41 protein-coding genes and 3 rRNA genes (1 of these 44 running past the window's edge) are annotated in these 57,671 nt (G+C 52.5%); 10 read left to right on the top strand and 34 right to left on the bottom strand.

Going from position 1 to position 57,671, the window contains the following annotated elements:
• On the bottom strand, positions 1-473 hold the 5' portion of the coding sequence (locus HMPREF1527_RS00210; protein WP_016476686.1) for a sugar O-acetyltransferase. It extends 136 nt beyond the left edge of the window; only the first 473 of its 609 coding nucleotides appear in the window; its start codon is at positions 471-473; its stop codon lies beyond the left edge, outside the window.
• A 140-nt stretch (positions 474-613) separates the two neighbouring features.
• Positions 614-1,291 (bottom strand): deoxyribose-phosphate aldolase, encoded by a 678-nt coding sequence (gene deoC, locus HMPREF1527_RS00205; RefSeq protein ID WP_255344813.1) that lies wholly within the window; start codon positions 1,289-1,291, stop codon positions 614-616.
• Between the two features lie 122 nt (positions 1,292-1,413).
• On the opposite strand from deoC, the gene HMPREF1527_RS00200 reads away from it, so the two are divergent.
• Complete coding sequence (locus HMPREF1527_RS00200; RefSeq protein ID WP_156825436.1) at positions 1,414-1,923, top strand: GntR family transcriptional regulator; 510 nt, start codon at positions 1,414-1,416, stop codon at positions 1,921-1,923.
• Between the two features lie 142 nt (positions 1,924-2,065).
• Here the strand turns inward: HMPREF1527_RS00200 and HMPREF1527_RS00195 are convergent, their stop codons facing one another.
• From HMPREF1527_RS00195 to HMPREF1527_RS00175, 5 genes are all read right to left on the bottom strand, one after another.
• Positions 2,066-2,830: a phosphotransferase family protein gene (locus tag HMPREF1527_RS00195; RefSeq protein WP_016476683.1), complete on the bottom strand. Its 765-nt coding sequence runs from the start codon at positions 2,828-2,830 to the stop codon at positions 2,066-2,068.
• 182 nt (positions 2,831-3,012) lie between these two features.
• Positions 3,013-3,321, bottom strand: coding sequence for a thiamine-binding protein (locus HMPREF1527_RS00190; RefSeq protein ID WP_016476682.1), 309 nt, complete (start codon positions 3,319-3,321; stop codon positions 3,013-3,015).
• Between the two features lie 2 nt (positions 3,322-3,323).
• Positions 3,324-3,959 (bottom strand): Asp23/Gls24 family envelope stress response protein, encoded by a 636-nt coding sequence (locus HMPREF1527_RS07895; protein ID WP_016476681.1) that lies wholly within the window; start codon positions 3,957-3,959, stop codon positions 3,324-3,326.
• Between the two features lie 19 nt (positions 3,960-3,978).
• Positions 3,979-4,206 (bottom strand): DUF2273 domain-containing protein, encoded by a 228-nt coding sequence (locus HMPREF1527_RS00180; protein ID WP_016476680.1) that lies wholly within the window; start codon positions 4,204-4,206, stop codon positions 3,979-3,981.
• A 4-nt stretch (positions 4,207-4,210) separates the two neighbouring features.
• Positions 4,211-4,900 (bottom strand): alkaline shock response membrane anchor protein AmaP, encoded by a 690-nt coding sequence (locus tag HMPREF1527_RS00175; protein ID WP_016476679.1) that lies wholly within the window; start codon positions 4,898-4,900, stop codon positions 4,211-4,213.
• A gap of 162 nt (positions 4,901-5,062) precedes the next feature.
• Between HMPREF1527_RS00175 and HMPREF1527_RS00170 the strand changes: the two genes are divergently transcribed.
• Positions 5,063-5,398, top strand: a complete 336-nt coding sequence (locus HMPREF1527_RS00170) for a hypothetical protein (RefSeq protein ID WP_156825435.1) — start codon at positions 5,063-5,065, stop codon at positions 5,396-5,398.
• Here the strand turns inward: HMPREF1527_RS00170 and HMPREF1527_RS00165 are convergent.
• The 6 genes from HMPREF1527_RS00165 to HMPREF1527_RS00140 form a co-directional block, all read right to left on the bottom strand.
• Positions 5,382-6,002 carry a DUF47 domain-containing protein gene (locus tag HMPREF1527_RS00165; RefSeq protein ID WP_016476677.1) on the bottom strand — a complete coding sequence of 207 codons (621 nt, stop codon included), beginning with the start codon at positions 6,000-6,002 and terminating at the stop codon, positions 5,382-5,384. The two genes, HMPREF1527_RS00170 and HMPREF1527_RS00165, sit on opposite strands and share 17 nt — an antisense overlap.
• A 52-nt stretch (positions 6,003-6,054) precedes the next feature.
• The gene (locus HMPREF1527_RS00160) at positions 6,055-7,104 is read right to left on the bottom strand and encodes an inorganic phosphate transporter (RefSeq protein WP_016476676.1); all 1,050 of its coding nucleotides are present in this window, start codon (positions 7,102-7,104) and stop codon (positions 6,055-6,057) included.
• A 73-nt stretch (positions 7,105-7,177) separates the two neighbouring features.
• Complete coding sequence (locus HMPREF1527_RS00155; RefSeq protein WP_016476675.1) at positions 7,178-7,918, bottom strand: 5'-methylthioadenosine/adenosylhomocysteine nucleosidase; 741 nt, start codon at positions 7,916-7,918, stop codon at positions 7,178-7,180.
• A gap of 1 nt (position 7,919) precedes the next feature.
• Entirely contained in the window at positions 7,920-8,702 is a 783-nt protein-coding gene (locus HMPREF1527_RS00150) for a mechanosensitive ion channel family protein (RefSeq protein WP_156825434.1), read from the bottom strand.
• A gap of 5 nt (positions 8,703-8,707) precedes the next feature.
• The gene (locus HMPREF1527_RS00145; protein ID WP_016476673.1) at positions 8,708-11,272 is read right to left on the bottom strand and encodes an ATP-dependent helicase; all 2,565 of its coding nucleotides are present in this window, start codon (positions 11,270-11,272) and stop codon (positions 8,708-8,710) included.
• Between the two features lie 53 nt (positions 11,273-11,325).
• Positions 11,326-12,273 carry an undecaprenyl-diphosphate phosphatase gene (locus HMPREF1527_RS00140; RefSeq protein ID WP_016476672.1) on the bottom strand — a complete coding sequence of 316 codons (948 nt, stop codon included), beginning with the start codon at positions 12,271-12,273 and terminating at the stop codon, positions 11,326-11,328.
• On the opposite strand from HMPREF1527_RS00140, the gene HMPREF1527_RS07840 reads away from it, so the two are divergent.
• From HMPREF1527_RS07840 to HMPREF1527_RS00135, 3 genes are all read left to right on the top strand, one after another.
• Positions 12,227-12,394, top strand: a complete 168-nt coding sequence (locus tag HMPREF1527_RS07840; protein WP_198009234.1) for a hypothetical protein — start codon at positions 12,227-12,229, stop codon at positions 12,392-12,394. The genes HMPREF1527_RS00140 and HMPREF1527_RS07840 overlap by 47 nt on opposite strands.
• 87 nt (positions 12,395-12,481) lie before the next feature.
• A complete protein-coding gene (locus HMPREF1527_RS07550; RefSeq protein ID WP_051113088.1) occupies positions 12,482-12,877 on the top strand; it encodes a hypothetical protein in 396 nt (131 codons plus the stop codon).
• Complete coding sequence (locus HMPREF1527_RS00135) at positions 12,822-13,628, top strand: hypothetical protein (protein WP_016476670.1); 807 nt, start codon at positions 12,822-12,824, stop codon at positions 13,626-13,628. The genes HMPREF1527_RS07550 and HMPREF1527_RS00135 overlap by 56 nt, the downstream gene beginning before the upstream one ends.
• 90 nt (positions 13,629-13,718) lie before the next feature.
• Here the strand turns inward: HMPREF1527_RS00135 and HMPREF1527_RS00130 are convergent, their stop codons facing one another.
• On the bottom strand, positions 13,719-14,699 hold the full coding sequence (locus tag HMPREF1527_RS00130) for a DMT family transporter (RefSeq protein WP_016476669.1): 981 nt from the start codon (positions 14,697-14,699) through the stop codon (positions 13,719-13,721).
• A gap of 129 nt (positions 14,700-14,828) precedes the next feature.
• Here HMPREF1527_RS00130 and HMPREF1527_RS00125 point away from each other — a divergent pair, with 129 nt between their 5' ends.
• Positions 14,829-17,756 carry an insulinase family protein gene (locus tag HMPREF1527_RS00125; protein WP_016476668.1) on the top strand — a complete coding sequence of 976 codons (2,928 nt, stop codon included), beginning with the start codon at positions 14,829-14,831 and terminating at the stop codon, positions 17,754-17,756.
• 185 nt (positions 17,757-17,941) lie between these two features.
• On the opposite strand, the gene HMPREF1527_RS00120 is transcribed toward HMPREF1527_RS00125, so the two are convergent.
• The 3 genes from HMPREF1527_RS00120 to HMPREF1527_RS00110 form a co-directional block, all read right to left on the bottom strand.
• On the bottom strand, positions 17,942-19,468 hold the full coding sequence (locus HMPREF1527_RS00120) for a hypothetical protein (protein ID WP_016476667.1): 1,527 nt from the start codon (positions 19,466-19,468) through the stop codon (positions 17,942-17,944).
• A gap of 140 nt (positions 19,469-19,608) precedes the next feature.
• The gene (locus HMPREF1527_RS00115; protein WP_016476666.1) at positions 19,609-22,983 is read right to left on the bottom strand and encodes an ABC transporter ATP-binding protein/permease; all 3,375 of its coding nucleotides are present in this window, start codon (positions 22,981-22,983) and stop codon (positions 19,609-19,611) included.
• A gap of 71 nt (positions 22,984-23,054) precedes the next feature.
• Complete coding sequence (locus tag HMPREF1527_RS00110; RefSeq protein WP_016476665.1) at positions 23,055-23,696, bottom strand: hypothetical protein; 642 nt, start codon at positions 23,694-23,696, stop codon at positions 23,055-23,057.
• Positions 23,697-23,809: 113 nt separating this feature from the next.
• Between HMPREF1527_RS00110 and HMPREF1527_RS00105 the strand changes: the two genes are divergently transcribed.
• Positions 23,810-25,243, top strand: coding sequence for a Sapep family Mn(2+)-dependent dipeptidase (locus HMPREF1527_RS00105; RefSeq protein WP_016476664.1), 1,434 nt, complete (start codon positions 23,810-23,812; stop codon positions 25,241-25,243).
• A gap of 212 nt (positions 25,244-25,455) precedes the next feature.
• On the opposite strand, the gene HMPREF1527_RS00100 is transcribed toward HMPREF1527_RS00105, so the two are convergent.
• Positions 25,456-26,625 carry a hypothetical protein gene (locus HMPREF1527_RS00100; protein WP_016476663.1) on the bottom strand — a complete coding sequence of 390 codons (1,170 nt, stop codon included), beginning with the start codon at positions 26,623-26,625 and terminating at the stop codon, positions 25,456-25,458.
• A 395-nt stretch (positions 26,626-27,020) separates the two neighbouring features.
• Between HMPREF1527_RS00100 and HMPREF1527_RS00095 the strand changes: the two genes are divergently transcribed.
• A complete protein-coding gene (locus tag HMPREF1527_RS00095; RefSeq protein ID WP_016476662.1) occupies positions 27,021-28,385 on the top strand; it encodes an MATE family efflux transporter in 1,365 nt (454 codons plus the stop codon).
• 54 nt (positions 28,386-28,439) lie between these two features.
• Here HMPREF1527_RS00095 and rnhA read toward each other — a convergent pair whose 3' ends face one another.
• Both rnhA and polA read right to left on the bottom strand, forming a co-directional pair.
• Positions 28,440-28,916, bottom strand: coding sequence for a ribonuclease HI (rnhA, locus tag HMPREF1527_RS00090; RefSeq protein ID WP_035433748.1), 477 nt, complete (start codon positions 28,914-28,916; stop codon positions 28,440-28,442).
• Positions 28,917-28,959: 43 nt separating this feature from the next.
• Positions 28,960-31,758: a DNA polymerase I gene (gene polA / locus HMPREF1527_RS00085; RefSeq protein ID WP_016476660.1), complete on the bottom strand. Its 2,799-nt coding sequence runs from the start codon at positions 31,756-31,758 to the stop codon at positions 28,960-28,962.
• A 548-nt stretch (positions 31,759-32,306) separates the two neighbouring features.
• Here polA and HMPREF1527_RS00080 point away from each other — a divergent pair.
• The gene (locus tag HMPREF1527_RS00080; protein ID WP_016476659.1) at positions 32,307-34,400 is read left to right on the top strand and encodes a glutamine synthetase III; all 2,094 of its coding nucleotides are present in this window, start codon (positions 32,307-32,309) and stop codon (positions 34,398-34,400) included.
• A 138-nt stretch (positions 34,401-34,538) separates the two neighbouring features.
• Here the strand turns inward: HMPREF1527_RS00080 and HMPREF1527_RS00075 are convergent, their stop codons facing one another.
• Positions 34,539-35,846, bottom strand: a complete 1,308-nt coding sequence (locus tag HMPREF1527_RS00075; protein WP_016476658.1) for an ABC transporter substrate-binding protein — start codon at positions 35,844-35,846, stop codon at positions 34,539-34,541.
• 238 nt (positions 35,847-36,084) lie between these two features.
• Between HMPREF1527_RS00075 and HMPREF1527_RS00070 the strand changes: the two genes are divergently transcribed.
• The gene (locus HMPREF1527_RS00070; RefSeq protein ID WP_016476657.1) at positions 36,085-37,050 is read left to right on the top strand and encodes a zinc dependent phospholipase C family protein; all 966 of its coding nucleotides are present in this window, start codon (positions 36,085-36,087) and stop codon (positions 37,048-37,050) included.
• A gap of 25 nt (positions 37,051-37,075) precedes the next feature.
• Here the strand turns inward: HMPREF1527_RS00070 and HMPREF1527_RS00065 are convergent, their stop codons facing one another.
• The 13 genes from HMPREF1527_RS00065 to HMPREF1527_RS00005 form a co-directional block, all read right to left on the bottom strand.
• Positions 37,076-37,444, bottom strand: a complete 369-nt coding sequence (locus tag HMPREF1527_RS00065; protein ID WP_016476656.1) for an arsenate reductase family protein — start codon at positions 37,442-37,444, stop codon at positions 37,076-37,078.
• A gap of 24 nt (positions 37,445-37,468) precedes the next feature.
• The gene (ligA, locus tag HMPREF1527_RS00060) at positions 37,469-39,589 is read right to left on the bottom strand and encodes an NAD-dependent DNA ligase LigA (RefSeq protein ID WP_016476655.1); all 2,121 of its coding nucleotides are present in this window, start codon (positions 39,587-39,589) and stop codon (positions 37,469-37,471) included.
• Between the two features lie 14 nt (positions 39,590-39,603).
• Complete coding sequence (locus HMPREF1527_RS07545) at positions 39,604-42,660, bottom strand: DUF4422 domain-containing protein (RefSeq protein ID WP_016476654.1); 3,057 nt, start codon at positions 42,658-42,660, stop codon at positions 39,604-39,606.
• 147 nt (positions 42,661-42,807) lie between these two features.
• Complete coding sequence (locus HMPREF1527_RS00050; protein ID WP_016476653.1) at positions 42,808-46,206, bottom strand: FtsX-like permease family protein; 3,399 nt, start codon at positions 46,204-46,206, stop codon at positions 42,808-42,810.
• A gap of 1 nt (position 46,207) precedes the next feature.
• Entirely contained in the window at positions 46,208-46,909 is a 702-nt protein-coding gene (locus tag HMPREF1527_RS00045; protein ID WP_016476652.1) for an ABC transporter ATP-binding protein, read from the bottom strand.
• Between the two features lie 47 nt (positions 46,910-46,956).
• Positions 46,957-47,526 carry a DJ-1 family glyoxalase III gene (locus HMPREF1527_RS00040; protein WP_016476651.1) on the bottom strand — a complete coding sequence of 190 codons (570 nt, stop codon included), beginning with the start codon at positions 47,524-47,526 and terminating at the stop codon, positions 46,957-46,959.
• Between the two features lie 169 nt (positions 47,527-47,695).
• A complete protein-coding gene (locus HMPREF1527_RS00035; protein ID WP_016476650.1) occupies positions 47,696-48,151 on the bottom strand; it encodes a PTS sugar transporter subunit IIA in 456 nt (151 codons plus the stop codon).
• A 147-nt stretch (positions 48,152-48,298) separates the two neighbouring features.
• Positions 48,299-49,183: a DegV family protein gene (locus tag HMPREF1527_RS00030; RefSeq protein ID WP_016476649.1), complete on the bottom strand. Its 885-nt coding sequence runs from the start codon at positions 49,181-49,183 to the stop codon at positions 48,299-48,301.
• Between the two features lie 75 nt (positions 49,184-49,258).
• The gene (gene nrdG, locus HMPREF1527_RS00025; RefSeq protein WP_016476648.1) at positions 49,259-49,804 is read right to left on the bottom strand and encodes an anaerobic ribonucleoside-triphosphate reductase activating protein; all 546 of its coding nucleotides are present in this window, start codon (positions 49,802-49,804) and stop codon (positions 49,259-49,261) included.
• A gap of 84 nt (positions 49,805-49,888) precedes the next feature.
• Positions 49,889-52,111 (bottom strand): anaerobic ribonucleoside-triphosphate reductase, encoded by a 2,223-nt coding sequence (gene nrdD, locus HMPREF1527_RS00020; protein ID WP_016476647.1) that lies wholly within the window; start codon positions 52,109-52,111, stop codon positions 49,889-49,891.
• A gap of 332 nt (positions 52,112-52,443) precedes the next feature.
• Positions 52,444-52,559 (bottom strand): 5S ribosomal RNA (gene rrf, locus HMPREF1527_RS00015).
• Positions 52,560-52,667: 108 nt separating this feature from the next.
• Positions 52,668-55,608, bottom strand: a 23S ribosomal RNA gene (locus tag HMPREF1527_RS00010).
• A 229-nt stretch (positions 55,609-55,837) separates the two neighbouring features.
• Positions 55,838-57,349, bottom strand: a 16S ribosomal RNA gene (locus tag HMPREF1527_RS00005).
• The 16S, 23S and 5S rRNA genes sit together here, the layout of an rRNA operon.
• Between the last annotated feature and the right edge of the window lie 322 nt (positions 57,350-57,671).

The following is a 57,671-nucleotide window of genomic DNA, read 5'->3' as shown; positions in this document are numbered from 1 at the left end:
CAACCATCACCGATGGTCACGCCGCCCAGTACGGTCACGTTTCCGCCAAACCAGCAACTGTCTCCAACGGTGATGGGAAGGGCTCGCTCTATACGCGAGTTGCGTTCTTCAGCGTCAAGGGGGTGTTGTGCGGTATAGGCTTTGAAATGCGGGCCAATAAAAGCGTCGTCGCCGATGGAGATTGGCGCGCAGTCCATAAAATAAGCGTCATGGTTTATGAAACAACGGTCGCCGAGCAATACGTTAGCACCATAGTCCACATAAAGCGGAGCTAGAATGTTTGAGCCATCACCAAGGCGGCCGAGAAGTTCGTGCAGGATCTCTCTGCCTCGGATTCGATTGCTGGGACGGGTTTGGTTGAATTCCCATGCCAGATCTTTTCCGCGCCAAAACGCTTCGCCTAGCTCCGCATCAGGTTTTTCTCCGTACCATTCGCCCGAAGACATACGCTCAAGCATAGATTTTTCCGACATGGACACCCTCTCACCATAGTAGCCAGACACATCTCTATCAGACGCATCTGGCTACATCATAGCGTACCTATTTCGAAGCATGCGCCTCAGTCATGTTCTTCATTTGTAAATGACCGAGTGTCGCCATGGTCTTACCGGAATTACCTGAGCCGCTTCGCTTCTTCAGGTGTACAGTTGAGAACCGCGGGGGTGGAGCGGAAACCAATACCCATACGATCAATACCCATGTCAATAAGCTGCAGGAAGTGTTCGCGAGTGCGGATGCAGCCGGAACCCTTGACTTTAATTTGACCCTGAGCGGTATCCATCATCACCTTAACAACCTCGGGAGTGGCGCCCACGTTCTCGTGTCCCGTGAAAAAGCCGGTAGAGCTCTTGATGAAGTCGGCACCGGCATCAATGGCGCAGCGAGTACCGTCAGCAATCTGCTCGGAAGTAAGGGTATCAGTCTCGATAATAACCTTGACTTGCATGTCGTATTTGTGGGCAACGACAATCGCGGGTTTCAGATCCTCGACAACCTTGTCGCACATGCCAGAGCGTAACCAACCGTAATTGGCAACAATGTCCAAATCCTGAATGTCCCACTTGGAGCAATACTCTTCAGCGAGAAGCGCTTTAGCTTCTCCGGTGGCCAGACCAAAAGGAAAGTCACAGACCACACAGAGGCCGGTCTCTGTGCCCTCAACCATCGGAGCGACGATTGGAAGGTTAGAGGGGTTGATGCAGATAGTGGCGCAACCAAAATCAATGCCTTCCTGCGCATACTTCTTGATCTCATCAACGGTGAACTCGGGCTTAAGCACAGATTGATCGATATAGCGAGAGGCTCTCTCGCGGTACAGTCAGGCGCTGCTTCAAAGATCTCGTCGATGAGGGGCGCGTTGTGCGCCGTCGCGGCAAAGGATCATTCGTCAACTATCAGCAACAAGGCCATAACATGGAAACTGCGTTCAACTTCACCGCGGAAATGACGGCGCTTGGAAAGCATCCTTCCTCAAAGGTACTCGGGCTGAGGCGACACTCGTCAAGCAAAGGAATCTCAAAGAACCTTCAAATTCCCGACGGAACCCAGGTTTGGGAAATTCGGCGTGTTCGTCTTGCCGACGATGAGCCCATGCAAATAGTTACTGCCTACATACCATATGAAGACTATCCCGAACTTACCGAAGAGGCACTTGAATCTTCTCTTTATACCTTTATCGCCAATACATCAGGACGCATGCCGGCGCACGCGATTGAAATATACGAGGCGATTAACCTCGATGCGCGCGAAGCACAGGTGCTCGGCGTACTCAAAGGTACGGCGGCGCTTCGCACTCTCAGAACAACATACGACTCCTACGGAAAACCGTTTGAAACATCTATCATTGTGCTCAGGGCAGACTACAACCGCTTCATGCTCAAGCTCGATACCAACGGCACACACTTCTCGAAGATTACCGCGTAAAGTTCACTCATAAAAACGGAGCGCATCATTTGATGCGCTCCGTAGCAATGCAATTTTTGTCGCTTATCTCAGAATCAATCTGCCTATGCCTCGAAAGACTTACCTATCAAAAACCTGTACTAGTAACCTGTTCGCCAGCGATTTACATTCCGTCGTAGACATTTACCCAGCGAAGCAAGAACTCCGTCTCATGTACCCGACCGCGCGCAAGCTCAGCCGCCGCGACAATGCCCATCCATTCGTTCACATATTCACGCGTGCAGCCCTGTTTCTCACAGTACTTTGCGATGTACTTCTCGGCAAGTTCTTTCTCGCCGTTCAGGAGCAGGCGCAGGTAGGAAGTGGCGCAATCAGCGGCACCATTACCTTGAGTGGCATGAGCCCAGTCTACAATGACCGGCTCTCCTTTCTCGGGAATAATAACGTTTGACGGGACGAAATCACCGTGGCATACCTTGGCGTGGTTCTTCATGCCGTCAAGCTTCATCAAAAGCTCGTAGCGAACATCGTCTGAGAGCACATCGGGGATGCTGTTAATCATGCGTGTAAATTTATCCCTCTGACGCGGAAGCAGCGGAGAACGGTGCGCGTGAATCGCAAGCTCAAGATCTACAAACTTATCCAAGAGTTCATCGGTTTTTTCCGGATGATCTTTGAACAGTTGACGAAGGGTTGGACCTTCTACCTTAAGCGTTGCGATAGCCCAGCTATTCCCTACTTTGCTGATTTCTGTCAGCGCTGGAACGGCAATACCTGCCTGCTCCGCGCGAGCCAGGTTCAGGCCTTCATTCAAAATGTCCGCTGCGGGTTTGCTGCCGTTAAAAACCTTTACAACGGTATCGCCATTGTCATATACAACCTTGTTATGACGCTCAACGATAACCTTCTTGTCTTTGGACAGTTCCATAAGCTAAGCCCTCCTCTTGCAAAGCTACACGCATAAACTCCAAGTCTGGAGGCTAGGGACGCGCACGCTTCCTCTAGTCATTGTTATTTTCCCTCAACAATTTCATTCTGGCGAGAAGAACAGGCGTTGATATGGTTGAACGGAGCTCATCATGTCGTAAGCGGAGAACACAGGTCAGTAAATCAACGCCCTTCAGGGTGATATTTTCCAATCTTTTTTTCGGTAGCCATAACATCACCCTCGGATTTGAAATTGATCTTGGCATACGTCATAACATGGGTGCAGCCCGCCTTCGCTCCGACAAGCTGACAGTTCTTAAGAATCTCCATGCAGAGGTCATAATCGCCTTCGATGACCGTTTCAAACGGCCCGACAAAATAGTCCACTCCACTGCTTGCAATAAAGGTGATAACCTCATCGACAATACGACACGTCTCCTCATCGCAAGAAGCGTCCATCGGCAGATACTGAATCGCAACAGAACAATTCATACTTACTCCTGGGATTCTTTTTCCAGCTCTTCTTCAGTCCGCTCAGAACCACGCATGCGCTCGTATTCTTCCTCAGTTAAAACATCCTCGATACGCAAATTGATACCGGTAACCTCAAGGCCCGTCATGGCGTTCACCTGCTGAGAAACAGCCTGCTTAACGTTTTCAAATACTTGGGGAGCATAAGCGCCGAAGCGAATCAAAACGGAGATGTCAATGCGGACGGCATTCTCATGTGCCACTTCAACGCTGACACCCTTGGCCGCGTCCGTTGCTCCAAGAACATCCTGCACGCGATTAAGCCAGTTTCCGCGAGCTCCCACAACATCGTCAACGTCGCGTAGCGAAAGCGCCGCTATTTTTTCTATAACGCCATCGGAAAATGTCAGGGAATCCTCATCGCCCATGTCTGCGTCGGATTGAGTCTCGTTATTCTCAGTCTCGTTATTCGCAACCGCGCTACTCTCAACTGCGCTATTTTCAATCACGCTATTTTCGGAGTCCTCACGAGGTTTTGTAAGCGCGGCCTCCTCTACAGGAACAATCTCCGCATCGACGGTCTTGTCGACATCAGCACTATTGGCGGCGCCGGTGGTTTCAACCTCGGCAGTTTTAGTATCACTAGTTTCAGCAGCCATGCATTGGCCTCCTTATCGATTAACGGCGATCAGAAAAGAATTCACGAATCTTCGCAATAAGCGTCGCGCTACCGTCAAATATCTGACCAACAGCAATGCCCGTCAGCACCAAAATAACCAGAAACAGCGTACGCCAAAATCCCAGGTTAAAAAAGAGAATCGCCACAATAAGGCCAATGACACCGCCAATAAAGGCGTTTTCATGGCCAGGAAAATGATCATGTATCCACGCTTTGATAACATCCATGTGCTTACGCCTCCCGCGCCGCACCATCAGAGCCTGCTTGCTCATGCTCTGATGTCATAGGCAGCCTAATCTCGGATGACGGCTCTATTACAACCGCAGGCTGATGCGACGGCTCCATAGCAGTTGTTATTTCATCGGAAGAATCCACAGGCTCTTCTCGCGCTTCTTCTTCATGTGGCGAGAAGTGCGCACCCTCTACAAATGATATATCGATAGACGTCACTTTGTCACCGCAGACCGCCGCTAATTGATCTTCAAGTCTGCTGTGAAGGAGCGGACCAACTTCAACGATATTAAGCGGCTCTTGTGGCAAAACCCATACTGCAACCTGCACGGTATTGTTGCGAGAAATGATAACGCGCACGCGATCGCACGAGCACATTCCTTCGGCTTCAATAGCGTTTTTTGCCTGAGAGACAATAGCGTCGCGCGTGACGGAGATAGTGCCCCCATCAACAGTTGTAACCGTAAGCGAACGAACCTTTTTGGAGAACAGACCGCTTAAGAAACATACTATAAAGCCGACTATCGTTATAAGCATGCAAACCTGTAGCACGGCAAGATACACATTATTCAGCAAAAGATCATACGCGGCCTCAGTCCATGGGCCAAAACACGTTAAGGCAAGGCCGACAAGGGACGCGGTACCTGCCAGCGCAAATACAATCAGACAAAACCTCTTGAAACCGCTCATGGAACCTCCTGCCAGAATTACTCTCTGTAACAGTTTACCCCATCGCGCTTGCTTCATTATGTACGTACCGTATGCATGCAAAAGATGTACGCAAAAGGCTCCATGCTTGCCCGGCACTGTGACGCTGTTTTCCCACTGTGGCGCCGTTTTCCAAAAAAGTGCATGAGTTGTGATATAAACATCGCACAACTCATGGCATTTTTAGGGGATTTATCACAACTGATGCCTTTTTTAGGAGATTTCGTATCACAACTGTGGCACTTTTTTGGAAACCTGGAAGCACACGCAGGCCGCAGCACCACGACGTGTGGACTGTTGACACCAGAGCCGCAGCGCACGCAGACCGCAGCATGCAAAACCGCGGCGCATGCCTCCGGCGCGGAGGCGGAGAAGGTGACAGCGCTGGTAGCAGCGGTAGTGGCGATGACGGAGGCGTTAACGGTGGCGATGGCGGCGTCCCTGGTACTTCTCGCCAAAACGCCTAGGCGTTCTTCATAATCACAGAGCGGACAATACCTGCTGCTTTATCGCAAGAGTCGAGAGCTTGCTCCATGCGGTCAAAGATGCGCAGCCAGGCAACGGTTTCGCGGCCGGTCATTTCATCGCGGAACAGGCGGGAAAGCGCGTTGTGGTACACGAGGTCTCCCTCGTCCTCAACGTGACCGACGGCAATCGCCTTTTCCATCACAGCGGAATCCTTCTTGTAGTCGGCCAGGTGGTCGAGCATCTCCTTGACTGTAATGCAGGCGCGAAGGGTAAGCTCAGCAAGCTGCGCACCCTCTTTGCGGAACTCGTCAACATTAAAGAGGTCGAGTCGCTCGGCAACGGAATTCATACCGTCAACGATGTCATCGAGGCCAAGCGCCAAATCTGAGATATCCTCACGCTCAAAAGGAGTAACAAACGAGGCGTAAAGCTCCTTCATGATGCGCTGAACCTTCTCGTCGCACTCGCGCTCGTACACTTTCATTTGCGGAATACGCGCGGCCGTCTCAGGATAGCCGTCAAGAATGGTCGAATACTCTTCCGCGGTCTCAACAATCTTTGCGCCGAACTCCTTGAAAAGGGTGTAGAAAATATCTTCTTTAGGCTCACCAAACATACGGTCCTCCAATGACGTCACAGTCGGAATTGCACTCAGAATTACGCTCGAATCAGAACAACATCAAAAACAGTTTTGCAAATAAATATCCGATAAGTCCACAACCTGGAAACGTAAAGACCCAGGCAAGAACCATATCTTTAGCGACACCCCAGTTTACCGTGCGGGGATTTTTAGCGGCGCCGGCACCCATCATGGCGGTCATCTTAGTGTGGGTAGTAGAAACAGGAAGTCCCGTGAGCGTCGACAAAAGCAACGACGCCGCAGCGGAAAAAGAAGCGGCAAAGCCCTGGTAACGCTCAAGCTTGACCATTTCCATCCCAACCTTTTTAATGATGCGGCGGCCGCCGATAGCGGTGCCAAACGCCATGAGACCGGCGCAAGCCACCTGGAGCCAAAGCGGAAAGACCTCGGTGCCAGCGGTGCCCGAACCGGCGGAAAGCGCAATGGCGAGCATAGCAATGGACAAAAACTTCTGCCCATCCTGTGCGCCATGCATCATAGCGACAAATCCCGAGCCGACCACCTGAAGGTGACCAAATATAGCATCCGCGCGCTTGCGGTTCACATGTTTACAGGTAGTGTGGATAATCTTGACAATGACCCAACCGGCTATAAAACCGGAAATGGTCGAGAAAATAAGGCCGATAATAACTTTATTCCACTCATCCCAGTTCACGGCGTTGAAGTTACCGTGAAGCGCCAGCGCCGCGCCGGTAAGTCCTGCAATAAGAGCGTGCGACTCCGAAGTAGGGATGCCGAGCGCCCATGCGCCTACCGCCCACGCCACGATACCCACACACCCCGCTGCAAGGGCAATCAAAGCCTGGTGATAGTCGGTACCGAAGTCAACCATGCCGATAATGGTGTCTGCAACCGCGGTGGAAACAAGGCACATGACCACAAGGCCAACAAAGTTGCAGATAACGCTCATGGCGATAGCATGGTTTACTTTAATGGAACGGGTGCCGACGGACTCGGCAATGGCATTTGCGGCATCTGTAGCACCGTTAACGAAGATGCAGCCAAAAATGAGGACAATGACAACGGCAAGAAATGGATTCGCCACAATCATGTCGACAAAACGTCCAAGTGTAATCATTCAGTACCTCTCCAGTACTTGTATTAGACTTCTCCCATAATAAACGAAATGGGCACCGCTAAAGACCACAATGCTACCGTTGGCCGAAATTATCCGAGGGCGAGAAAGACGAAGGCGCCTGCGAGAGCCGCTCAACCATACGCAAGACTATCTTGGCGCACCTTCGGGACGCGGTCTTTTCAAAAGCGGCGTAGTCAAGCTCGGACGACACGCCAGGCTTATCGGACATAAGGCGCACAATCACAAAGGGAACGTTATTAAGCCAGGCGACCTGCGCTATAGCAGCGCCTTCCATTTCACAGCACACTGCCCCGAAGTCTTTAAGAGCGTCCGCTTCCGCAACGTCAGCAACAAACTGATCACCGGATACAATCCGCCCCTCAACAGTCTTCACGCCGAAGGCAGTCTCTTGAGCTGCGCATACCGCCTGTCGCCGCAGTTCTTTGTCCGCGCTAAATGAAACAGTTTCAACACCGGGAATCTGACCTTGAGGATACCCGAGAGCGCGCAGATCCACGTCATGCTGCATGCAGTCGGTAGATATCACCACACTACCGACAATCAAATCATCCCCCAGAAGGCCGGCAATGCCGGTATTGATAATACAGTCAACCCCGAAGCGATCAATCAGAATCTGCGTGCAAAAAGCGGCGTTTACCTTGCCAATGCCGGACTGCACTACCACAACGGGCGTCTGGGCGATGCTCCCTTCATGAAAGGTTCGCCCCGCAATCTGCACCACTCGCTCAGACGTCATCTCTTGCTTCAGGAGAGCGACTTCCTCTTCCATAGCGCCAATGATTCCGACTTTCACGTCAGTCCTCCACTCCCGCAAGCCACGGACGTCCTGCTATGGCGCGCACCAGTCGGTCTGCCACAGGCTCCGCCTGCACGTCATCCCGAATATGAAGATGAACGATTGCCTGGACGCCAACGTTCGTAATGCTTTCAAAGCGCACTTCAACCGGAAACGTTAAATCAAGGTCGTGCTCAAGGGTGACTTTAGCCGTCTCAACAATCTCGTTGGCTACTTCTTCAAGGTTCGCTTGTGGTTTCACTATAACCGGCACGTCAACATTGGTTATCGCCCAACGAGTGCAATGTGTAAACGCCGTCTTATTGAGCACCGAATTAGGAATGATCTGGACGCGCCCGGTTCTCTCTCGCACAATAGTAGAGCGCCAATTCATATCGATGACCTCGCCTGAAATGTCACCGATAGTCACATGATCGCCGGGCTTGATAACCCCCGCCAGCATAAGACCAAGGCCGCCAACAAGATTGGAAATGGTGTCCTGCAGGCCAAATGACAGCGCGATGGACGTCACTCCCAAAGCCGTTACAAAAGCGGTCGGCTGTATGCCAAAAACAGGCTGCAAAACGGACAGGACGGCAAATACCCAGATAACGCTTCGTACAATATTGATAAAGATTGACGCTGAGGGAATACGAGAGGCGTTCAAGGCTCTTCTCGATACGCGTACTATCACATGTTCCAAAACAAGCGCGGCGAGAAAAACTGTGGCGAGAAAAACTGCACGGTACAAAAAGTCCGCTGGCGCAAGGCCTAAAATCGTCTGACCCGTATCGGATGTCATCAGCATCACTGACTTTCTATCTTGACGATGGGCGCAAAGCCTTTCATCAGCTTCTTAACCTTGTTCGTACGCGTAAACTTCACTTCAATGGTATCGCCTTCAACGGAAAGAACAACGCCCGGTCCAAAGGTTTTATGGGATATGTGGTCGCCGGACGCAAAGACCGCTTTCGCCTTTGCGGGATCCTTTTTGATTGAAGGGGCAACGCTCGGCTGAATACGTCCGCCTCTGCCGGTAGAACGCGTACGAGAGCCAAAGACATTGCCTCCGTACACCTCAGCGCCACGGCCTGATCCAAAGGTGCCATGGCGGTCTCCCCGCTTTTCCCAGCCAACACCCGAAAAGCCTGACGAGCCAACGCCGATAGCTTTGATGTGTTCTTCGGGTATTTCGGCTATAAAGCGAGAGACCGGATTTGCTTGGACAGATCCGAACATGCGACGCACAGATGCGTATGTAAGGTAGAGTTTTTTGCGAGCGCGCGTGATAGCGACATACGCCAAACGCCGCTCCTCCTCCAAATGCGCTCCATCAGATTCAAAGTTCACATGCGGGAAGATGCTTTCTTCCATGCCCACGACAAACACAACGGGAAATTCGAGACCTTTTGCGGAATGGATGGTCATAAGAGTAACGGCGGAAGCCGAACCGGCAAGGCTGTCCAAATCCGACCGAAGCGCCAGCCATTCCATAAATGCGGGGAGCTTCGCAGCTGCAACCTGAGGATATTCTATCACAGCCGCGGACGGCACGGGCGATGCTGTCGGCGCAGATGGCTCAGATGATGCGGGTGGCTCTGTCGCACGCACCACGGACAACGCCGCTGGCTCAGACGCCGTCGCCGATGATTCGCCCTCCTCATCAAGAGAACCCGCTTCGCGCAGCTGACGGAGACTTTCAAGCATTTCTTCCGCGTCGTCATGCGTTTCATCAAATTCAGCAGCGACACCAAAAAACTCTCGGATGTTCTCAATGCGGCCGTCGGCCTCCATAGTATGCTCGGCCTCGTAGGCGCGAATGAGTCCCGACCGGTCAACGATTGTCTCAATAACCTCTTCGAGCTCGCCGTCCAGAGCGCGACCCGCTTCAACAGCTCCGGTAAACTCTGTAAGAGCGTTGCGGACTTTAACAGACAGGAGGCTTTCCTCGCCAATGCAGGCTTCGCAGGCGGCAAAAAAGGACAGCCTGTTTCTCAACGCGTACGTCTGGATTTTTTTGATACTGGTAGAGCCGATGCCGCGCCGAGGAGTGTTGACCACGCGAAGCGCCGACACATCGTCATCGGGGTTGATAACCATCTTGAGGTATGCCATGACATCGCGAATCTCAGCGCGATCAAAGAAGCGCATGCCGCCCACAATCTTATAGGGAACACCCGCTCTCAACAGCATATCCTCGAGTATGCGCGACTGCGCGTTGGTACGGTAAAACACGGCGACATCATCATAGGAGGTTCCCGCATCATGCAGCTTCTCAATCTCCGAGCCAACCCAGCGGCCCTCATCGCGTTCGTCTGCCGCGCGGTACACGCAGATCTTCTCGCCATCGCCTTCATCGGTAAAGAGGCGCTTCTCTGTGCGGTGCGTATTGTGAGCGACAACGGCGTTCGCTGCTCCCAAAATATGTCCTGTTGAACGGTAGTTCTGCTCGAGCTTGACCGTATGCGCGTCCGGGTAGTCCTTCTCAAAAGCCAGAATATTCTTGATGTCCGCGCCACGCCACGAGTAAATGGACTGATCGTCATCGCCCACAACCATGAGGTTTCTGTACTTGGAAGCCAAAAGATTGGTGATAGCGTATTGAACGCCGTTGGTGTCCTGGTATTCGTCGACATTGATGTAGCGAAAGCGCTCTTGATACGCGTTAAGAATGACGGGATTTTTGGACAGCAGTTCAAAGGCTTTAACGAGAAGATCGTCAAAGTCCAGGGCGTTCGCCCGTTCAAGACGTTGTTGAAGCGTCCGGTAGACGCGGACGGTAACGTAGTCGAGAGGTGACGACGCCTGACGCTCCATTTCATCCGGCAGTATGAGGGCGTTTTTCGCCGCGCTGATTTTACTTCTGATAGAGTTCATCGGAAACTGGCGAACATCAATATCAAGGTCGGCCATAATAGCCTTAACCAGCCGCTTTGAATCATCGTCATCATAGATGGTGAAGTTGGGACCAAAGCCGACGGCTTCGGGGTCTTCTCGCAACATGCGCACGCACATGGCGTGAAACGTACACACCCACATGCCGCGCGTGCCACCGGAAAGCAAGTGCCCAAGGCGCTCCCGCATCTCGGCTGCGGCCTTATTTGTAAACGTAATGGCGAGAATCTGCCACGGACGCACACCTTTATCGGCAATCATGTGCGCGATGCGGTGCGTCAGCACACGCGTTTTGCCGGAACCTGCGCCGGCAAGCACGAGAAGCGGACCTTCGGTGGTTATGACAGCTTCATGCTGAGACGGATTGAGGTTGCCCAAATCTATCGCAGACGGCACGGTCCGCATAGACAGCCCACCGGCAGACTGCCCGTCAGCAAGTGGCGCGGCAAACAAAGGAGACTGAAAAGCGTCAGACATGTTGCTCCAATTAAATCGGCAATGTTCGTAAAGATGGCGTGAGTGCAAAGTTCCTAGGCAAACAAAGCAAAGTAGACGATGACCGCGATGCCAAGCACGATGCGGTATATTCCAAACGGCTTAAAGTCATGTTTGCGCACATAGCCCATGAGAGCTCGAACCATCACTAAAGACACTGCAAAAGCCACAATGCAGCCAACAGCCAAAATCGCCGCCTCAGACGAGGTAAACGAATTGCCCTTCAAGAAAAACTTAACAAGCCGCAGACCCGAAGCGCCAACCATTGTGGGAATAGCCAAAAAGAAGGTAAATTCGGCCGCAACGGCACGGGAACATCCCAGCACCAAGCCACCGATAATAGTCGCTCCCGAGCGAGACGTACCTGGAACAATGGCCAGCACCTGAAAGAGCCCGATGCCAAAGGCGGTCTTCCAATCAAGCTTATCAATGTCGGTCACGCGGGAAAGTTCATCGGCACTGCGCCGCAAGGGCGTGGCGTCAGTAGGCAGGCGCATATGCTTGCCTTGCGGCTGTACGACAGGAGCAGTCCGGGCGATTTTTTCCCGATGCGTCTCAAGAGCAATAAAGATCAGACCATACACAATGAGCGTGGAAGCAATGACGTAGGGTCCTCCAAGATGCTCTTCAATGAAATTATCAAGCGGAATGCCAACCGCCGCCGCGGGAATGCAGCACACCACCACTTTTGCCCAAAGAATCCATGTGCTTTTTCGTTCTTCCTTTGTCTTTTTGAGCGAGAAGGGATTGAGTTTGTGGAAGAACATCACGCAGACGGCAAGTATTGCGCCAAGCTGAATAACTACGAGAAACATATCCCAAAAGTCAGTTGTTACCGCAAGCGGCACAAATTTGTTCAGCAACAGTATGTGCCCTGTTGACGAAATAGGCAGCCATTCTGTAATGCCTTCAACAACTCCGTACAGAGCAGATACTATGAGATTCCAAACGTCCACGACTCCCCTTTCGTTTTGTCTGTACATCATCGCTCAAAGCGGGATGCGCTACAAGTGCCGAGTTCTTCTCGCGGCAAAGCCTGAAGCAGAGCAGGATAAAGCGGGCATCTACCTGCAATTCTTGCAAAATATATATACCAACATGTAAACTTGATACCCTTGCACGAGCGGAAAAGAGCATAGTGCGAACGCGAGGAACCTCCTTACAGGTAAGGAGTCCCTTGCAGTCAGGCGCATGCAAACCCCAATCGCGGAGGTTCGTATTTTGATTTTCAATAAGTGTGCTTCTCGCAGCTTCGGCGGCTCAACCCTGGCACATGCGGCAGTTGCCATTGCTGTTTCTTTCGTACTCACAGTTTCTCTTACGGGTATGCCCATCGCGGCTTATGCGGAGTCTCTTGAAGATCTTCAAGCAAAGATTGAAGAGACCAACGCAACGTATGAAGCGGCCACAAAGCAGGTAGAAGATCTGGAACAGCAGATTCAGAACAACGAGGCCCGCATTCAGGAAATCGAAAACCAGCTGCCGGAGCAGCGGTCAAGAGCTGCGGCATCCATCGCTAACATGTTACCGTATGCAGCAGGGATCTCTTGGGATTATCGATCTTATTTTGTCAGCGGACAGCTTTAACGATTTGATTTCGCTCCTGCAGTACCTAGACATCATTTCAAGTCGCAACGCTGACGCTGTCAACAGCTTGGTCAATCTTTCAAACGAGCTTGAAGACACCAAGAAAAATCTGAACGACCAGATGGCTGAGGCAAAAACGCAGAAGCAGGCCGCTTCCGATGCGCTTCAACAAGCTATCGATGCTCGCAACGCTTTGCAAAAACAGATGGAAGAGCAGCGAGCTGCTGAAAAAGCTCAGGAAGAAGCCGCTATTGCAGAGGCGCAAAAGAAGGCGGAAGAATCCGCTTCCAATACCTTTACAAACGCGTCCGGCAAGGAAAGCACCTATGTCGCGCCGGACAACACGAACTCTTCAGACAATTCATCCGGATCTGTCGACTGGTCTGCAGGCAAGACTGACTTTGTCGCCAAGTGGAGCGGCCGCATTGACGCCTACCTCTCCGGTTCTCCTCTGTCAGGATACGGTTCGACCTTTGCCGAAGCCGCTTGGGATTACGGTGTAGACCCGCGCTTCTCGCCTGCAATTTCAGCAGTTGAAAGCACCAAGGGAGCTTATTGCTTCCTGCCGCACAACGCCTGGGGCTGGGGTTCTTCAAGCTGGGGTTCATGGGAAGAGGCAATTCGCTCCCACGTTTCAGGACTTGCTGCTCTTTACGGTGGCTACCTCACGTACTCAGGCGCCGCAAAATACAACCCTGCAAACCCCAACGGCTGGTACGCGGCAGTTCAAGCGAATATGAATCAAATTTAGGTGCGGGAGTACGCCTAGTATATCTGCCTTGACGCTCTCACCTTGACGTGCCTGTTCTGGCGCGCCACCTTGACGTGCCCACCTTGGCGTTTACGCTGTCAGCACTACCATGCCCAAAATCAATCCGAAGCCAATAAGGTCAGTGGCGCTGAGCGAGGTGTCCAGCACCATAACGGTCGTAACCGTAGCCATAACAGGCTCGATAGTACCCAAAAGAACCGCACGCATGGGTCCCGCATCCTTAACGCCCTGCAGGTACAACCCGTATGCCAAAAACGTACCGACGGTGATGCCAATGACTACAAGAATCCAGCCAAAGGCGTCAAGCGGTGGCATATGATTCCACGGCTGGTACACAAGGGCGAGAAGTACGCCGGAAAATAAAAACGCTATCCCATTGAACACAAAGTTGCCCCAGCGCTCCATAAGCTTTTTGGGCAGAATAGAGAGCGCCGTCTGAGCCAGAGCGCACAGCGAGCCCCAAACTATCCCACGCAGAGGCAACTGGAGACTAGAAGGATTGCCTCCCGTTACCAGCAGATAGGTGCCTATAAGCGCCATAACAACGCCAAGCGCTTCTCGCTTTCTCGGTCCGCGCCGCGCTTTACAGCAGACATATAACAGTACGCCCAGCATGCCGAGAGCCTGCATAACCGTAGCCGTAGCGGAATTTGTCGCGTCAACGGCATAGAGGTATGCAATCTGAGAAAAGAGAATCGCCGCAAGGCTCACGACAAAGATCCGACCGAGCGCGTGAACATCATGCGCCGCTTCACTCAGGCGCCGGCGGTCGATGAGAGCCGCCGCAGCCAAAAAGAGCAGCCCCGAGAAGAACTCGCGCGCGTCAATGAGCCACAGGGGTTCAACGCCGTATACGTCAAGCAGATATTTTGCCGCAGTGCCAAACGCTCCCCACGCAGCGCCGCCGACAAGTACGCACAGCATGCCTCGGTGGATTCGTGCCTTATGCCTGTCTGACACAAGACCAATCGAGGCTTCCGCAGCCTCCTGTTCAAACGTTTGGGAATCTTCGTCACGTTCCTGCAGTGTATCAAGGATCGAATCAGACATGGAGATATAAATCTTTCGTTACAAATGAAGTGCGAAGCGTGTGTCCGCGCGACAAACAGGTACAGTTATAAGGCACAGTAACCATACACGACTATACCCGCATATCTCGCGAGAATTTGAGAGGTGTCTATGGCCATACAGGAATCACGGAAGCTCAACGTTGGCGACCGCGTCGATGACTTTACCGTTACCGGTATCGAAGCGCTGCCTGAAATCTCCGGTACCGCCTATGTCTTTTCGCACACGCCTTCAGGAGCCCGGCTTCTCTGGCTTGCCAACAGTGACGACAACCGTTCATTTGCCATCGCCTTCAAAACGCCACCCGCAAACGATACCGGTGTCTTTCACATTCTTGAGCATTCGGTGCTTTGCGGCTCGGACGCCTACCCCGTCAAAGAGCCCTTCGTCAATCTTCTCAAAGCCTCAATGCAGACATTCTTGAACGCCATGACGTTCCCGGACAAGACTGTTTACCCTGTTGCCTCCACCAACGTAACAGACCTTGAAAACCTTATGAGCGTGTATTTGGACGCGGTTCTTCATCCCGCTATCTATCAGCGCAAGCATATTTTTGAGCAAGAGGGCTGGCACCTTGAGGCAGACGACGCGGGTACCCTGTCGTATAACGGCGTCGTCTTCAACGAAATGAAAGGCGCGCTCTCCGATCCTGATCGAGCCTTGTATGACCAGGTCAGCAGTAAGCTTTTTCCCGACACTGCCTATGGAAAAGAATCAGGTGGAGCGCCGCGCGTTATTCCTCAACTTACTTACGAAGAGTTCCTCAATACCCACGCGCGCCACTATGACCTCTCCAACAGCTATACCATTCTCTACGGTGACCTTGACATAGCTCGTGAGCTGGCCTTTATTGGCAAACGCTTTGCGGGTGCCGAGAAGCGCCACGCAGGTTCTCCGTATCCTCTTGACCTGCAGGCGCCCGTCTCCCCCAAACCCGCTCGGTTTGAAATGGCAACCACGCCCGACAACTCCGCTATAGGTCTTGGCTATGTACTGGGAACCGCGGCGCAACGCGTCCGCATGCTTGCCGCCGACATTCTCTTTGACACCCTCATGGGGTCTAACGAGGCCCTCCTTAAGCGCGTCTTACTTGACAGTGGCCTTGCCGATGACGTGAGCTACTATTTCTCCGACAGCATGCTTCAGCCGCTTCTGTTCCTTGAGCTCAAAGGCCTCCGCGACACCGAAGCGTCTCAGCGATTCCGCGCACTCGTTGAGTCAACCTGCGCGGAACTTGCCGCCTCTGGTCTCCCCTACGATAAGCTTGAGGCGTCCGTCGCGCAGGCGGAATTCAATCTACGCGAGCACGATCTGCCGTTCTCCGATGGTATCGAATACACCCAAAAGTCTCTTGAGAGCTGGCTCTACGATGACGCTCGTCCCTATGACTACATCAAGTATGAAGATGCGCTAACAGAACTTAAGAACATGCTTGCTGCCTCCGGCCGTCCCAAGGGCGCCTTTGAGACGCTGCTCCTTGAACTTGTCTGCCACAACCCTCACTGTGCTCAAGTCGAATTGGTACCTGTCGAAGAAAGCGGTTCAACCGAAGAAACAGAAGAACTGGCGCAACTCCAACAGAGCATGACCGAAGACAACATCGCGCGTATCCGCATAGAAGTTAAGACGCTTCGTGTGGAACAAGAAACGCCTGACGCGCCAGAAGATATCGCAAAGCTGCCGTTCCTCTCGCTTTCCGACCTTGAGGCTACCAAGGCGCAGCCGCAGCCACATGAGGTAGAGGCACCACTTCTCTGCCTCGCCCATGAACTTGACACGCACGGCATTGATTATGTCTCGCATTATTTTGACCTGACTCATGCCGTTTCCTATGACGAGCTGCCCTTGGTGGGTATTCTTTCCGATGTTCTCGGAAAACTTGGAACCGACGCCCACACGGCATCAGACCTTGACACGCTCATCGAAGCGAATCTTGGTGATCTTTCATTTTCTACGGAAGTTTACTCACGAGACCGAATCGACTCCGCTCAGCCGACCATGGTGGTCAGTGTTTCCGCCTTGGCTGACCGCGTCGAAAAGCTCGCGACTATTCCCAAAGAAATTTGGGGTTCTACGAATTTCAATGACCTCGCGCGTCTCAAAGACATTTTGACCCAGCGGCGTATCGGCCTTGAGCAATACTTCATCGGCTCGGGACACGCCGCCGCCCTAAATCGCACGTTCACGTCGTACGCCCAATCAGCAACGGTCTCGGATGCGCTCGGAGGCCTCACATTCTATCACTACCTCAAAGAGCTTCTGGCGCACTGGCACGAACGTTCTCAAATACTTCCCGCACAACTTGCCGATCTGGCGGCTCGCATATTCTGTGCTAATGACGTTGTCGTAAGCTTCACCGGCTCCGCTGAAAGCCGCGAGAAGTTCTGGCGGGCAGCGGGCTCCCTTGATCTTGCGATGCGCCCCTCACATGACCGCACGCTCATTGTTCCCACACCAACACTCAAGCGCGAGGGCATTGTTATTCCCTCAAACGTCAGCTATGTGGGTTTTGGTTTTCCCAACGCCTTTGACGGACAGCCCGAGACCGCAGGAACATGGCAAGTTGTAAGCCGCGCGATGACGCTTGATTATCTTTGGAACGAGGTTCGCGTAAAAGGCGGAGCGTACGGCGTCGGTTTCAGGCCTTCTCTCATGGGACTTGATTCGTTCTTCTCATATCGAGATCCGTCTGTGGACGCCACGCTTGAGCGCTACCTTAGCGCCGGCGCGTGGCTCTCGTCGTGGAATCCAAGCGATACCGAGCTTGAAGGCTATATAGTCGCTTCAGTCGCAACCGTCGACGCGCCAGTTCGCCCTCGAGCCCTCGCGCGCCGTCAGGACATCGAACGCTTCAACGGACGTCCCACAGATCGTCTTGAGCGGCTTCGCGAGCAAATCTTGCATACCGATACCACGCATTGTCAGGCGCTTGGCGCATCGCTTCCAACGGATGCCGCCGATACGTCGATTGTTGTTTTCGGTCCGCGAGAAGCACTTGAGGCCTCCCAGCTTGACCTTGAGATTATTGATTTGTTCTAGTTCAACAGCTTTTCCAACACGACCGCACTCACACCGGGCGCTCAAAGCGCTAACTCAAGCACTAGTCCAAAACACTAGCTTGAAGCATTACAAAACCTCCCACGATATAGTGCGTGGGAGGTTTTACTACCTGTACAAAATATACAAAACCGCATGTGAAGATACCTGCGACCGAGAAATACGGTTTAGAAGTGCATGTGCTTGCCCTTGTACGAACCGATAGCTGAGGCTCCGACAAACGCTGTACCAAGCAGAGCGGCAGTCATTGCGACAGAGGAAGCATCACCGGTCTCAGGCAATTTCTGAGACGTGCTCGCGGACGTTTTCTCGCGCTTTTTTGAAGCGGTCTTGGCATGCTTACCCCGCATACGCTCGGATTGAGCTTTTTCAGGCTGAACGCCTTCGGCCTTGGAGGATTCCTTCTTTTCTGCAGCCTGTTTGAGCATGTAAAGATTCACTTCAGCGGCAAGCTTATCGGCATCGGCCTGAGCCGCTTTTGCCTTCGCCTCATCATACGCTGTCTGCTTTTCAGCAAGAGCTTCATCCGCATGCTTAGCCGCCTCAATCGCGCTGCGCAAGCGCTGAATGTATGGATTCAGATGCATAAAATCAGCGTCTGTCGTATCGGGAGTTTCTGCACCCTTATATGCAAGAGCCTGCGCACGCGCGTTGGTATCGTGAGCGGAGCGCAAACGGTCTTTTGCAGCCTGGAGGCGCGCAGGGGCATCAGCGGCGTTTTGGCGCGCGCTCGCAAGCGCAGTCTGCGCCTCCGCAAGCGCTTTTGATGCTGCAGCCGCCGCGGCACGCTTGTCCAGCACCTCCTGCCAGATACCGAAGTGCTCATCGTAGTCGTCTCGGAGTTCTTCGTACTGCTCTTGAGCGGTAGCGGATTTTGCAGCGGCGTCGTCAGCCTCCAGCGTTGCCTGATTTAGATTCTTACGAGCGGCCTCTTCTGCAGCGCGCGCTTTATTGAGTGCCTCCTGAGCGGCGGCACGAGCCTCGGGAGCCGCATCTTTTAAAGCCTGCTCCTTAGCAGCAAGGTCTGCTCCAGCCGCAACAGCTGCTTTATGAGCAGCTGTGAGCTTTTCTTGCGCTTTTTGTACAGCTTCTTCAGCCTTATCAAACTTTGCTTTGGCGTCATTCATCTTCGCCTTGTCCTGCGCCACAACCGCTTCAGTCACATGAGCATACGCGGCGTTTCTCTCGGCTGTTTTGAGCTTGCTTTTTGCATCGGTGTCCTTGGCAGTTGCCTCGGTAACATTCTTCTCGGCGGCCGCAATGTTCTTGGCAGCATTATCAACGTCGGACTGCGCCTCACTGACGGCGGATTTCGCCGTGTCTTCGGCAGATTGTGCGTCAACCTTTACCTTGTTAAACGCATTCCGTGCATCAGAATCAGCGGCTTTTTTATCAGCAGCAGCCTTATCGGAGGCTTCCTTGGCCGTATCAAGCTCACCTTTTGCCACGTCTTTTGCAGCATGCGCTGCCTGCGCAGCAGCTGTTCTTTCAGCAACTTGCTTCTCAGCCATGGGAATGGTAGTTGGCATAGCGCTTGCATTCTCCGCTTCAGCGGTTGGAATGCCGCTTGCAGGAACTCCCTGGGCTGGCTTTGCAAATGCCGGAGCGGCGGTTGATGCCATAACGGCAGCCGTAGTAATCGCGGTCGTTACTGCAGCAATGCGCTTGCGCTTCTGGACTTTCTTGACGTTCATGGTACCTTCCTGTTCACGTTCATAACTTTGTTACACCGTCTTTTCAACTTGCACCTGCTATCAAATTGTTACCAAACTGTTACCAGACACAAGCCGTACGACAGTACCATAAAAGGCGCGCTGCACCAATAAGACAATGCTTATTCGCTTCTGAGCGCTTCAACAGGATCGGATTTTGAGGCCCTTCTCGCCGGTAAAAGACCTGCCAGCAGCGTGAGCACTACGCTGATTCCTATCAGAATGAGCGCGGCATTCCATGGCAAAACAACCAGGTTCTCTACGGCGAACATCTGCTTGACCGCAATGTTCGCGGGAATGATTAAAAGAAACGTAAGCAGGATGCCCATAACGCCTGAAATAAGGCCTTCGATGAACGTTTCCGCGTTGAAGACGTTGGCTATATCTCGCCGCGAGGCACCGATGGAGCGAAGAATGCCTATTTCCTTCTTACGTTCAAGCACTGAAATATAGGTAATAATGCCAATCATAATGCTGGAAACAACCAGCGAAATAGAGACAAAGGCAACGAGCATGGCAGAAATCATGTCGATAATCTGCGTCACAGAACTCATGAGCACGCCCACAAGATCAGTGTATGTGATGACTTTGCCGTCCTCTCCCGCCTCACGCGCGTCAGCATTGTAGCGCTCGAGAATCTCAACTACCTTCTCTTTGCCGGCAAAATCTTTGGGATATATGTTGATCGATGACGGTGTATCAAGATCCGCATAACCCATCTTCGCAAGATTGCTGTCATAAGTCGCCGATTGCGAACTGATCATTGACGCTGCTATAGCGGCAATCTGCGCCGGGTCGGCATTAAGCTTAAAGGCGCTTTTGAGAGCTTCAGGATCAACGTGCATGGCACCCGACATAGTTGCTATCACACTTTGCATGGTCTGACTAAGAGCCGAAGCAATGCGAATCTGCAGCCTGGAGGATACCTGCGTCATGACTGATGCCATCGCCTGCTGCATGTACGCGCTGATTGCTTTGGTGATTGCCTGAGACAGAGCGGAGGCAATCTGCTCCTGGTACGCCTTCATAATGCGTTCAGCCACTTCTTTTTTCAGACTCGGCACATCTGCTGCGGTTCCCAGCTTTTCGGAAAGCGCTGCAACGAGCTGCTTTTGAAGATCATCAGTGTCTATTGCCGCGCTCACCGCGGAAATCATCTTGGCGCGCACTTCATCGGTGGCGAGATAATCCGCTATGGTTTTACCGGGGTTAGCAGTTCTCCACGTATTCCACCCAAGCACAATCTCACGTATAGCCTGCGAGAGAGCTGCCTGACCTCCGAGTTTGAAATTAATCCGGATGCCCGAAAGCACCTGCCGGATATCATCGGCGGAAAGCTCCGGAAACGCCTTTTGCAAAACGGAAGGATCGAAACCGTCTGGCATGGCAGCAAGCAAATCATCGGAATTCAGGTTCAGGCTGGCAGGATCAAGCTCCGGAAGATTCACCTCGGAGAAATCCATCTCGGACAAGTTGATACCGGACAAGTCGATGTTTGAAAAATCCAGTGCCTGGGGATTCATAGAAAACGCCGAAGCAAGAGCCGTTTCGTCAACACTTATCAGCGAAGACAGAGAAAGACCTTCCGTGGCGCCGTTCTTCTCGTCAGCAAACGTTTTGCCGGTAAACACATCAATATCGGAACGGTTCTGCTGATCCTTGACTATCTCTGAGTCGGCTGCCGCGGCGATAAGACGCTGTTCAAGCTCGGGAGTGTAATACAGACCGTGATTCAGGCCTCCCTGCGCCGATGGATCTTTTGCCTGCACAACGCCAACGATTTTGATATCAGGCGCCTTTTCCACCAAGTTGTTGACATAGGTTTGGTCGTTGGACATATCCTTCCACACGCCAAGACCCGCGTCCCACGCGTACAGATCAGCAGCATTAACCAGCTTGAATGTCGGAGACATCAGCTGATTGTAGGTGTAGGTCTTGTCAGATTCGGACACGGTCACGTTGCTGCCGTCGGCAACCTGATCCACTATCTTGCGCACGTCGGCATAATCACGCAGTCCCATAGAGTACTCAACGTAGTCGGATATGGTGCCGTTGGGGCGCAGCACTAAAACCACTTCATTCCATGCCTTGGGCCAACGACCGGCGCGGACAGTATAGCGGCTTTCATAAATCGAGGGATCGGATGGCAGCTGCGCAAACGATGATGTCGATGAGAACTGCGCCATCGGACTATACGCAGGCACATTGGGGCTGATACGCGAATACGTCTGATCAGGATTTACCTGCACCGGGTCGCCTGACGTAGAATCTGCTCCCGCCGGCAGGTACAGATGAGGTTTGACGTTGTACTGATAGGTAACGGCGCTGGTGTAACTTTTGATGTCGCCGCCGTTATTGTCGATAAAATCCTTCAAAGCCTTAAGGTCGTTCTTACCAATGCTCGTCGTCATTTTTTCGAGATACTTGCTGGAAGAAACGGTGCCTTCGAGGGACTGGTTCTCAGGCGTTGTGGTATCGTCTTGTTGATCCGCCTGATCCGCCGCGCCGCTTTTCTGCGACGAGGCGCTTGCAGTGCTCATGCTTGCCATGGCTGACGTAAGATTGACCGATTGTTCGGTAATGGTCAGCGGATAGATTGACAGCATGTCTTCCTCGACCCTGCGGATGTATTCATTGGTACCGTTTGCAAGGGCGAGAATAGCAGCAATGCCGATAATGCCGATGGAACCCGCGAAGGCTGTCATCAGCGTACGGCCCTTTTTGGTCATAAGGTTGTTAAAAGAAAGGCTGAGCGCTGTTAAAAATGACATTGACGTGCGATGTGTCGGCTTTGCTTTGCGGCGAGAAGCCACAGACACGTCAAAAGGATTGGAATCGGCGGTAATACACCCATCAGCAAGTTCAACAATGCGCGTAGCATACTCATGTGCAAGCTCCGGATTATGCGTCACCATAATGACCAGACGATCGCGCGCCACCTCTTTAAGAAGATCCATCACCTGCACCGATGTCGAAGAATCGAGGGCGCCGGTAGGCTCATCCGCCAAAAGAATTTCCGGATTGTTTACGAGGGCGCGCGCGATAGCTACGCGCTGCATCTGTCCGCCTGAAAGCTGACTGGGGCGCTTGTCGGCATGGTCCTTCAGGCCTACCTCTTCAAGGGCTTCAAGCGCACGGCGGCGTCGCTTTCCCCGAGGGACTCCCGAAAGTGTCAGGGCTAACTCAACATTGGAGAGCACACTCTGGTGAGGAATTAGGTTGTAGCTCTGAAATACGAACCCGATGCGGTTGTTGCGATAGGCGTCCCAGTCGCGTTCCTTAAATTCCTTCGTGGAAACGTCATCAACCAGCAAATCTCCTGAATCAAAACGATCCAGTCCGCCGATAACATTCAACATGGTGGTTTTACCCGAGCCGGAAGGCCCAAGAATCGCCACGAATTCATTGTCGCGAAAAGCTATGGAGACCGCATCGAGAGCCGTCTGTTCAAAGGTGCCGGTACTATACCGTTTGCAAACGTTCTTCAGCTCAAGCATAGATGCCTCGTTTAGTAGCGCTAGGTGCTGTTTTAGTGTGATCCACTCGTCTTGGTTTACTCGCCTCTAGTTCACTCATCTTTGGTCGAAGCGTTACCTTCGGCGGAAGTCGCGCCTGTGGCAGCAGCTCCGTCTTTAGCGGAAGTTGTATTTGCGGCGACAGACTCGCCCTGCGTGAGGGTCTTGTGATACGTGCCAGACACCAGCACGCCATCAGGCTCCGATGAACTTTCGTCTGCAGAGGCGCCATCAGCAGCACGAGAGTCTGGAGATGCAAGGTTCTTCTCGCCAGACGATTTAGTCTGAGCCCAGCTGAGCCCATAGAGAAAACCAAAGACGCCCAGAATTATCGGCGCCATAACCGCAACAAGAAGGAGCAGCGAAACGAGAACTTTGAAAGCGTGTACGGGAATGCCGAAAATCGCGGACGAGAAGATCATCAGCCCAAAAATGCTGCCCGCCAGAACACGAAAGGTAATCTGAGCCGCTCGCGAAAGCCGGACATTCGTAAAGTTGGCAATCTGCAACCCGATAAGCGCGAGCGCCGCAAACCAAAGCATTGCTGGCGCCAAAGCATATGTCATCAATAAAACAACGTCATTCGGCTTTTCTTCGGGTTTAGTCAGTATGAAAAAGACACTTACGGCAATAAGCACCACAAAAACGATGTCATTGACCAGAATTGCGGGAGTTCGTCCTATTTTTTTCGTCATATGTAGCTCCTCCAGACGTTTCGCCCGATTATACTTGAACTTGCTTATTGTTCCCTGAGAGTTTGCGCTTTAATCAAAACGCGCAGCTACCTGTAAGGATATAAGGAGAAGCTATGGACGACGCAGCATTCAAGTCACATGTTGAAGCCTATGTTGATGAAAATTGGGAAACAATCGTTGAAGATATCCGCTACCTTGTGCAAGTAGAATCCGTCGAAGATCTTTCTGCCGCCGAACCGGGCAAGCCGTGGGGGCCAAAGTCCTACGAAGCGCTGCGTCGCGGCCTTGAGCTGGCAGAGCGCTTGGGTCTTGAGACCACCAACGTCGATGGATACCTTGGTTTCGGAGACCTTCCCGGCGCGTCAAAAACGTATATCGCCACAATCGCCCACACCGACATTGTGCCGCTGGGCTTGGGCTGGACTGTTGACCCGCTGGACGTGACGCGCAAAGACGGTTACCTGCTCGGACGTGGTGTTTTGGACGACAAAGGCCCGTTTGTGCTTTCTCTTTGGGCTGCTCACTTTTTTGTTGAACACGTCAAGAAAACTGGCAAGCTCTTGCCCTACACCCTGCGCGCTATCGTGGGCAATAACGAGGAAACCGGCATGGGCGATGTCCCTTACTACCTCGAGCGCTATCCCGAGCCGGCATTTTGCTTTACGCCCGATGCGGAATTTCCGCTTATCTGCGGCGAGAAGGGCGTCTATCATGCGGAGTTTACTTCCGATGCCATTGCCGGCGAGAAAATCCTTGAGCTTGACGGCGGCACGGTTCCCAACGCCATCCCGGGTCTTGCCTGCGCTCTCGTGCGCGCTGACGCCTCAAAGCTACCGGATGCACCTCACATTGACATCGAGGACGCAGGCGCAGACGAGCAGGGACCTCTTGCCCGCATTTCAGCTCATGGCAAGGGCGGTCATGCCTCTATGCCTGAGGGCACGGTAAATGCTATCGGTCTGCTCGACGCGTACCTGCTTGAAAACAATCTTTGCAGCGATGCTGAGCGTATCTTCCTCAATTTCTCCGCGCGGCTTTGTTCCACGACAGACGGCACAAGCGCAAACATTCAAAGCGCTGACGATAAGTTTGGCCCTCTGACCTGTATTTCCGGCACCGTCCGCACAGTTGACGGTCGCTTTGTTCAGACCGTGGATTCTCGCTATCCCACCTCTACCACCGGAGAAGCTCTGACCACCGCTATGACCAGCCTCGGAAAGGAGTATGGCTGCACGTTCCGCGTGCTTTCGGACGCAGTCCCCTTCTATATTGATCCCAACTCCCCTGAAATCGCCACACTACTCGATACATATCACGAATACACCGGCCACGAGGGCACAGCGTTTGTCATCGGCGGTGGCACCTATGCCCGCCATTTCAAGCGCGCTGTTGCTTTCGGTCCCGTTGAACGCGCGGAAGTCGATACAATCCCAGCATGGGTAGGCGCGGAACACGGTCCCGACGAAGGCGTTTCCGAAGAATGGCTCCGTCGCGCCCTGAAGATCTACATTGTGAGCATTGCACGGCTTATGGAGCTTGACCTCTAACGCCTTGCTGAGAAGAACGCAAACCATGCGAGTGTTAGGCAGTCTAAACACCGATAACGCCTTCAATGACGCCTTTGGAATCACAGGTGTTGCCTAACGCTCGCTTAGTGTGAGTGTACTGTACTGACGAGCGCGCTATGATTCACTGGACACGCCATGTCCCGCTGGACGCAAGGGCTACAAGTGCAATGCGTCTGGCGGGCGCGTGCTGTCTAACGACTGCGTTTCTTGGACGGAGTTCTGAAAAAGACAGACCGTAAAGGCAGACGGGGTAAAATCCGAGCCAATATGCTGTCCGGCAATTCTTCCTCAACGCGGACTCCCAAGTAAAGCATAACGAGGTTATATACCACTGTGACCACACTGCCTGCCTGAACGCTTGTTAAACCTCCTACGAGAGCGTTCCAGACAAGGACAGCGATATTCAAAGACGTTATCAAAAATTGAATAATAACAAAGGGTCTGATAAAACGCGCGTTATTTGACCCTCTCAATGCAATCAGAACCACGAAGAGGGTAAACAGCGCCGAGGCAGCATCAAAGAGGATTGAAAGCGGATTTGCACCGGCAAATACCGCCTTAATATCGGCAGTGTTAAGCATGGGAACGTAGTTGCCTACATCAGCCACGCCTAAAAGCACCACAAGCACAATAAGGTAGACCGCATTGACACCAATTGTAGCGACAGCGAGAAAATGCAGAATTCGCTGGTAGCGTGAGCGCATAAAAACTGTTCCAGAGACGCCCGCGTCATACTCACGTCTTACCTGTTCTCCAAGGTTTGAGAGGATACCCACATATATGATGGTGATGATAATAACCATGGGATCAAAAATAATGAGCTTTCCATCACCCCATGCACTCAGCGTCACAACTACCAAAAAGAGCGCGACAAGATAGCAAAGCGCAAGAAACGAATTGACCTTTGACGAGTCATTCGCGGCGCGAATGCCCAGAAACCCGGTAAGCATCTGCAGAAGACCAAGCGCAATCACAAAACCGTAAAACAGCAGGTACTGATTGCCCTCTCCCAAGACATGTCCGCCTAACCGCGTTACATCGGTTGGGAGTGCCGGAGTAAGGCCCATAAGTATCGCGCTGCCCGAAACGAGCGACGTCACGATATCCGCAACACCAAACAGCAGAGCGATCCATGAGACGAAATACAGCATATGCTGGGCGGTCGTTCTCGGAATGGAAGCTCTGACATCATCGTGTTGAGGCTCTGCCGCAAAATCACACTTCTCGGCTATCAAGACTTTCTCCGCTGTTGAAGCCGCGGCGCTCAGAGCCTCCGCACTTTTGGCGAGAAGTTTTTCTCCCTCACGAATGCGCTTGGCGACTTCACGTTCATCTGTCGTTTTTTGCTTATCTTGATCCATGCCTCATCATTTCCGAAACGCTTCTAATCTTTAGCGTATACGCGCTGAATACACAGGTATTTGTTCTCTTCTATCATGACACAATACACACAAACCGAACCATTTTATAGATAAATCAACATCTGCCTCGTATGACGCCTGTTTTTTGCTATGATAGCAAGCTATTATGGCATACAGGTGATTTACCTGTATAAACATCGCTTTCTCTATGGTGTTTATAGGTGCAACAACCGGTATATCGCATTGATTTTGAAGGGAGTATCAAGAGTAATGTTCTTGAAATAACACATTTTCGTATTGCGCTTCATGTCCGCGCTGCGATTTGCATGTGCAAAGGCAACTGCTTTGACAGGTACATGGGACATGCTTCTTGAACGATACTACGAAAGGGTGTTATGGAACAGAACAAACTCTTTGCGGAAACTCCCCCGCTTCAGCTTTTCTTGCGAGCCGCCATCCCCGGCGCCATCGCTATGCTCGCCTCCATGCTTTACGATACCGCCGACGGCATCTTAGTCGGTCGCTTTCTCGGCGCTGATACCTTTGCCGCGGTTACCATCTCACTTCCTTTGGTCATTATGAGCTTTGCCGTTTCTGACCTCGTAGGCGTTGGCTCCTCCGCCGTCATTGCGGTAGAGCATGGCAAACATAATTTTGACCGCGCGAACGATGTATTTACCCTTTCGGTCATCATGATCCATATCGGCGGCTTTGTACTGGGCGCCATATTCTTTCTTTTTGCGCCGGGTATCTTGATTCTTCTGGGCGCAAAGGGAGAACTCGTTGAACAGGGATCGATCTATTTGCGTGTCTACGCCTCCTTTTTGCCGCTCATATCTATCAACTACGCCGCCGATAACTTCCTCAAGATCTGCGGCATGATTCGCCGCTCTATGATGCTGAGCTTCATCATCGCTATTCTCGGCACCGTCCTTGAATTCTTTTTCTTGGCCGTCCTTCGCCTTGATGTAGCATACTCAGCGCTTGGCTACTGCATCGCGATGCTTTTCTCCGCGGTATTCGGCATGTGGCCGTTCTTACACAACAAGCAAATTCTCAAGTTTGTACCTCCGCATTTTTCATGGGAGCTTGTGCGCGAAGTCTGCGCCAACGGTTTGGCGGTTTTCTTGCAAAACATTTCAGGCCGCATTTACAGCCTCATCATGAATTCCACGCTTCTGGCCCTTGGGGGTGCAAACGCTGTTACCACATATGGCGTCATTTTCTTTTCAGCAGGTATTATCACACCTCTTGTCTACGGAGAAGCAGACGCCGTGCAGCCCGCCATTGGCTATAACTGGGGCGCCAAAAACAAGCATCGCGTTATCGCTCTCACTCGCTACGTTTTTATTGCGGGCGGTCTTATCGGCCTAACTTCCGCGGCGCTTATGTTCCTCTGTCCTGAACTGCTGGTGCATCTCTTCATTCCCGACGCGACACCGGAGCTGTTTGCTATGGCCGTTCCCGCTTTGCGCACTTTTTCCGGCGCGCTGTGCATCAACTGGATCTATTTCTGCACGCAGGAATTTGTCATCGCGCTGAAGCTAACCAAGATCTCAAGCGTCATCAGCGTACTGGCAACCTTTGTCTTTCCGGTTACCGCCATTGCGCTTCTCGCCCCGTTTGGTCTTAACGCTCTCTGGTATGCTCCTGTAGTCGGCACTATCCTCACGGTAATTACCAGCATTGCCATTCTGGTTCACATACGCAACAAGCACTTTAACGGCATACCTGTGCGTCATCTGGATACAACGCGATAAAAACGATGGTGCCATTGGGTTTTATCAAGCTAAGCAAAATTTGATTTTACCCAACTAAGCGAGAAAGCCTGTATCTTCAAGAAGGTCTTGGCCATCAGCGGCTGTAGTTGCAAGCTCGTCGCAGCGCTCATTGAGCGGCTCTCCGGCATGACCTTTTACCCACAGGTACCGTACTTCATGAGGAGCGCTTGCCGCTAACAGGCGCTTCCAGAGATCAACGTTTTTCACATCCTGCTTGTTGGACGTCTTCCAACCGCGGCGGATCCATCCGGATATCCAATCCTGGTTAAAGGCATCGACCACGTATTTTGAGTCGGAGTGTACTTCAACGCAGCACGGGTGTTTGAGCGCTTCAAGCGCAACTATTACCCCCAAAAGCTCCATCCGGTTGTTAGTCGTGACACGATATCCCTGAGAAAACTCACGAGTATGACGAGCGCCGGAAGGATCGACATAGACCAAAACAGCGCCGTACCCACCCGGTCCGGGATTACCTCGGGAGGCGCCGTCTGTGTACGCGACCACGTGCATCATATCTGCCGCACCTGAGTTTTTTCTGTCCACCAAAATCAGCCTACTTAGCCTCTGCCCAGTTTGGGCCATATGAAACATCGGCTATGAGGGGCACTTTGAGCGTTGTTACGCCTTCCATCGTTTCCTTTACCAACCGGGAAACCGTTTCAATTTCGGCATTCGGTACCTCAAGATCGAGTTCGTCATGAATCTGTAAGATGAGCTTTGAGGCAAGCGATTCCTCGCGCAGGCGCTTCTCGACACGAATCATAGCAATTTTAATGATGTCAGCGGCGCTTCCCTGCATGGGATGATTCATAGCAGTACGCTCACCAAAGGCAATAAGCTGGCGATTATGCTGCGCAAACTCACGAATGTGGCGCTTGCGTCCGTACATAGTGACAGCATAGCCCTTCTTGTGCGCTATGCGAACTGACTCGTCTAAATACGCCCGGACCCCCGGATATGCTGCGAAGTACCTGTCAATCATATCCTGAGCCTCAGAACGCGGAATCTTAAGGGAGGTAGCCAAACCGTATGCCTGCTGCCCGTACACGATGCCAAAGTTGACGGCCTTTGCGCGGCTGCGAAGCTCCGGGGTAACGTCTTCCACGGGCACTCCAAAAACGCGTGAAGCGGTTGCTGCATGGAAATCCGCGCCCGAATTAAAAGCCGCTACCAGGTGCTCATCAGCCGAAAGGTGCGCCAAAAGACGAAGCTCAATCTGAGAATAATCGCACGCGAGAAATACATGATCTTGAGGAACGGTAAACGCGGTGCGCACGCGATGCCCCAACTCGGAGCGGGTGGGAATGTTCTGCAAATTCGGATCGGAACTCGAAAGGCGACCCGTTGCCGCCACCGTCTGATTAAAGGTGGTATGGACGCGCTTGTCGCCACGGATCAGTGCGGGTAACGCATCCAGATACGTCGACTTGATTTTGGCGCGCTCACGATACTCAAGTACATCAGCGACGATTTGATACTCATCCGCCAGATCGGCAAGTACCTTGGCGTTGGTTGAGTAGAATCCCGAACGTGTTTTTTTCAACCCGAATGTCGGCAAACCCAGCACGTCAAAAAGCACATGGCTCAGCTGGCTTGGTGAATCAAGGTTGAAGTTTTCACCCGCCGCCTCGTGAATGCGAGCTACGCGAGAAGCGATATCTTCTCCGAGATCAACAGACTGTTCTTTGAGCTTCGCAGGATCTACATACAATCCGCGACGCTCCATCGCGGCAAGTACGGGAAGCAGCCCCATCTCAATGGTCTTAAAAAGTTCAAGCGAGCCGTCGGCCTCAAGCTTTGTACATAGCACTTTGGAAAGCGCGCGGACAGCATTCGCTTCAAAAGCGGCAGCGGGAACTTTGTCGGTACCTTTGTTGGTACCTTTGCCAGCATCTTTACCGGTGACTTTGTCGGCGCCGTCAGGAAGCTCCACGCCAAAGTAGCGCTCTACCAAACCGGGAACCGCGAAATCCGAACGGTCAGACTCAAGCAGATAGGCAGCTACGCCCGTATCAAAAATGCGCTCGGCAGCCAACGTATCAGGATCGAAAGACTCAGGTTCCGAGGAGTCCACGGGACTCACGTCGTGCAGAAGCTCTTTTACGTCTCCTGCTGCAACCTTGCCTTCCTTAAACAGTCGCAACAACGCCGAGGTCGCGTTATCATCCTCAAACTTCAGCAGATGAGAAGAAGTCGCAACCCACAGCGTGTGTTCAAGTCCAAAAAGCGAGCCGTCTTGTTTGCCGGTATCAAGGGCGACACCCAGCCATTCCGCGCGCGCCAGTGACGCCGCCAAAGCCGTATTGGCATCGTCAGCCTCAAGGATTTCGGGAAGCGCAAGCGCCGCTGGGACAGAAGCTTCTTCGCCCTCGGGAGCTGTGGAAAGTCCGCCCTTCTCGCCAGCCATACGCGCCAACCGCCTTGTCATACCGGTAAATCCCAGCTTTGAAAAGGCCGCGACAACAGCATTTTGATCAAACGTAGGGAACTTTGCGTCGGCAAGATTGATGGCTATCGGAGCGTCCGTTCGAATCGTGGCAACTTTGCGCGAGAGCAGGGCGTCCTCTTTATGTGTGCGCAGGTTCTCGCCCATTTTTCCCTTGACATCATCAGCGTGGGCCAGCACCTCGTCCAAGCTGCCGTACTCTACAATAAGCTGAGCGGCCTTTTTAGGACCGATTCCGGGAACTCCGGGGATGTTATCGGACGAGTCTCCCTTGAGTCCGTAAAAATCCGGCACCAGGGCGGGAGTAATGCCTGCATAAAGGTCGGCCACGGACTCAGGGGTCATAATGGAAACGTCGGACACGCCTTTGCGCGTAGACACAATTTTGACGTTTTCAGTCGAGAGCTGATACATATCGCGGTCTCCCGTAAAGAGGAGCATCTCATAACCGGCTTCCTCACCGCGGCGAGCCAGCGTGCCCAGGATGTCATCGCCCTCCCAGCCCTCAAGCTCGCATACGGGAATGTCCAACGTCCGAAGTAGATTTTTTACGATAGGAAACTGCACATGAAGAGCATCGTCCATAGGAGGACGCTGAGCTTTGTACTGCGGGAGCATGTCAATGCGAACCTGCGGTTTTCCTTTGTCAAACGCGCAGATAACGCCATCGGGCTTAAAGGACTCGACCATCTTGATGAACATATTGAAAAAGCCAAAAAGCGCGCCAGTGGGCGTACCGTCGGGAGCGGACATGGGCTGTCTGATGGCATGAAACGCGCGGTGCATAAGCGAATTGCCGTCAATGACCGCGATGGTCCTGCGGGAAGCACCGGCCGCGACGTCTGTGTGGGCGTCTGTGCGAGCAGCGTCTGTGGTGGCGGTTTCTGTGTGGGCGGTTTCGGACATACCTCTCCTATCGCAAGCTTATCCGTCCATTGTACTCGGATTGTATCGGCAAGCAGTGGTATATTCGCAAGCTCCTTGAGGTTCACGCAAGCCGCGAGGCCCGCGAGGTCCACGAATTAGCGAGAAGGACTTCATAGCACGTTTTTGTTTCACGGTACGCACTCTCTTTGTGGCACACGCACCGATTTCCAAAAAAGTACATGAGTTGTGATATGAAAACTCCTAAAAAAGGCATCAGTTGTGATAAATCCCCTAAAAATGCCATGAGTTGTGAAGTATTTTTATCACAACTGTGGCACTTTTTTGGAATGACCCCAAGTAACTTCTCAAGTGACTTCCAAGTGTACCTCTCCCCACGCACTTCTCGGCGCGCTTTGGAAATGCGAGCAAAATTCCCGTCCATTAAAAAGACGTTTTTCTCGCTGTCGTGCGAAAATCAATGGCGTACAGTAGAATCTGTGACGAGAAGAACTTCTTGCGCTCGCTGTCTGTAGCTGTCTGTAGTGAGAAGCGCTTCTTGCCCTTGCTTACCCGTCCAAGGAGGCCTCGTGGCAAACGACAAGGTATCACGCGAGTTTGGAACACTTTTATTCACCGATGCTGATATGCAGGAGCGGCTGCCTAAACCCACCTATAAACGTCTGCGCGATGTCATCAGACACGGAAAACCGCTTGACATCGACATTGCCAACGAAGTGGCTCATGCCATGAAGGAATGGGCGCTCGAACACGGCGCCACACACTTTACGCACTGGTTCCAACCGCTGACAGGCATCACCTCAGAAAAGCACGATAGTTTCATGACGCCGCAAGGCAACGGCACGATCTTGATGACGTTCTCCGGCAAGGAGCTCGTTCAAGGCGAACCAGACGCGTCAAGCTTTCCCTCAGGCGGCCTACGCGCGACTTTCGAAGCCCGCGGTTACACGGTTTGGGACCCCGTAAGCCCCACCTTTATCAAAGACGAGGTGCTCTGCATTCCAACGGCGTTTATCTCCTATACGGGAGAAGCTCTCGATAAGCGCACGCCGCTTTTGCGCTCTCAACTGGCACTGGAGCGCCAAGCCAAACGCGTGCTTGCACTCTTTGGGCAGACGCCCGAGCGCGTTGTCACCAATATCGGCCCTGAGCAGGAGTATTTTCTTATTCGCGAAGAGGATTTTGAAAAGCGTCCCGATCTGATTTTGTGCGGCCGCACGCTCTTTGGCTGCGAGCCGTCCAAAGGTCAAGAGCTTGATGAGCATTATTTCGGCGCCATTCGTCCAACCGTCAACGACTTCATGAAAGAGCTCGACGACGAGCTTTGGAAACTAGGGATCCCCGCTAAAACCAAACACAATGAAGTCGCCCCCTGCCAGCACGAGCTGGCACCCGTCTTTGAGCAAGGCACACTTGCCATTGACAACAACCTTCTGACCATGGAAAAGTTAAAGCTTTTGGCTCCGCATCACGGTCTTGCCTGTCTTGAGCATGAACGCCCCTTTGACTATGTCAACGGATCCGGCAAACACGACAACTGGTCGCTGTCTGCCGATGACGAGAACCTTCTTGAGCCGGGTGAAAATCCCGGAGAAAACCTCCGCTTCCTCGTCTTTTTAGCGTGCTTGGTCGCGGGCGTTGACGTTCACGCTGACCTTTTGCGCATGTCTATCGCTTCCGCAGGCAATGATCACCGCCTGGGCGCCAATGAAGCCCCTCCCGCTATCGTCTCCGTCTTTTTGGGCGACGCGCTTTCCGCTGTCGTCAATGACCTGATGAGCGGCACTGACGTGCACGGCGCCAAGCGCACCCGGATGGATTTAGGCGTGCCGACGCTGCCCAAGGTTCTGCGCGACAACACTGACAGAAACCGCACCAGTCCCTTTGCTTTCACAGGTAATAAATTTGAATTCCGCATGTGCGGCAGCCAGCAAAACATCTCAGATCCCAATGTCGTTTTGAACACGATTGTCGCGGAGCAATGCGACCGATTTGCCACGGACCTTGCCGACGCGTCCGAGTCCGAATTTACAAAGCGTGCGCTCCACTGGGTCATTGATTCCTTCAAAGATCATAAGCGCATTTTCTTCGAAGGCAACGGCTACTCAAGTAAATGGGAGAAGATTGCCGAGAAGCGCGGCCTTCCCCACCTTCGCACCACACCTGACGCGCTTCCTGCGCTTATCGCCCCCGATAACATTGCTTTCTTTGAGAAATATGGCGTCTTGTCAGAAAACGAGGCGCACGCTCGCTATGTGGCAAAAGCGGAGCAGTACGCCAAGGTACTCAACATCGAGGCTAAAACCATGTCGTACATGACCCGCCACATGTACCTGCCGGCGCTGTTCAAGTATTCAGGAAACGTAGCTGAGTCCGTGGCTCACAAACAGACGATAGGCATTAAGTCTCAAGCTGAATTCGACGTTGCGAAGCAGCTGACCGAGGGTATTGATGAGATTTACGCCGCTGTTGGTGAACTTGAGGCAAAAAACACCCATGCCGCCACACTGCGCTCAAAGCCTCAGGTGCAATGCGAGTTTTACCGCGATGAAATTATTCCTGCAATGCAGCGTCTCCGCACAATCGTCGACGAGATGGAGCTCATATGCGGGCATGACTTCTGGCCGGTTCCCAGCTACAACGAGATGCTGTTTTACGTCTAGACTTCACGGGGTGACTTCGCACCTAACGTAATTCGCGGGGCGCCTTCGCGCTAACGTACTTCATGGGATGACTTCGCACCTAACGTAATTCGCGGCGCACAGACGCGTTCGGCGCACGGACGCGCTTCAACGGTTTGCTTACGAGAGAAGCGCACTTCTCGCCAACGAGCCCGCCTGGGCAGGTGAAAGCGTGTTGCCATTGGCATCAACGGATTGAGGCGCCTCGCGCAGGGCAGTAACCGCACCGTTAAGGTGCACTCGATCCATATACCACGGCGCCTTCACGCCAGAAATCGCCGGCATAGCAAACGAATTTGTCGTTTCCATCTTGCTTGCAAAGTCAGCTGACAGGCAAAACTCAATCCATAAACGGGCAGCATTCATGTGCTTAGCCGCGGCCGATATCCCCACTCCATAGGTTGTAAAGCGAGTAGGGCTCAACGGCAGGAGCGGCACCACGTTGTCGAAATCATCTTTGCCAAGCGTGTAAAAGGCCTCACTCGCACGGCATATCGCAGCCAGCGAGCGGCCAAACCCCAGGTCAGTCATCATGGCATAGGTATCACCATGTAGCTGAGGTGTATGAGAAGCGAGCTCCGTAAGAAAAGCAGTCCCCTGCTCCACCCCAAGATTTCCCATCATGACCGCAGCAAGACTATTGCCGCTGTGCGTTGTTCCATATTCAGGCACCGCTATCTGATCTCTGAGGTAGGAATCGAGAAAATCATTCCAGTCGCGCGGATGCGAGAGACCCATGGCCTCCAGACGCTCCAAGTTGATTGCAAGAACCAGAGGATCTGTTGCTACGCCATACCAAAGCTTCTTCTCGCTTGCAAACGTCGATTTCAAAAGATGTTCCGCATGTTGGGCATCATAGCTTGCTAGCAAGTTCTTCCCGCCAGCTTGATCCAACAGTTCGGAGTCGGCAAAAAACCAAACGTCAACGGGGTGCTTAGAAGGCGACGGATTTAACTCATTCGTATCATCGGAATTGGCCGCAAGATAGAACTCCATCTTGTCGGATGGAACGATTTGATAATCAACGACAATTCCAAAGAGTCGCTCGAACGTTTTTGCCGCTTCCTGGATACGGTCAGGATCGTCGGTATAGACAGTCACCTTCTGCTCAAGATATGCCGCGGCGACAAGATCTGGATCGTAGCCCTCCGGAGTCTTTTGCGGAAGACTCAAACTGGCGGGCGCTTCCGAAACTTTGAGCCCAAGCAAATCAAGCATCCCGCTTCCGCATCGCCGGATACCCATACAAAAATACACAAGACCTACACAGCCAAGGCCAAGCATGAACGTGCGGCGCACAACGGAGGAAGCGTCGGCATCATCGGACGAAGTGTCGTCCGTATCTTGCGCATCAGTATCGGACATATGCGTCTTTTCCCTTATTTCAGTAATTTTCGCGCGAATGCCGGTGCGAAATCTGTCAAACACAACGCCTCCTCTCGAACGCAAGAGATTATATCAGCGCCGCGACTGTCCTGCTAGGAAAGCGACTACTCTGCGCGAGAACCATTGACCTGCTGCAAGAACACCGCTCTGCTGCGAAGCCACTAGCCTACCAGAGAAGCGTCACTCTGCACGAGAATACCTACTCTTGAAGAAAGCCAAATTGTATTTGACCGGCGTTTCGTGGGATACTGATACTTGTAAGAAATTTATAAGGAGCAAGATGCCTGCTTTACTTACACATTTTATTTTCGGGGCGCGTATAGCTGACGAAATGCCCTCTGACCTCCTCAAAACATCCGAAGAGCTGAATGCCTTTCTATTGGGCAATCAAGGTGCTGATCCTTTTCTAGCTCGTCACCTTACCTGGCCCAATCACGCCATCGCCTGCAACCGTCTCCACCGCCGTATGCATGCCAGTCATATCACTGACGTATTTCTCGCGGTCAGAGAAGGCGTAGCCTATCTGCCTGAAGCTGACCGAGCGGCCGGTGAGGCGTTTGCGCTGGGACTTTTGTGCCACTATGCGCTCGACAGAACTGTACATCCATTTGTATACGCTCAGCAGGATGCCCTTGTGGACGTCGACCCAAGCCTTGCTTGCTCCTACCATGAGCTTCACTCGATTATTGAGACCGATCTCGATTCATGGCTGCTCTGGCACCAAATGCGCACAACGGTCGAGGAATTCTATCCTGCATCTGCGCTGGAAGCGGATAGCAGTACGTGCCGCGTTGCGGGAGCCCTGTTCTCCCAGGTAGCACTTTCCGTCTTTGGACTCAACGTCGGAGCCGACGAATACGAAAAAGCTATCGCCGATTACGCACGCATCTATCATGCTATCGAGAAAACCGATCCAACGTACACTACCAAGCTGCCAGAGGTTCTGTATAAGACCGAAATGTTTGTGCGGCCATCCTCGAGCTCGTATGTCGCCGCTATGTGCCATCGAGTCATTCGTACGGACGATATCGCGGCGGCAAATCCTAAACGGCTTCCTTGGAAAGACCCGGCCACAGGCAAAAGTAGAACCGAAAGCTTCTCCGACCTCATGGACGAGGCCGCCGGGTTGTACCACAAGCTCGCCCACGCGTTCATTCACAATGACCGCATGAAGATGGAAGAGATAGTCACTGGCATAAACTACTATGGAAAGCCGGTCACAGACTTACTTGACGAGCAGGACTAATTCTCAAAAATCAAGGCAAGAAGCTTTAGAGCAGATGCTCTTCCCATTCCGATTCCCGAAAACCTGTCAGCACAAAATCAGGTCCAACGACAAGCGGACGCTTCACCAGCATGCCGTCAGTAGCAAGAAGCTGGCAAGCAGCGGAGACAGTCATGCCAGCGTCAAGCTGCTCTTTAACGTTCTTCTCGCGATATACCATGCCGCTGGTGTTAAAGAAACGCCTGATAGGAAGGTTACTGAGGGCATGCCACGACGCCAGCTCAACTTCCGTGGGATGGTCTTCCTTGATGTCGCGCGGCTCATAGGCAATATGATGCTCATCAAGCCACTTGAGAGCTTTTTTGCAGGTTGAACAACGAGGATAGCAAAGCACGAGGATTGTATCTGAAGCCATGAATGTCTCCATTTCAAGAATCAATTACGCGACGGGCGGCTCGCCGGTCTCAAGAATGCGGTCAAGGTCCGCCTCACTCAGCACCGATACGCCAAGAGCCTCAGCCTTAGTAAGCTTTGAACCTGCAGCTGTGCCCGCAATGACAAAGCTCGTTTTCTTAGATACCGAGCTCGACACCTTTGCGCCCATTGCTTTGAGCAAGGAGCCCGCTTCGTCGCGCGTATGCCTTTCAAGGGCACCTGTCAGCACAAACGTCAATCCTTCAAGCGTGCGCGGCTTGTCGGAAGAAACTGCCACTTCCTCCATAACAACTCCAGCAGCACGAAGACGCTCAAGCACTGCGATATTTTCAGGAATCGAGAAGAACTCTTTGATTGACTCGACAATTTTTGGACCAACACCATCGATTTGAGCCATTTCTTCTTCTGTCGCCAGCTGAAGCGCCTGGATAGAATGGAAGTTTTGAGCGAGAAGTGCCGCCATGTTGGCTCCCACATGCCGAATACCGATACCAAAGAGGACGCGCCCCAAGCCGCGCTGCTTAGACTCCTGTACCTGCACCATGATTTTCTCGGCAATCGTCATGCCAACGGGAATGGAGTCTCCTGAAAGATGACCGTCGGTATCCGTCTCATACAAACGGCCCGTTGGAAGTTCCGCAATATCGCGAACGGTCAACGCATCGTAAAAATCAGCTACATCAGAGAGGATGCCGTTTTCTACCAGTCTGTTGACCAGCTCATCCCCAAGACCATCAATATCCATTGCCTTGCGGCTGCTCCAGTGGATCAGGCGTTCCACGGATTGAGCGGGGCAGTCAATAGAAACGCAGCGATACGCGACTTCTCCCTCCTCTTTGATAACGGGGCTTCCGCAGCTCGGACAGGTTGCTGGCATCTCAAAGGGCTTGGAGTCGGCAGGTCGTTTCTCAAGCACAGGGCCTACGACCTCGGGAATAACATCGCCGGCCTTATGAACCGTAATAGTATCCCCTTCGCGAACATTTTTGCGGCGAATCTCATCGATGTTATGGAGCGTCGCGCGCGCAATAGTTGAGCCCGCTACAACCACAGGGTCGAATTCCGCCACCGGCGTTAGAGCTCCAGTGCGACCAACCTGAATACGAATCTCGCGAAGCACTGTCTGCTTTTCTTCCGGCGGAAACTTAAAAGCGATTGCCCAACGTGGTGCCCGTGAGGTAAACCCAAGCGCTTCCTGACTGGCAAAGGAGTCGACCTTGACCACTACGCCGTCAATGTCATAGTCAAGCTTTGACCGCTCTTCAAGCGCGCGGGCGCAAAAATCATGAACCTCCTGCGCATTAAGACAGCGCTTCGCATGCGGATTTACGCTGAACCCGCAGTCGCGAAGCCATGCCAAAAACTCCCATTGGCTCGTCACAAACAAGGGATCCTCATCCGCGACGGCATAGATAAAAGTTTCCAAGTCCCGATGAGCGGTAACCTTCGGGTCTTTTTGTCGAAGTGAACCCGCCGCGGCATTACGCGGGTTGGCGAAGGGCTGCCTGCCTGCTGCATCGGCATCTTCATTCAAGCGTACAAACGAATGCTTGGGCATATATACCTCGCCGCGCACCTCAAGCGATTGATTCAGACCACCATTGCGCACATGCGCAAGTCCAGCAGCTGCCAAAGCGCGCGGAATATCCGATATGGTCAATGCGTTGGCGGTTACATTTTCACCCGTAGTGCCATCGCCGCGCGTCGCACCGCGAATCAGCTGACCGTCCCTATACGTCAGCGCGATGCCAAGTCCGTCTATCTTGAGCTCACAGGTATACGCTATGGGATGTGCCGATGAAGCTCCAAGCGCTTCATCGGTGCGTGCAAGCCACGCGTCAAGTTCTGCAAGATCCATCGCATCATCTATCGAATACATGCGAGCCGCATGAGTCACAGGCTCAAATTGCTCGGACACATAGCCACCTACACGCTGCGTGTAGCTTTCAGGAGTTACCAACTCCGGATGAGCCGCTTCAATGCTCTGCAACTCAACAAGCAGACGGTCAAACTCCGCGTCGGTCAGTTCGGGATTATCAAGCGCATAGTATGCGTACGCCGCGTGATTCAGGATTCTGTTGAGTTCCGCCGCGCGAGCGCGGAAATTCTTTGCTTCCTCAACCATAGACGTCGCACTTCCTACTTGCGCCCGCGAAGCGTGCGTCCAAGAACTTTCAGCGCTTCTCGCCGCGCGCTACCATACGGGGCGATGGGGTCGATGATTTTGCGCAGAGGGCTTGCGTCCGAGAGGGCTCGCTCGTGGAAGACCTCAGTGATATCAGAGTCCTTCCGCGCGCCGGGCGTCATATCCTGAATGATAACTTCGTAATAGGGTGTCTCGCGCGCGTACTGCCAGAAATACTGCGCCATATCGCAGCTCGCATTTTGCCACGGCTTTATGGCGCCGGCAAAATGCACTATCTGCGGATGAGCGCGGCCGGCAAGATAGTCAGCATACACGGCTTCGGGAGCCTGTGGATACAGCGTATCCACACGGCCGAAGATATTGTGCGTCACATTCCACTCTGCCGGTATATACGTCACGCGACCCTGGCATTCCTGATTCAGAATATCCTGATCGTTATAGATATAGATGGAATTGCTCGCAATCTGCAGCCATTCAACAATGCTGTGCAAACGGCGCAGTTCGCGCGTATTAAAGACCATGACGCCCGCTTGGAAATACTCATACGGATGATTCATATCAAGTACCTCAAGGCTGTATTTCATGCGGTCACCGCCGCGCACATTCAGATTTGCGAGGTAATCAATATCGTGCGTGGCCGCAACGAGATTATCGCCCAAATCGATATCAAAGAGCTTTGCCACGTCTCCATTAACCACCAGGTCAGAATCAAGATAGACCACCTTGTCATAGGCGGACAGGATATCCTGCGCAAGGAAACGGAAGTACGTTTCAACGCTAATGTGCGCGTTATTGGTATCAAGCTTGTAATCTTTGACCATGCGCCATACGTTGAAGAAGGTTATGCGTGCATTTGCATAGCGCGAGAAGTACTTCTGAAGTACGGCCTGCTTATTTCCTCCGATATTGGTGTGCAGAATAACCACATCGTAAAAGCGTGTTGAATCCGCGTTTTTGAGCATCGAATCAATGGCAACACTCAAAATGGGAGCGTAGTTATTATCCGCCGCAAACACCACGGGTACGACTTGTTCAAGCGATACGTCAAGACGCTCCGCGAAAAGTGGCCTGAAGGCCTGCTTCTTCTCGGGGTTGGTAAAGTGAACGCACTGAAGCTCCTTGACCTTCCAGTCTTTGCCCTCGGTACGCAGCATATGAATGCGCCATATATTAAAGAGACGCTCGGTCAGATGACCCGGAGTGCGCAGCGCTTCTCGGCTGTAGTGCGTCATGTCCGTACGGGCGCACCACTCGTCTACCAAGGGAAAGACCCATGCGGCATACGCATCGAAAATCGGTTTGCGCATAATGTACATGTTGCAGAAACACTGTTTGTGACCGTTAAGGAACGTATGGACATCCTCAGCGAAATCGGGGTGCATCTCGACCACAAGGGCCATCATCGTATCGATATCGCGCGGATTGAGCAGTGGCGCCGCATGGTACTGCTCAAGCGGCGTTTCTGCGCTGCCCGGAAATTTGCGGATGTCCTTTACGCCGGTGGTGATAAGGTCATAACCTTCGATGCAGGTACGAATAGTCTCGTCGTCAAAGCCATACGCGCGCGCTGTTTGACTATCAATAAACGTGTCCATCACTTCACCGAAGGGATTTTCTTTGTAGATGGTATCGGTAAAGTTAAAGTAACGGCGATAGTGCGCAAAACCCACGTACTCGGCATCGGTAATGTTCTTCCACGCCCAATACTGCGTGGTCATTTCACAGTACATGGGATTCTTCTCAGTGATGTTGTCTCCGATATCATCATGCAGCATCCAATTGAAACGCGTATGACCTTGCTGCTGCCCAGGCCCCACCTGTATAGGCTGAAGAGACAGAGCGTGAGACACGTCCACATCCTTATGAGACGTCACTAAAATGCGGATGGGCTGTTTGGCGTACTGCTCTTCAAGGTCTTTCCGCTCAAGATACCTCATGTGTTCATCGGCAACGTCTTTCATGCGTACCGCCCGGGTAACCTCTTGCCCGTCTGCCGCACCCATCGTTGCCGCGAACTTTTCGGCATAGGCATACAACCGATGTGCATCGGAGTCCTTTGGCAGCGGTTTCTCAGAAGCAATGGCGCTATAGGCAATGTCGCGCACAAAACGATACAGCTCGCGCGCTACCACGGCATCATTGAAAGCATCGGCAAACGCGGTGAGCGCCTCCTCCTGTTCTGACGGATCAACGCGTATCAGCCAGTCATTTGCGAGAAGCTCCAAGAGCTTGTGAATCATCCCGCGGCAGGAATCCTGCATTTCATCGCCATCAGTGCACGTTGCTATAAAATCGCGCGTACTTTGGATGCACTCGGCAAACTCGCTGCAAAATATTCCGAATCTCTCTGCCGAAATTCGCGACGTTCCCGTAACGCCGATACCGTAGTGATAGAGATATCCCCGGCAGGATTCAAAACCGTCGGCCGTCTGAGAGAGCGCTGCAAGGACAAACACTTCATACGAATCCTCAGCTCGCTCAAGCCGGGCGTCCGTCATGCGCTCAAAGGCCGTTTTAAACAGCGACGCGCGGTACAGGCGCTGTGTTACGCGCCAATCAACAAGCTGGCCGCTTGACTCGTCAAAAATGACTCGAAGGATATCCGCCTCATTCAGCAAGCCGGTCGGACGGTTGATGTATGCGGCAAAACCATCGGCTTCCGCTTGCGTCACACCGTTTTCCGGAATAACGGTAATGCCCACATGCAGCATATCAACAGGATGTTCATCCATACGGCTGACCGCCTGCTTGAGAAAGTCAGGGGTAAGCTCATCATCACCATCAAGGCAGAAGGCATATTCGCCGGATACGAGCGCTGCGGCGGTTCGGCGGGTAAGATGGCGACCTCGGTTGCGTTCATGGCGTACCACATGAAAACGATTGTCGTCTCCAATTGCCTCCATAAGCGCGGCGTTGGTTCCGTCGGTCGAGGCATCGTCAACAACGATGGCTTCAAAATCAGTAAATGTCTGATCCTTTACGCTTTGGATACAGCGACGTATATAGGGTTCAATGTTATAGGCGGGAATAACGAGTGAAACCTTAGGCATACAATGCTCCTTACTATCAGACATCAAACGACACGTAGACTACAGCTATAAACGTAGTTAATTTTACCTAATTTGTAAGCCGCACTCATGCTCACGCGGCAACTCATACTCACGTGATAAAGAGAATCGGCCTTATTGTTGCGAGCGTTAGTCAACGCTCTTCAAGCTCTCTACCATATCGATCTTCGCCAGTTTGCGGCGCATTGCCACATATACGAGCAGCGAGAAGAGCAGGGTAAGTCCAAACGCGTACACAAAGCTCAGCGGATGAATGACACGGCCAAACATCACGGTATCGACCTCCGCTGTCTGCACGACAAAACCTTCAAGCACACTGCCCAGCACAAGCCCGAGTCCCGAGCCGCCGAGCGTCAGCAGAAAGACCTCCCGAAACACATACGCGTCAACTTCCCTGCGCGTAAAACCGAGCACTTTCAAGCTGGCAATCTCTCGGATACGCTCTTCGATATTTATGTTGGTGAGGTTGTACAACACAATAAAGGCGAGAAGCGCCGCCGATATAATCAAAATTGCAACTACCTGCCCCACTACTGCAAGCGACTCCCGGTACACTTTAATGGTAGCGTTGATATCGCTTGCTGTAGCCACCCGAGAGTCTTTTGAAAGCTCATCGCCGAGGTGCTGACGGATTGTTTCATCGTTCGGAGCGGAAAAGAGCAGCGCGTAAGAAATGTTTTCTCGAGACCCAAGCGACTGTTCGGCGTCGACCCCCAGATACATATAATGCCAGGCGTAATTCTCGGTAATTCCTGTCACAGTAAGCGGTCTGCCGGCATCTGCGACGTTGCCGATGCGATCCTGCTCATACACAGTAATCGTGTCTCCAACCTGTACGTTCAGCTTCTTTGCGATTTTTTCGGAAAGCACCACGGAATCGCCAGTAAACTCAAGAGGTTGTTGGGATGTTCGCTCTCTCAGCGTCACGACTTGCTCAAAGCGCTTTGCATCAAGAGGGGACATCGCTGACACTGAAACGGCTTTGTCCTTTGGTACGGAAGCGGAAGAAAGCAACACGTTCTCACGGCGGACAACGGCAACATCATCGGACACCACTTTATCGGCTGCCGTCCGCGTAACCGCTACGATACTTTTTTGGACCGCTTCGATATCATCAAGCGTAGCCTCCTGTTTCATCCCTACTATGTAGTCATACTGAAAGATGCCAGGCCATTGGGCATTGATAACGTCGTTGATGGAATCCTGCACGCCAAAAGCCACCAACACAAGCGCCGTACAGCCGGCAATACCGATGAGCGTCATACATAAGCGCCGCTTAAAGCGGAAAAGGTTTCGTACCGACACTTTCCACGAGAAAGACAGCCGCTTCCAAATCGGCGTCATACGCTCAAGCAAGACGCGCGATCCTGCTTTCGGAGCCTTAGGAAGCATAAGCGCCGAGGGCTCCTCACGAAGTGTCGAAAGCACGGCAAACACCGTCGCAAGAAGCGTAACACCTACCCCAAGGCCGCCGGAGAGAAGTGCTATGGGAAGGCTCACCGGCAGCGCGGCTGTTGCGTGGGGAATAGTGTAGATCGAGGCATAAGCGGAAATGATAATACCCGGAAGGATTTGAGAGAGAAGCGCGATACCGAGCACCGCCCCTATACTGGAAGCGCTTGCCGCATACAGGACATATTTTGCGGCAATCGCGCCCTTTGAGTAACCGAGCGCCTTATGCATACCAATGACGGTGCGCTCCTCTGAAACCATACGGGTCATTGTAGTCAACGCGATAAGGGCAGCTACCAGAAAGAACATCAGAGGAAATACGTTGGCGATATCATCGATTCTATGTGAGTCATCGTCGTAGGCTACATTTCCTCTGTCTTTAGTTCGGTTAAGCACATACATATCAGGTGCCTCAAGCTCATCAACCTTTTTTTGAGCCTCATCAATCTGCGCTTTCGCATCGGACAGCTGAGCTTCGGCTTCCGCCTTTGCTTCCTCATACCTTCTCTGTCCTTCGCTGTGCTGCTGGCGAGCACTGTCGAGCTTTGCACGGCCCTCTGTCAGCTCCTGAACTGCCGCATCGAGTTTTTCTTGAGCGGAGGCAAACTGAGTATTTGAATCGCATACGGCTGCCTGATATGCTTTCTCACCCGCGCTGAGCTTTTGTTGAGCATCATTGAGATTTGCGGTTTGAGCATCAAGCGCTTCGCGAGCGGCGACAAGCTCAGTCTGCTTTTGTTTGAGTTCAGCATCAGCCGCTTGAAGTCTTGCCTGCGCCGCAAGTAACGCGTCGATGTCATCAGTCGGATATCCCACAGTTTCAAGCTGAGCTTTCGCTTCTTCAAGTGTCGACGCCGTAATGCCTTGAGATGAAAGGACAGCAAGTGCCTGTGCGCGGGCGTTGTCAAAGGCGGCAAAGCTTTCCTCATAGTCAGCCTGTCCTTGCGCAAGCTGCGCTGCGCCTGCAACATACTGTTCTTCTCCTGCGGCGAGAAGGGCTCTTCCCTCTGAGATTTTCTGTGCCGATGCGTCAAGTTCTTCTCGCGCAGCTGCAAGCTGTCTTTGAACTCTTACCTTTTCCGCTTCCAAGCGAGAAGTTCCCGTCTCGGCCTCTCTCTTTCCTGCAGAAAGCTTGGACTCACTTGCTTCTATCTGTGCCTGCGCATCGTCAAGTTGCGAGCGCGCGTCACCAAGTTTGCGGTCGGCTTCAAGACGAGACTCATCATATGCCGCACGCGCCTCATCAACACTGCGTTGCGCTTCTTTGCGCACGTCTTCAACACGCGCACGCGCAAGAGAAGGAAGCTCGTCCTCAATACGGTTTTCAACGGAAGCAATAGCGCTCTTATAGGTATCAGAACCAGAAACGGACGCACGAGCTTCTTTTACTTGAAGGTATACGTCGGTGTACGGATCATTCTCTTCAAAGGCAGCCGCTGGCACATAGGCAAACTCTTCCACTACTCCGTTTCCGAGCGAGGTTGATCCGAAGTTATTGCTGGATGGAAAGGTTGGCGCGTTGACATAGCCAACAACCGTATACGCGCCTCCCTTAAGATGCACTCCACCAGAACTTTCGGGAATGTCGATGGTTGAGCCGAGAGGAACATCGTTGTGTTTCTTAGGGTCAGACGAAATCACCACTTCATTGGCTGTCACAGGCCAACGACCTTCCGTCAGAACCGGCTGATTGAAAGGGCGCTCTTGTGCGGCGTCTGAATTTTCAGATGCCGCGGCCCCGTCTGCGGGAAGTTCTATAACGCGGGTAACCATCCGAGTTGAGTGTATGGTAGCCATGACGTCAGCCGAACGAGACGGAAGAGCTGCCTCAACGCCTTCGATTGCAGCGAGGCGATTGATGTCTGCACGTTCAAACCCCAGCGTAGAGACTACGCGAATATCATAGAGCCCCTGGGTATCGTAAAATTCATCGGCAGCCAGGCGCATATCGCGCCCCGTCATCTGAAGCCCCGAAAAGAACCCGCAGCCTAGAGCTACGATGCCCATGATGGCAACGAAGCGGCCAAGTGAGCCTTTAATGGCTCGCAAGGTCTCCTGTATCAAAGCGCGCGACATGCTACCACTCAACTGTCATCGCGTCAGCAGGATGCTCGTTTATTTCAATTTTTGATGCCTTCCCTTCATGCACATGAATAACCCTATCGGCAATCTGAGTAAACGCAAGGTTATGGGTAACAATGGCCACCGTTTCATGCTGTTCTTTACAGGTGTTCTGTAAGAGCTTCAGAATTTGCTTCCCGGTCTTGTAATCAAGAGCTCCTGTAGGCTCGTCACATAAGAGCAGACGGGGATTTTTCGCCAGAGCTCGAGCAATGGAAACGCGTTGCTGCTGACCACCGGAAAGCTGCGAGGGAAAACTGTCTTTTCTCTCCGCTAAACCTACAGCCTCAAGGGCGTCCAGCGGGTTCATGGGATTTTCGCAAATCTGCGTTGCCAGCTCAACATTTTCCAGCGCAGTTAAATTCTGCACCAAATTATAGAACTGGAATACAAAACCGATATCGTAGCGGCGGTACAGTGTTCTCTCGCGCTCGGAGAGACTCCCTACGTCTTTTCCATCAAGCGTAATAGTGCCCGACGTACAGGTGTCCATGCCTCCAAGCATATTCAAGACCGTTGTCTTACCTGCTCCTGAAGGACCGACAATGACGCAAAGCTCCCCTTTTTCAATTTCAAAGTTCATCCCGTCTACCGCGTGCACCTCAACAGCACCCATGCGATAGATTTTGCGGACATCTTTGAATTCAACAAACGGCATGCCGTCTCCTACAGATTGTTACCCTGCACCTACTTAATTGTATAGCTTTACAGTACCACGCTCTCACGCACGCGCCGAACGGCTTCGTCGCCCAGAAAATAACGAACAATCTCAAGAGCGAACAGCATAGCGGTTCCCGCTCCCTGACTGGTGATGAAAGAACCATCAACTACCACAGGATCGTGAGCAAGTACGGCTCCCTTCTCGCTCAGTACGTGCTGAAAATCGGGATTAGCCGTAGCGCGTACACCTTCAAGAAGTCCCTGCTCCGCATAGATAGAAGGTGCAGCGCAGATGGCAGCCAAAGCCTTTCCTTGTGCCGCATATACACCGATTGCCCGCATAAGAGACTCTGACGCAGCCAGATTGGGCGTACCGGGAATACCACCAGGCAGCACCAGCATGGCGTAGTCATCAAAGTCTATATCTGAGATGCGTTTATTGCAGAGAAACGTTACCTCATGTGAGGAAGTCACTTGATAGGTATCTGAAATGGATACCTTGTCACAGGGAATGCCCGCGCGAAAAAGAAGGTCCACAACGGTAAGCCCTTCAATCTCTTCGCATCCATCCGCAAAGAATACCGCAACGTGCTGATCAGTCTGTTTTTTAAACATTACCGCCCTCGTTTCTGCTACCCGCTGTTTCTAACGCCCTCGTTTCTGGCGTTTTCTCTGCACATACATATGCTGTTGCTCTAAGAATAACCAGTCACAGCTTACCTCGGTAAAAGTAATGGCCTTGACAAACTGCCGAGGCCATTACAGAACGCTGCAGAAGGCAAAACTATGCTTCGATGCCCGCGTTGATAGCGTCAGCAATCTTCTGCTTGTCGTCGGTGCCGTGAACAAGCGCCTTAAACTCGTCCTTCATCAAGAGCACCGCAGTCTTGGAAAGAAGTTGAATATGAGTAGTGCCAGCCTCGCCATCAGGGACGAGCAGAGCAATCGCGACATCAACGGGCTTTTCGTCAAAGCTTGGCCAGTCAAGGGTCGTGTCATTTTTAAAGACGATGACACCAGCGTTTACAATGGATGCGTCCTTAGCATGGGGAACAGCAAAGCCGTCGGTCATACCAGTTTCACCCATGCCTTCGCGGGCCATAAACGCCTCGTATGTTGCATCAGCGTTGTTGGAGATGCCCTTGGCCTGTGCCTGCTCGGAAATGAAACGCAGGACTTCTTCGCGACTCGTCGCGTGCTCGTTGACAAAAACGTCATCGGCCTTTACAAAATCACCCATATGAAATCCCCTTCATACCGCGCGGACACCAATCCGCGCATAATCCTGAACACGTTCTATAATACCCGCAAACGACACTTAGTGCAGAACAATCAAAATCCCTCTTGAAGACAGCGCATCTGAAGCTGTCTGCCGCTGCTGCAGGACTCAAGCGCGGCCCTTTGCTCCCCACCAAAAGGTTGCGACCGTTCCGGGGCCCGTATGAACGCCAATAGTCGCGCCAATGTCGAAAATATCAACCGTTTTCACCTGCGGGAAATTCGTGCGAACCTTATCGGCGACCGACTCCGCGTCTTTCAGGCATTCGGAGTTGGAGATAAATACCTTGTCAGCGTAATCTGAGCCACCTTCACAGGAATTGCGCATGATATCAATGATGCGGCGCTCAGCTTTCTTTCTTCCGCGCGCCTTCTCTTTTACCGCTAGCGATCCATCGGGCTCAACGTCCATCACAGGGCAAATGTTCAGCATGCCTCCGAGCAGACCGGCCGCCTTGGAAATACGCCCGCCGCGAATAAAAAACGTGAGGTCTGTCGAAAAGAACCACGCGTAGACACGGTCGCGATTCTCCAGCGCCCATGCCTCAAGCTCATCTATGGTCAGACCTTCGTCACGCTTATCGGCAGCTTTATCAACGAGCAGACCATAGCCCGCGGAAGCCTGCAGCGAATCAACCACGACAACCTTCCTGTTTGGAAACTCCCCTTTCAGCTCTTCTCTGGCGGCAACGGCGGACTCATAGGAGCCGGAAATTCCCGAGGAGAGCGTCAGGTGAAATACATCCTGTCCAGCCTCAAGAAACGGTTTCCAAAAAGTCATATACTGTCCGACACTCACCTGCGATGTACGGCATGGCTGTCCTTCAAGCATCTTACGATACAGCTCAGAGGGAGTATTAGTGCGGCCAAAGTCATCCCGACACTGGACTCCGTTGAGTTCGTAGTTGAAATAGACATACTTGATATCACGAGATTGAAGAAGTTCCTCAGAAACATCAGCGGTTGAACAGCAGCAAAGCGCGTAGTCAGCCATTAGTCCTCCTAGAATACAGGGATAGTGCTCATACTCCCGAATAATTGTACGACCTCCGGCTGCATTTGAAAACTTCTACTGCATGCCGCGCTCAGAGAAAAGCGGTTCATCCTCCCACAAAACGACCTCTCCCGCTTCCAGTGTCGAAGGTACGTCAATAAGACGCTGATTTGACGAGCCTCTGAACCGCAGAGTAATGTCGTAGAGTTCCTGCACCCATGGTCCATCGACAAGAACATCAAGGCATCTCAAAATACGATCGGTAGGAGCAAGATGCCACTCACCTTGTGTAAGCTCTTCCCACGTATGGCCGGAATACAGCCAAATGGTCTTAGTGGGATACGTCTCCTTAACGCGCTCAAGAAAGCCGACAAGAACCTCCTGGTTTTCAGGCTCCATAGGCTCTCCTCCAAGCACTGAAAGTCCATCGACATAGGAGGGTGCCAAAGAATCGATAATCGTCTGTTCAACTTCAGGAGTAAACACCTTTCCGCTCTTGAAGTCCCATGCCTCAAAGTTAAAACAGCCTTTGCAGCGCAGGCGGCACCCTGAGACAAAAAGCGTCGTACGGATGCCTACCCCGTTGGCGATATCGGAGTATTTGATATTTGAGTAGTTCATAGCAATGCTTCCATATATCATCTTTTGAAGAAAAGCGAGCAGAGCCGCGTACGCCGCCCTGCTCGTCAGAAACTCCAAAAAAGTCTACAGATGAAGGACGCGGTCCTTGATCTCCTGCGTACGGCCCTGATTCCAGAATTGAGTGCCGATATAGCCACAGGTACGACGCGCAACATTCATCTTATTCTGATCGCGGTTGCCGCAACGCGGGCACTCCCACACCAGCTTGCCATCATCCTCAACAATCTGTATCTCACCGTCATACCCGCAGACCTGGCAGTAATCAGACTTGGTATTGAGCTCGGCATACATGATGTGGTCATAGATGAACTGCATAACACGGATGACGGCTTCAAGGTTATCCTGCATGTTGGGAACCTCGACGTAGGAAATGGCTCCACCCGGAGACAGACGCTGGAATTCGGATTCAAATTGCAGCTTCTGGAAGGCGTCAATCTCTTCCGCGACATGAACATGATAGCTATTGGTGATGTAGCCCTTGTCCGTAATGCCAGGAATGACGCCAAAGCGGCGCTGAAGAGCCTTGGCGAACTTATAGGTCGTAGACTCAAGCGGCGTACCGTAGATGGAGTAGTCGATGTCCTCGGCGGCTTTCCACTCGGCGCACTTGTCATTCATGTGCTGCATGACCTGAAGCGCGAACGGCGTAGCTTCCTTATCCGTATGGCTGTAGCCAGTCATAGCTTTAACGCACTCATACAGACCAGCATAGCCCAGGGAAATCGTGGAGTAACCACCATACAGCAGAGAGTCGATCTTCTCGCCTTTATTAAGGCGAGCAAGAGCGCCATACTGCCACAGAATCGGAGCGGCGTCGGAAAGCGTTCCTTTCAGGCGCTCATGGCGGCAGCGAAGCGCACGGTGGCACAGCTCGAGACGCTCATCGAAAATCTCCCAGAACTTATCTATGTCACGACCGGAAGAAAGCGCGACATCAGGCAGATTGATGGTCACGACACCCTGATTGAAGCGGCCGTAGTACTTTGGCTTGCCGGGTTCGTAGTTTTTAGCGCGGGCTACGTTGTTATAGCCGTTACCGGAACGATCGGGCGTCAGGAAGGAACGACATCCCATACAGGTATAACAATCGCCCTCGCCTTCCTTCTCGCCAGCTGAAAGCTTGTACTCTTTCATCTTCTTTTCCGAGATATAGTCGGGCACAAGACGACGAGCTGTGCATTTTGCAGCCATCTTAGTGAGATAGAAGAACTCTGAATCCTCATGGATATTATCCTCTTCAAGCACATAAATGAGCTTAGGGAACGCGGGAGTGATCCAGACACCCTCTTCGTTCTTAACGCCTTCATAGCGCTGACGCAAGGTCTCTTCAATAACAAGCGCGAGGTCCCGTTTCTCTTGCTCGTTTTTCGCCTCGTTGAGATACATAAAGACGGTAATGAAAGGAGCCTGGCCATTGGTGGTCATCAACGTAACAACCTGATATTGAATGGTCTGGACGCCGCGGCGAATTTCGTCGCGAAGACGACTCTCAACCATGTCACTCAACTGACCGGCATTCAACTCTATGCCGATAGAGTTCATTTCTTCGAGAACCGTCTTGCGGATCTTTTTGCGGGAAACATCCACAAAAGAGGCAAGATGCGCGAGCGAGATGGACTGACCGCCATACTGGCATGAGGCAACTTGCGCGATAATCTGCGTTGCGATGTTGCATGCCGTAGAAAACGTATGCGGGCGTTCAATGAGCGTACCCGAAATGACAGTGCCATTTTGCAGCATATCCTCCAAGTTGATGAGATCACAGTTGTGCATATGCTGTGCGAAGTAGTCAGAGTCATGGAAGTGAATAAGGCCTTCGTTGTGAGCGGCTACGATATCTTCAGGAAGCAGTTCGCGCTGGACAAGATCTTTGGACACCTCACCGGCCATATAGTCACGCTGCACAGAGACGACCGTAGGATTCTTATTGGAATTCTCCTGTTTGACCTCCTCGTTGTTGCATTCAATCAGCGAGAGGATCTTGTCGTCTGTAGTATTCTTCTGACGCTTCTGGTTTTGTACATACCGATAAATGATGTATTTGCGAGCCACTTCAAAATGATCAAGCGCCATCAGCTGATCCTCGACAAGGTCCTGGACCTCCTCAACGGTAACGGTATGCCCCGCCTCCATGCATTCGTCGGTCACATTGAGCGCCGCAAAGCGGATTTCACGTTTTGTGAGACGCTCGTCCTCGCTCACCTCCGCGTTTGCCTTGGCAATAGCGTTTTCAATCTTGTCGACGTCAAAGGTTACCTCTGAGCCGTTACGTTTGATGATTTTCATGGACTATCTCCTTGACAAGCCCCTTGAGAGTCTCGCTCCCAAACCCATTTGAAGCCGTAAAGCGTAGGCAGGGCTTTTAGTGTCATAGTATTGCAGCCTTGCGCGCGCTTTTGCGTGCCATCTACTATGCCACAATATATAGTATTTTTGCTCGAGAATATCGTCAATATATTGTGAATTTTTAAAATTCCACAAACGAGGACTTGCGTCTGAGCGACAGATGCTATCTATGCAGGTAGCGCACAAAAGTTTTTAATGAAAGGGCCTTCATATACCCAAGGCCTCCACATACGCGCACACAAAAGTCCCTCTCTATGCAAATGCCCCTTGTTGGTCAGCGACGTCCTGCTCTCCCACGGACTTCCTCCGCAGTACCATCGGCGCTCGGGAGCTTAACTTCTGGGTTCGGAATGGGACCAGGTGTGCCTTCCCTGCCATAATCGCTGACCAACAAGGGGTATTCGACTTTCAAGCGAGGCTTTCGCTCACGTACCCTGAGGGCCGCACAGTGTGATTGTTCGATCGAAGAAGGATCGCGTTTGGTAAAAGTATGTTTGAAAAGAAGAGCTCGACCGATTAGTATTGCTCGACTAAATGCGTTGCCGCACGTACATCTGCAACCTATCAACCTCGTAGTCTACAAGGGGTCTTACCGAAAGGAAAACTCATCTTGGGATGGGCTTCCCGCTTAGATGCTTTCAGCGGTTATCCCAACCGGACTCAGCTACCGGGCTCTGCCATTGGTTGACAACCCGTACACCGGAGGTCCGTCCACCCCGGTCCTCTCGTACTAGGGGCAGCCTCCCTCAATTTTCCTACGCCCACAGAGGATAGGGACCGAACTGTCTCACGACGTTCTGAACCCAGCTCGCGTACCGCTTTAAATGGCGAACAGCCATACCCTTGGGACCTGCTCCAGCCCCAGGATGCGATGAGCCGACATCGAGGTGCCAAACCTTCCCGTCGATGTGGACTCTTGGGGAAGATCAGCCTGTTATCCCCGGAGTACCTTTTGTCCGTTGAGCGACGGCCATACCACTCTGAGCCGCCGGATCACTAGAACCTGGTTTCCCATCTGCTCGACTTGTAAGTCTCGCAGTCAAGCCTGCTTATGCTCTTGCACTCAAAAGAATGGTTGCCGACCATTCTGAGCAGACCTTACGTGCGCCTCCGTTACATTTTAGGAGGCGACCGCCCCAGTCAAACTACCCACCTGACACGGTCCCCACGCCGGATAACGGTCGCAGGTTAGGATGCCGAAACGTCGAGGGTGGTATTCCAAGGGTGACTCCCCAGAAACTGGCGTCCCTGGTTCAAAGTCTCCCACCTATCCTCTACACGACGAACCGGCAGCCAATGTCAAGCTGCAGTAAAGGTTCACGGGGTCTTTCCGTCCTTCTGCGGGTAAGTCGCATCTTCACGACTAGTGCAATTTCACCGGGTCTATGGTTGAGACAGCGTCCAAATCGTTACGCCTTTCGTGCAGGTCGGAACTTACCCGACAAGGAATTTCGCTACCTTAGGACCGTTATAGTTACGGCCGCCGTTTACTGGGGCTTAGATTCGCTGCTTCGCATACGCTAACAACTCCTCGTGACCTTCCAGCACCGGGCAGGCGTCAGACCCTATACGTCGTCTTACGACTTCAGCAGAGTCCTGTGTTTTTGATAAACAGTCGCTTGGACCTATTTACTGTGACCGGCCGAGGCTCAAAGAGCGTGTCTTATCACCCAAACCGGCACCCCTTCTTCCGAAGTTACGGGGCAATTTTGCCGAGTTCCTTAACCATAGTTCTCCCGATCGCCTTGGTATGCTCTACCCACCTACCTGTGTCGGTTTTGGTACGGGCTCCGACAAGCTCCCTAGAGGTTTTTCTTGGAAGTATGGGCTCACTAGCTTCACTCAGTTGCTTCGTCAGACACCTCAGCCTCATAAGAAGCGCGTTTTACTACTTCTTAGCCTACGTGTCTTCACGGGGACGTCCAGAACCCCGACCAGCTACCCTGCTCCGTCACCCCATTGGTGATAGCGCTTGTGCGGAGGGACAGGAATATCTACCTGTTGTGCATCGACTACGCCTTCCGGCCTCGCCTTAGCTCCCGCCTGACCCTGGGAGGATTAGCCTTGCCCAGGAACCCTTAGGTGTACGGCGGACGAGTTTTTTACTCGTCTTTCGTTACTCATGCCAGCATTCTCACTTCTGGTCAGTCCACAGCCGGTTATCCGACTGCTTCAACCCAAACAGAAAGCTCCCCTACCACTTACACATACGTGCAAGTCCGCCGCTTCGGTACTATGCTTAGCCCCGTATATTGTCGGCGCATGTCCACTCGACCAGTGAGCTATTACGCACTCTTTAAATGAATGGCTGCTTCTAAGCCAACATCCTGGTTGTCTGAGCAAACGCACATCCTTTGCCACTTAGCATAGATTTTGGGACCTTAGCGGGCGGTCTGGGCTGTTTCCCTTTTGAATACACAGCTTAGCCCACATATTCTGACTCCCGGACTTTGGACCCTATGGTATTCGGAGTTTGATTAATCTTGGTAGGCGGTGAAGCCCCCGCAACTATTCAGTGCTCTACCCCCACGGGTAAACGTCCGAGGCTAGCCCTAAAGCTATTTCGGGGAGAACGAGATATCTCCAGGTTTGATAGGCCTTTCACTCCTATCCACAAGTCATCCCCTCAGTTTTCAACCTAAGTGGGTTCGGCCCTCCACGGGGTCTTACCCCCGCTTCAGCCTGCTCATGGATAGCTCACCTGGCTTCGCGTCTACGGTATGCGACTCACGCGCCCTATTCAGACTCGCTTTCGCTGCGGCTCGCTTTTGAGCTTAACCTTGCCACATGCCGTAACTCGCTGGCTCATTCTACAAAAGGCACGCCGTCACAGACAAAAGTCTGCTCCGACTGCTTGTAGGCAAACGGTTTCAGGTACTATTTCACTCCCCTCATCGGGGTACTTTTCACCTTTCCCTCACGGTACTGGTTCACTATCGGTCACAAGAGAGTATTTAGGATTGGAGGGTGGACCCCCCAGGTTCCCACCGGGTTTCACGTGTCCGGCAGTACTCAGGTGCCACACGAGAAGACATCGCAGATTCGCATACGGGGCTTTAACCCTCTTTGGCCGGCCTTTCCATACCGTTTTGCTTCCACGATGTTTTGTAACTTCTATGGTGTGTGGTCCTACAACCCCGAAAGCGCTTGCGCAACTTCCGGTTTGTCCTATATCCCCGTTCGCTCGCCACTACTTGGGGAATCTCGTTTGATTTCTCTTCCTCGGGGTACTTAGATGTTTCAGTTCCCCCGGTTACCTCACTCCTGCCTATAGATTCAGCAGGAAGTACTAGACGATTAAATCTAGTGGGTTTACCCATTCGGACATCCACGGGTCAAAGGTTATGTGCACCTCACCGTGGCTTATCGCAGCTTATCACGTCCTTCATCGGCTTCTTGTGCCAAGGCATCCACCGTTTGCCCTTACCATCTTCTTTTAATGGTTTGAACATACTTGATTGCACTTTTGCCGTATCGGCAAAAGTATCTACAGATGCGATCTTCTTGAAGAAAATCGAATTAATCACACTATGCAGCTCTCAAGGTACGCGAGGGCGAACCCTCGAGACCGGATACTGACGCATATGCGGACAAAGATTTCAGTGTTGATACATTGCGAGGGTACTCAAATAAAGTAAATCAATCTAGATGAGGGTATCTCCCTAGAAAGGAGGTGATCCAGCCGCACCTTCCGGTACGGCTACCTTGTTACGACTTCACCCCCCTTACCAACCACACCTTCGGCGTCTCCCTCCAAACGGTTAGGCTGACGACTTCGGGTGCAATCGACTCGGGTGGTGTGACGGGCGGTGTGTACAAGACCCGGGAACGCATTCACCGCGGCGTGCTGATCCGCGATTACTAGCAACTCCGACTTCATGGAGGCGGGTTGCAGCCTCCAATCCGAACTGGGGCCGGCTTTCGAGATTCGCTCACCCTTGCGGGTTGGCAGCTCATTGTGCCGGCCATTGTAGCACGTGTGTAGCCCAGGACATAAGGGGCATGATGACTTGACGTCGTCCCCACCTTCCTCCGGCTTGACGCCGGCGGTCTCGTATAGGTGCCCGGCCGAGCCGCTGGCAATATACGACGAGGGTTGCGCTCGTTGCAGGACTTAACCTAACATCTCACGACACGAGCTGACGACAGCCATGCACCACCTGTATAGGCTCCTTTCGGCCACGACGTTTCCGCCGCTTCACCTATATGTCAAGCCCTGGTAAGGTTCTTCGCGTTGCTTCGAATTAAACCACATGCTCCGCTGCTTGTGCGGGTCCCCGTCAATTCCTTTGAGTTTTAGCCTTGCGGCCGTACTCCCCAGGCGGGACACTTAATGCGTTAGCTGCGGCACGGAGGAAAGGCTCCCCCACACCTAGTGTCCATCGTTTACAGCTAGGACTACCAGGGTATCTAATCCTGTTTGCTCCCCTAGCTTTCGCTCCTCAGCGTCAGTTATGGCCCAGAAGGCCGCCTTCGCCACTGGTGTTCTTCCTAATATCTGCGCATTCCACCGCTACACTAGGAATTCCACCTTCCCCTACCAAACTCAAGTCTGCCGGTATCGGGAGCGGACGGAGGTTGAGCCTCCGGATTTAACTCCCGACCTAACAGACCGCCTACGAGCGCTTTACGCCCAATGAATCCGGATAACGCTTGCCCCCTACGTATTACCGCGGCTGCTGGCACGTAGTTAGCCGGGGCTTCTTCTGCAGGTACCGTCACTTACGCCTCGTCCCTGCTGAAAGCGGTTTACAACCCGAAGGCCTTCGTCCCGCACGCGGCGTCGCTGCATCAGGCTTTCGCCCATTGTGCAAGATTCCCCACTGCTGCCTCCCGTAGGAGTCTGGGCCGTGTCTCAGTCCCAATCTGGCTGGTCGGTCTCTCAACCCAGCTACCCATCATTGCCTTGGTAGGCCTCTACCCCACCAACAAGCTAACAGGCCGCGGGCCCATCCTTCTCCGCAAAAGCTTTCTCACTTGAGTCATGCGGCTCAAGTGAAGTATCGGGTATTATCCTCGGTTTCCCGAGGCTATCCCCAAGAGGAGGGCAGGTTGCCCACGTGTTACTCAGCCGTTCGCCACTTTATACACACCTAAAAGGTGCTTTAATCGTTCGACTTGCATGTGTTAGGCGCGCCGCCAGCGTTCATCCTGAGCCAGGATCGAACTCTCCATTCAAACTGATACAGACACATGTGCCTGTAGAGGTTAAAAGAGGTGAGTATAAATCCTCGCTTAGATCACGCTGATCTCGGATTCGCTGAAATATAAGAATTGGCGTGAATTTGCATTCACATTCGATTATTTCGCTAGTCTGTCTTTGTCGATCTTTTACGATCTCAGTATCCGGTTTTCAAGGTTCGCTGCGCTGCGCTTTTAGTAGGTCTGTCAGCGTCGCGCGGGGAATAACTATAGTCTCTACCCCCCTTCGAAAGACCCGAAAAGGCCGTCTTCACAAATCCTCCACAATTCGGGAACGAGAGGGTGGGTGGAAGGGAGG

It is taken from the genome of Atopobium sp. oral taxon 199 str. F0494, from assembly GCF_000411555.1.
Taxonomy (GTDB): domain Bacteria; phylum Actinomycetota; class Coriobacteriia; order Coriobacteriales; family Atopobiaceae; genus Lancefieldella.
The sequence above is the reverse complement of the archived record's forward strand: the minus strand, read 5'-3'. Positions and strand labels throughout refer to the sequence as shown.

Bases quoted from the DNA above. Each gene is read 5' to 3' on its own strand.
- HMPREF1527_RS00200 (WP_156825436.1), top strand. From the start codon at position 1,414: ATGGAAACTGCGTTCAACTTCACCGCGGAAATGACGGCGCTTGGAAAG.
- HMPREF1527_RS00195 (WP_016476683.1), bottom strand. From the start codon at position 2,830: ATGGAACTGTCCAAAGACAAGAAGGTTATCGTTGAGCGTCATAACAAG.
- HMPREF1527_RS00190 (WP_016476682.1), bottom strand. From the start codon at position 3,321: ATGAATTGTTCTGTTGCGATTCAGTATCTGCCGATGGACGCTTCTTGC.
- HMPREF1527_RS07895 (WP_016476681.1), bottom strand. From the start codon at position 3,959: ATGGCTGCTGAAACTAGTGATACTAAAACTGCCGAGGTTGAAACCACC.
- HMPREF1527_RS00180 (WP_016476680.1), bottom strand. From the start codon at position 4,206: ATGGATGTTATCAAAGCGTGGATACATGATCATTTTCCTGGCCATGAA.
- HMPREF1527_RS00175 (WP_016476679.1), bottom strand. From the start codon at position 4,900: ATGAGCGGTTTCAAGAGGTTTTGTCTGATTGTATTTGCGCTGGCAGGT.
- HMPREF1527_RS00170 (WP_156825435.1), top strand. From the start codon at position 5,063: ATGAGTTGTGATATAAACATCGCACAACTCATGGCATTTTTAGGGGAT.
- HMPREF1527_RS00165 (WP_016476677.1), bottom strand. From the start codon at position 6,002: ATGTTTGGTGAGCCTAAAGAAGATATTTTCTACACCCTTTTCAAGGAG.
- HMPREF1527_RS00160 (WP_016476676.1), bottom strand. From the start codon at position 7,104: ATGATTACACTTGGACGTTTTGTCGACATGATTGTGGCGAATCCATTT.
- HMPREF1527_RS00150 (WP_156825434.1), bottom strand. From the start codon at position 8,702: ATGACATCCGATACGGGTCAGACGATTTTAGGCCTTGCGCCAGCGGAC.
- HMPREF1527_RS00145 (WP_016476673.1), bottom strand. From the start codon at position 11,272: ATGTCTGACGCTTTTCAGTCTCCTTTGTTTGCCGCGCCACTTGCTGAC.
- HMPREF1527_RS07840 (WP_198009234.1), top strand. From the start codon at position 12,227: ATGAGATTCCAAACGTCCACGACTCCCCTTTCGTTTTGTCTGTACATC.
- HMPREF1527_RS00140 (WP_016476672.1), bottom strand. From the start codon at position 12,273: ATGTACAGACAAAACGAAAGGGGAGTCGTGGACGTTTGGAATCTCATA.
- HMPREF1527_RS07550 (WP_051113088.1), top strand. From the start codon at position 12,482: ATGCAAACCCCAATCGCGGAGGTTCGTATTTTGATTTTCAATAAGTGT.
- HMPREF1527_RS00135 (WP_016476670.1), top strand. From the start codon at position 12,822: ATGCAGCAGGGATCTCTTGGGATTATCGATCTTATTTTGTCAGCGGAC.
- HMPREF1527_RS00130 (WP_016476669.1), bottom strand. From the start codon at position 14,699: ATGTCTGATTCGATCCTTGATACACTGCAGGAACGTGACGAAGATTCC.
- HMPREF1527_RS00125 (WP_016476668.1), top strand. From the start codon at position 14,829: ATGGCCATACAGGAATCACGGAAGCTCAACGTTGGCGACCGCGTCGAT.
- HMPREF1527_RS00120 (WP_016476667.1), bottom strand. From the start codon at position 19,468: ATGAACGTCAAGAAAGTCCAGAAGCGCAAGCGCATTGCTGCAGTAACG.
- HMPREF1527_RS00115 (WP_016476666.1), bottom strand. From the start codon at position 22,983: ATGCTTGAGCTGAAGAACGTTTGCAAACGGTATAGTACCGGCACCTTT.
- HMPREF1527_RS00110 (WP_016476665.1), bottom strand. From the start codon at position 23,696: ATGACGAAAAAAATAGGACGAACTCCCGCAATTCTGGTCAATGACATC.
- HMPREF1527_RS00105 (WP_016476664.1), top strand. From the start codon at position 23,810: ATGGACGACGCAGCATTCAAGTCACATGTTGAAGCCTATGTTGATGAA.
- HMPREF1527_RS00100 (WP_016476663.1), bottom strand. From the start codon at position 26,625: ATGGATCAAGATAAGCAAAAAACGACAGATGAACGTGAAGTCGCCAAG.
- HMPREF1527_RS00095 (WP_016476662.1), top strand. From the start codon at position 27,021: ATGGAACAGAACAAACTCTTTGCGGAAACTCCCCCGCTTCAGCTTTTC.
- rnhA (WP_035433748.1), bottom strand. From the start codon at position 28,916: ATGCACGTGGTCGCGTACACAGACGGCGCCTCCCGAGGTAATCCCGGA.
- polA (WP_016476660.1), bottom strand. From the start codon at position 31,758: ATGTCCGAAACCGCCCACACAGAAACCGCCACCACAGACGCTGCTCGC.
- HMPREF1527_RS00070 (WP_016476657.1), top strand. From the start codon at position 36,085: ATGCCTGCTTTACTTACACATTTTATTTTCGGGGCGCGTATAGCTGAC.
- HMPREF1527_RS00065 (WP_016476656.1), bottom strand. From the start codon at position 37,444: ATGGCTTCAGATACAATCCTCGTGCTTTGCTATCCTCGTTGTTCAACC.
- ligA (WP_016476655.1), bottom strand. From the start codon at position 39,589: ATGGTTGAGGAAGCAAAGAATTTCCGCGCTCGCGCGGCGGAACTCAAC.
- HMPREF1527_RS07545 (WP_016476654.1), bottom strand. From the start codon at position 42,660: ATGCCTAAGGTTTCACTCGTTATTCCCGCCTATAACATTGAACCCTAT.
- HMPREF1527_RS00050 (WP_016476653.1), bottom strand. From the start codon at position 46,206: ATGTCGCGCGCTTTGATACAGGAGACCTTGCGAGCCATTAAAGGCTCA.
- HMPREF1527_RS00045 (WP_016476652.1), bottom strand. From the start codon at position 46,909: ATGCCGTTTGTTGAATTCAAAGATGTCCGCAAAATCTATCGCATGGGT.
- HMPREF1527_RS00040 (WP_016476651.1), bottom strand. From the start codon at position 47,526: ATGTTTAAAAAACAGACTGATCAGCACGTTGCGGTATTCTTTGCGGAT.
- HMPREF1527_RS00035 (WP_016476650.1), bottom strand. From the start codon at position 48,151: ATGGGTGATTTTGTAAAGGCCGATGACGTTTTTGTCAACGAGCACGCG.
- HMPREF1527_RS00030 (WP_016476649.1), bottom strand. From the start codon at position 49,183: ATGGCTGACTACGCGCTTTGCTGCTGTTCAACCGCTGATGTTTCTGAG.
- nrdG (WP_016476648.1), bottom strand. From the start codon at position 49,804: ATGAACTACTCAAATATCAAATACTCCGATATCGCCAACGGGGTAGGC.
- nrdD (WP_016476647.1), bottom strand. From the start codon at position 52,111: ATGAAAATCATCAAACGTAACGGCTCAGAGGTAACCTTTGACGTCGAC.